The following is a 54979-nucleotide window of genomic DNA, read 5'->3' as shown; positions in this document are numbered from 1 at the left end:
TGGGCCCGCTGGGCAGCCACATCGCCCACATCGGCGTGGAGCTCACGGACAGCGCCTACGTGGCCGTGAACCAGAAGCTCATGACCCGCATGGGCAAGGCCGTGTACGACGTGCTGGGCGTGGAGGGCGAGTTCGTGCCTTGCATGCACACCGTGGGCGCACCGCTGGCCGACGGCCAGAAGGACACGACCGCGTGGCCCTGCAACCCCAAGGTCAAGTACATCGTGCACTACCCCGAAACGCGCGAGATCTGGTCCTACGGCTCGGGCTACGGCGGCAACGCGCTGCTGGGCAAGAAGTGCCTGGCGCTGCGCATCGCCTCCACCATGGGCCGCGATCAGGGCTGGCTGGCCGAGCACATGCTCATCCTGGGCGTGACCAACCCCCAGGGCAAGAAGTACCACGTGGCGGCGGCCTTCCCGAGCGCCTGCGGCAAGACCAACTTCTCGATGCTGGTGCCTCCCGAAGCCGGCTTTGCGGGCTGGAAGGTCACCACCATCGGTGACGACATCGCCTGGATCAAGCCCCATGCCGACGGCAAGCTGTACGCCATCAACCCCGAAGCCGGCTACTTTGGCGTAGCCCCCGGCACCAACATGCACACCAACCCCAACTGCATGCGCAGCCTGGACAAGGACGTGATCTTCACCAACGTGGCGCTGACCGACGACGGCGACGTGTGGTGGGAAGGCATGGAAAAGGACACCGGCAAGGTGCCGGACCACCTGATCGACTGGCAAGGCAAGGACTGGACGCCCCAGATCGCCAAGGAAACCGGCGCCAAGGCCGCCCACCCCAACTCGCGCTTCACCGTGGCTGCCACCAACAACCCCGCGCTGGACGCGCAGTGGGATGACGCCAACGGCGTGGCCATCGACGCCTTCATCTTCGGCGGCCGCCGCTCCACCACCGTGCCGCTGGTGACCGAAGCCCGCACCTGGACGGAAGGCGTGTACATGGCCGCCACCATGGGCAGCGAAACCACCGCCGCCGCCTTCGGCGCCCAGGGCGTGGTGCGCCGCGACCCCTTCGCCATGCTGCCGTTCTGCGGCTACAACATGAGCGACTACTTCCAGCACTGGCTGAACATGGAAGGCAAGCTCGCCGCGACAGGCGCCACCCTGCCCAAGATCTTCTGCGTGAACTGGTTCCGCAAGGACGAAGCCGGCAAGTTTGTCTGGCCCGGCTACGGCGACAACATGCGCGTGCTCAAGTGGATGATCGACCGCATCGAAGGCCAGGCCACCGGCCAGGAAACGATGTTCGGCGTGGCGCCGCAGTATGCGGAAATCAACTGGACGGGCCTTGACTTCAGCGCCCAGCAGTTTGCCGCCGTCACCAGCATCGACAAGGCCGCCTGGGCCGACGAGTTTAAGCTGCACGACGCGCACTTTGCGCAGCTGGCCTACCACCTGCCCCAGGCCCTGCTGGACACCAAGGCCGCGCTGGAAAAGCGCCTGGCCGCCTGACCTGCCGGCGGTCCGGGCATGCCCTGCATGCCCGGGTTGCCGCAACCTCCCAGTCCTTTGATCCGCCCCTTCCCCGAAGGGGCGTTTTTTTGGGCGGGCCGCGGGAGATGTCCTTACCGGAGCACGCTGCACCGGCCCGCAGGCTGCCGATCCGGCCACGCCGCCAGGGTGTCTGCGCAAAAGCACAAAAGCCGCGGCACGCTTTCACGTACCACGGCTTTCAGGGGGTTGGAGGTGCGCGCCGCAGTCAGGACGGGCAGCGCGGCAGGCCTGCCGGATCAGTAGTACTTGCGAATGTCGTCCACCGTGGCAACGCCCATGGCGTGGTTCAACTCGGCCATGATGCGCGGGTCCTTGATGGCGACTTGCCAGGTGCGTTCGTCTTCGGCTGCGCGGCGGCGGCTCTCGGCCCAGGCGCGGGCCGTCGCCAGCAAGGCAGCGCCGGCTCGCCGGGCGGGCGCACTCAGCAGCGCCAGGGCGGCGAAGGCCACCAGCCACAGCACCATCCAGGCGGCCAGCAGGTGGCCTTCGCTCCAGGTATCGATCACTTGGTTGGCCACCACCAGCAGAGCCGACACGACAGCCGCCAGCAAGAGGGTGGCGGCGCCCCGGGCACCGTCAAAGTTCGCGGCCACGCCCTTCAGGGCTGCGGCGGCGTTTTCTGCACGCACTACGCCAGGGTGTTCGGTGGGGTAGTCAACGTGTACAAAGCTGGTCATTTTGGTTTCCCTTTTTTAACGCTTGTGGCGAAATTGCCGGGCGATGGCGAGATATTAGGGTTAACCCTGTATCTCTTCAAGTTTATATTTTGAATCATCGATATTCATAAAGATGATGAATACCGATGACCCCCCTGAACTTCCGTTCGCTCGACCTGAACCTGCTGCGGGTTTTTGATGAGGTCATGGCCGAGCGCAGCCTGACCCGCGCGGCACGCAAGCTGTCCCTCACCCAGCCCGCGGTGAGCAACGCCATGCGCCGGCTGCGCGACGCCCTGGGGGACGAACTGGTCGTGCGCAGCGGCCAGGGCGTGGAGCCTACGCCACGGGCGCTGGCGCTGTGGCCGCCTGTGCGCGAAGCGCTGGCCCACCTGCAGGACTCGCTGGCGCCCAGCCACTTCGACCCGGCCACGGCGGAGTCCACCTTTGTGCTGGCGATGGCCGATGCCACGGCCGCGACGCTCATCCCGGACCTGGTCCAGATCATCGAACGGGAGGCGCCCGGGATCTCGGTGCGGGTGCTGCCGCTGACCACCCGCGATCCGCGGAGCCAGCTCGACGAAGAGGCCGCGGACATGGCGGTGGGTTATTTCCCCGCGGCGCTGGCCGACCTCACGGCCCGTGCGCAATCCGGCGGCTCGGTCGTGTTCGAAAGCCGGCGCCTCTACGACGGCGAGTACGTGTGCGTCATGCGCCAGGGGCACCCCCTGGCCGACGCGCCACTGACCCTGGATGCCTACTGCGCGGCGCGCCACATGCTCGTGAGCTTTTCGGGCCGCCCCTTCGGGTTCATTGATGAAGCGCTGGCGTCGCTGGGGCGGGAACGCAAGGTGGTGATCACCGTCAACCAGTTCTTTACTGCGGGGCGCGTGGTGTCCGGCTCGGACCTGCTGACCGTGTTGCCGCGCCACTTTGTGCCTGTCACGGGGCTGGCACAGGCGCTGGTGCAACGCCCGCTGCCGCTGGATGTGCCGCCCGTGCATGTGGATGCGCTGTGGCGCCGGCGCGGCCCCCAGCAGGCGGCCATGACCTGGCTGCTGGGAGCACTCACCCGATCGGCGCGGCGGACATTCCCGCTGCCCTAGAAACCATGCACGGCCGGCAGGCCCTAGACTGCGGCAGCCATGAAGATCCAGCTGCTGTCCGACCTGCACCTTGAAGCCCATCCGCACTTCGTGCCCGAACCCGCGCCCGGCGCCGACGTGCTGGTGCTCGCCGGCGACATCGGCTCCTACCAGAGCGGGTCGCAGCTGCAGGACGCCGATTTTGGACTGGCCCGCTTTTCACCGCTGCCGCAGTGGGCAGGGTGGCCGACCCCCGTGCTGTTCGTGCCCGGCAACCATGAATATGACGCCCAGGATTTCGATGCCGCCCACCGCCGGCTGCGCGACACCTGCGAGCGCCTGGGCATTGCCTGGCTGGAGCGCGAGACCGTGCAGCTGGCAGGCGTGCGCTTCGTGGGGACCACGCTGTGGAGCGACTTCGATGCGCTGGCCGACCACGAAGGCTGTACCGACCTGGCGCGCCGCCTGAAACTGCGCGACAAGGCGTTTCGCGCGGCCAACTTTTACCTGCGCAAGACCGGCGGCACCCGCCACGCCGAGCCCTTTCTGGCCGAGGCTGTGCGCGAGCAGGCCCTGGTCTGCCAGCAATGGCTTGCCCAGGCGCTGGCGGTACCGTTCGGCGGCCCCACCGTGGCGGTCACGCATTTCGCGCCCAGCCTGCGCAGTGCCGATCCGCGCTACGGACTGGTGCCCGGCACGGCGGGCTTTTGCAATGCCCTGGATGCGCTGTTGCCGAGCGTGCAGCTTTGGCTGCACGGGCACCTGCACGCCCCCAGCGATTACACGGCCAGCGGCCAGCGCGGCGATGGCTCGGCCTGGCGCTGCCGCGTGGTGGCGAACCCGCTAGGGTATGCCCGCAAGGGCGAGCAGGCCGCCTTCCAGCCGCAGTGCTGCGTGGCCGTATGATCGCGGCGCGGAGCTTAGCGATCCTCTGCACGAATCGTCGCGCCGTGTACATCTGCGGTCCGGGTGGTCTGCTGCGTTTTGCGCCTTGCAGCCCCTCCCGATCCGCAGCGCACACTGTCCGCTCGATGCGTGCAGAGCATCCCTAGCGCCCCGCCGCGCAGACAGAACAGCCTGACACAGGTCAAGACAACAACGATCCGCGCACGGTAGTCTGACCCTTATCTTCCCGGAGAACCTCCATGAACATCCTGCTTGCTGTCGATGGCAGCGCCTACACCAAGAAAATGCTGGCTTACCTTGCCACCCACGAAGAACTGCTGGGCGAAAGCCACCAGTACACCGTGCTCACCGTGCAGGCCCCCCTGCCCGCACGCGCCCGCGCAGCGCTGGGCAAGGAAGTCGTCGACAACTACCACGCCGAAGAAGCGGAGAAAATCCTTGCGCCCGTGTGCAAGTTCCTGGGCCGCCACGGCGTGGAAGCCAAGCGCAGCGTCAAAGTGGGCCAAGTGGGCGAGACCATCGCCAAAGTGGCCGACGGCGGCAAGTTCGATCTGCTGGTGATGGGCTCGCACGGGCATGGCGCCCTCGCCACCCTGGTGATGGGATCGGTCACCACCCAGGTCCTGGCGAACAGCAAGGTGCCCCTGCTGATCGTCCGGTAACCTGCGCAGCCTCCCTGCCGAACCCTGCTCCGGCAGGGTTTTTTTTGCCCGGTTGAGATAGGGGGGTATGGTCGATCACGAACGTGCCGTCACGCCCCGATGCGGCCTGAACATTTGGACTCTGCCCGCCGTCAGATCCGCCAAAAAAGCCCGGCGTGCGGGCGGCGGGAAAGCAGCTAGCGCGCCGCCAGCCCGTCGAAACAGGTGCGCACCACCAGGTCCACGATCTCGGCGTCCGAGAACTGGCCGCTCTCCTTGAGGAAGCTCACCACCGGATCGCAGGCGCGGGCGTACAACGTGTAGAGCACCACCACCGGCGGCAAGGTGGGGTTGAGCACGCCCTGGGACTGTGCTTCGGTGATCCAGGCCCCGATCTGGTCGCTGACCGTGACCAGCCCGTTGAGGTAGTCCTTGTTGGCCATCAGCACCGCACGCAGGGTGGAGTTGCGGCTGGGCAGCAACGGCATCTCGTTGGTCAGCAAGCGCTCCAGGGACCAGCGCACCAGGGCCTGCAGCTTGTCGAGGGGCGGCATGCCGGCCGGCAGCTCGGCCAGGTAGCCCCGCACCCGCCCCAGGATCTGCACCATGGCGGCGCTGCACAGCTCCTCCTTGCTGCAGAAGTGCTTGTACAGGCTGGCCTTGGCAATGCCCACGGCGTTGGCCACATCGTCCATGGTCATGGCATCAAACGCCTTTTCGCCCAGGAGCTGGCACGTCGCCTGGAGGATGGCGTCCTCGCGGGCCTGGTGCATCTGTTCCTTGAACGAGACTTTGGGTGGCGATGTGGACATAGGCAGCATTTTATACAACACGGTAAAAATACAAATGGTCGAGTTGCTTTGCAACTACATCGTTCACGAAACAGTCATACACAATTGCCAGCCAGGGCGCCGTCACGCTGCGGGCGCTTCCAGCGTCTCGGCAGCCCGCGCCGTGAGCGCGGCGGTCAGCGCATCCAGCACGGCGGATTCCAGGTTCCAGCAATGCCAGTACAGCTGGATCGGCAGGGAACGGCCCGGCGCCAGGTTGACCATGCTGCCGTCGGCCAAGGCCTCGCGCGCCATCAGCTCGGGCATCACGCCCACGGCCCAGCCCGCGGCCACCGCGCGCATCTGGGCCTCGGACCCGGGCACGAAAAGGTGGTTGAGGGCCACCCGCTTGAGCCCGAACGCGCGGGCGACGAACTCCGCCGCCATGTCGTCCTTGCGGTTGAACGACAGGAATGCGACCTCGCGGAAGTTGTGCGGCGTCAGCCCCTGCGGAAGGTGCTGCTGGGCGTAGCTGCGGGAGGCCACGGCCACGTAGTGCATGGCGCCCAGCGGCACCATCTTGCAGCCCCGCAGGGCCTGCTTGAGGGTGGTGACGCAACCCAGCACCTGGCCTGAGCGCAGCCACTCCTGCGTGAAGTCCTGGTCGTCGACGATGATTTCCAGAGGCAGGCGCTGGCGCACGAGTTCGTGCAGCGCCCCCATGGCCCAGGTAGCGATGCTGTCCGCATTGATGGCGATGGAGATGCGCTCGTCCTCCCGGTTGCCGCCCGGGGCGCTGGGCGCCAGTTCATGCAGATCGCGCTCCAGGTCCGCCCGCAGCAGGCGCAGCTGCTTGGTGTGCTTGAGCAGCAGCTGCCCCGCCGAGGTCGGCCGAAGCGGCCGGCTGCGCACCACGAGCACCGAGCCCACCTGCGCCTCCAGTGCGCGCAGCCGCTGCGACACGGCCGACTGGGTCACGTTGAGCCGCTGGGCGGCCCGCTCGAAGCCGCCCTCCTCGATGATGGCGGCCAGGCATTCCAGGGCGGCGGGATCGTAGGTGCTCATGGGCGTTGCAAGGTAAAGACGGAGGGGCGAATCAAGAGCTTGATAAGCAGTCCTGATGTTTTTGCATTAAGTTTAATTTTGCTTTTACTGGAAAGCAATGTGGCGCACACTGCGGCCCCATGAAAACCATCGTTTTAGGCGCCGGCATCATCGGCATCAGCACGGCGTGGCACCTGCTTGAGCGGGGCCACGAGGTCATTGTGGTGGACCGGCAGCCCGACGCGGCGCTGGAAACCAGTTTTGCGAATGCCGCACAGATTTCGGTGAGCTATTGCGAACCCTGGGCCAACCGCGAAGCCCCGCTGAAGGCGCTCAAGTGGATGTTCGACCAGGAAGCCCCGCTGCTGTTTCGCCCGCAGATGGATTGGCAGCAGTGGCGCTGGGGCCTGCAGTTCCTTGCGCAGTGCAATGACGCCGCATTCGAGCGCAATGTGGCGCAGATCGTGGCCCTGGGTGCCTACAGCCATGCGGCGCTCAAGGACCTTGTCCATGCCACGGGCATCGAATACAACCGCCTTGAACGCGGCATCGCCCACTTCTATACCGACCAGAAGTCCTTTGACGCTGCAGCGCATGCGGTGGAGGTGATGCGCCGCCACGGCGTGCAGCGCCGCCTGGTCAGCCGTGACGAGCTGCTGCAGATCGAGCCGGCGTTCAAGGCCTATGGCGACAAGATCACCGGCGGCACCTATACCAGCACCGACGAGAGCGGTGATGCGCGGGTCTTCACGCAAGAACTGGCGCGCCGCTGCGCCGCCCGGGGCGTGCAGTTCCTGTACGAGCACGATGTGCTGCGCCTCAACAAAGTTGGCGACGCTATCGATTCAGTAGCTATTGCCGCCCGCCAGCCAAGCGCCAGAGGCCAAAGAGAGCAAATCCTGAAGGCCGATGCCATCGTCGTCGCCTGCGGCACCTACAGCGCGCCGCTGCTGCGCAGCGTGGGCGTGGACCTGCCCATCTACCCCGGCAAAGGCTACAGCGCCACGTTCCCGCTGCTGCGCCCCGAGGGCGCGCCCATGGTCTCCACCATCGACGACGGCAAGAAGATCGCAATGAGCCGCCTGGGCAACTATCTGCGCGTGGCGGGCACCATCGAGCTCAACGGCTGGGACCTGACGCTGGACAGCAGCCTCGCCCGAGCACGCTGCCACATGCTCTCGCGCCGCATCGAGTCCATCCTGCCCGGCGTGTGCGACACCCGCACGCCCGAGGAAGGCGGCAATCCGCAGTACTGGACGGGCCTGCGCCCGGCCACGCCCACGAACATCCCCTTCATCGGCCGCACGCCGGTGGGCAAGCTGTGGGTGAACGCCGGCCATGGCACGCTGGGCTGGACGCATGGCGCCGGCTCGGGCAAGGCCCTGGCCGAACTCATCAGCGGCGAACAGCCGGCGATGAACTTCGGCTTCCTGGGCCACGGCAGCCCCGCTCGCCGCGCGCCCGGCACGGCCCTCGCGGCCTGAACCTGAGAATAGGGCCCAGGCCGTGCAGGCGGCAGGCCCTTCGCCCGCCGCCGCTCTTCAGGTGGCCAGCGCAAGCCCGCCGTCCACCCGCTGGCTCTGCCCGTTGATGTAGCCGGCGCCGTCCGAAGCCAGGAAGGCAATCGTCGCGGCCACCTCAGCAGCCTGGCCATAGCGCTGCAGGGGCACCGTGGCGCGGAACTCCTCGTGCGCGGACGCAGCGTCGATCCAGCCCGGCAGCACGTTGTTCATGCGGATGTTGTGGCGGGAATAGCTGTCCACAAAAATCCGCGTGAAAGAAGCCAGTCCCGCCCGGACCAGGGCCGCGGTGGGGAAGAGCGCGCTCGGGTCCACCGCCCACCCCGACGAGAGATTCACGATCACCCCGCCCTGCGGCTGTTGCTGCTGCATGAGCGGCGCCACCAGCCGGGTGGGCCGGACCACGCTGTGCAAATAGGTGTCCGCGCCCGCCATCCACCGCTCATCCGACAGGGCCAGCAGCGGCGCACGCGGCCCGTGGCCGGTGCTGTTGACGAGCACATCCACCCGCCCCCAGCGCGCCATCGCCAGGTCCACCAGGCGGCCCAGGTCTTCGAGCGACTGGCTGGAGCCGGTGACGCTGAGCCCCCCAGCTCGCAGGCCAGTTCCTCCCCACGGCCCGATGACGACAAGATGCCCACCCGAAAGCCGTCCTCCGCCAGACGGCGCGCTGCCGCGGCCGCGATGCCCATGCCACCGGCGGTGACCAACGCTACTTTTTCTACTGCCATTCCCATTGCTCCTCACTGCTTCTTTGCTGCCCATCGGCACCCGGGAATTGTTCCGCAGCTGGCCAGCTTTCGGGGGACCGGAAGCAGCAGACTTCGTGCTCCTATTCAGTAGAAAATCTACACCCATGAGTCCCTCCCTTGATCGCCTGCCCTCCCTGAACGCCCTGCGCGCATTCGAGGCGGCAAGCCGCCATCTCAACTTTCGGCTGGCGGGCCTGGAACTGGGGGTGACCCAGGGCGCCGTGGCCCAGCAGATCCGGGCGCTGGAGGCCGAGCTGGGGCTGAAGCTGTTCGAGCGGCACCCACGCACGCTGGCGCTCACGCACAACGGCCAGCGCTATGCCATCGGCGTGCGGCGCTCGTTCGACCTGCTGGCCGAAGCCACCCGGAGCCTGCGGCCCGAGCCCCAGCACGCCACCGTCAGCGTTACGCCCACCTTTGCCACCAAATGGCTCATCCCCCGGCTGGCCGACTACACGCGGCTGCACCCCGGCACCGACCTGCGCATCCTGGCCACGGAACGGCTGTCGCACTTCCACACCGAAGCCATCGACCTGGCCGTCCGCTATGGCCGCCCGCCCTTCGGTCCGGGCCTGGTGGCGGACCTCCTGTTCGAGGAGTGCTTGGTGGCCGTCGCCAGTCCGCAGCTGCTGCACAGCTGCGGCCCGGCCCAGACGGTCGCCGACCTGGGCCGCTACGTGCTGCTGCACGACTCGCAGTCCGCCTGGGCCGACTACCTCGGCCGCCTGACCCACGCTGCAGCGCCACCGCACGCGCAGGGCCAGGTGCCGGCCCCCGGAGCTGCGCCGCCGCCAGCCCTCTGGTTCAACCAGACCACCCTCGCGATCGATGCCGCCCTGACCGGCCAGGGCGTCGCCTTGGTGCAAAAGGAGTTTGTCGCCCCAGACCTTTGCGCCGGCCGGCTGGCCAAGGTGTGGGACGAAGAAGTCCACACGGGCGCGGGCTACTACCTGGTGTCGCCCCGCAAGCAGCGCGCGCCCGAGGTCGTTGCGGGGGTGAAAGCCTGGCTGCTGGGCCAGGTGGCCGCTTGAACCGCCCCGCCCACGCACGCCCCGCGGCCCTACCGGGGCAGCGCTACGATGGCGCCATGACCCCATCCACCGCCGCACACTACCTCTTTCTCACCACGTCCACCCGTGAACCGGGCCACACCGGCAACACGGAATGGCTGGCACGCCAGGCCGCTGCTGCGCTGCCGGCCGGCACCCCGCAGACCTGGCACTCCCTGGCGCAGATGCAGCTGCCGCCCTTTGTCGACCGGCGCCACACCACGGGCACCTATGCACCGCCCGAAGGGGATCTGAAGACCCTGCTGGACACCACGCTGGCGGCCACGCACATCGTCTTCGTCTCGCCGGTCTACTGGTACAGCCTTCCCGCGCCCCTGAAAACCTACCTGGACCACTGGAGCGCCTGGCTGCGGGTGCCCGGCCTGGCGTTCAAGGAACAGATGGGTGCCAAGACGCTGTCGCTCATCACCACCAGCGGCGACCGCGCCAAGGCCCAGCCCATGATCGACTCCGTGGCGCTGTGCGCGCAGTTCCTGGCCATGCGGTGGGGCGGAGCCCTCTGGGGCAAGGGCGGCGCGCCCGGCGCCGTGCAGGCGGACACACCAGCGTTGGAGGCGGCCAGCAGCTTTCTGCTCCCTCCCCGCTGACCGGCCCGGCGAGCCCGAGAGGCACGCGGCGCGACGATTCGTGGCGAGGATCCTTAGAACGCCCTGGCGCCACGCAACACAAGAATGCCCAGCCATTCGTGCAGCGCCAGGCTGCTGTCGACCAGGGCCGATGCGCGCGGCAGCAAGCGCTGCAGCCGGGAACCGGCCGGGGGCACAAAGCCCATCGGCGCGGGATAGACCTCAAGGCCCTGCCGGCGGAACAGGTGGGCGGCGCGCACCATGTGCCAGCCGTGGGTGACCAGGGCGATGCGTTGGACGCCGGCGGCTTGCAGCACGGGCGCGGACAGCGCCGCATTGCCTTGCGTGTCCAGCGCCTGGACTTCCGTCCACCGCACGCGCCCGCGCAGCTCGCGCTCGGCCACGTCCTTCATGGCCAGCGCCTCGGGGCGGGCGCCCCCCAGCGCACCGCCCGTGGCCAGCAGCGGCAGGCCGGTTTGCCGCTGCAAGGCCACGGCATACCGCAGCCGTTCCCGCGCACCCCGGGCCAGGAGGTCGGGGCCGTTCTCGGGCGCCAGGGAATCGGGCCCGCCCCCCAGCACCACGATGGCCTGGGCCCGGGCCAGCTGCTCGGGCGTGATGGGCGGGTAGCGCTCCAGGCTGCGCACCAGGGCGTCCGAAACCGGCGGCCACGACAGCACCAGCACGGACAGCAGCGACAGCACCGCCATGGACAAGCCCGTGCGCCGGTAACGCCGCGCGATCCACAGGCCGACAAGCGCGAGCAGGATGCTGAGCACCGGCGGCATCAGCAGCGCGGAGACGGTCTTCTTGACGACAAACCACATACAGGAACGAGCCAAACGGGGAGCGCGCGCTCCGGGGGAGGTGGGAAACAGATCAGTGCAGCACCCGCGGACGGGCCAGGAACTCCAGCAGCGCGGCGTCAAAGCTGTCGGGGTCTTCCAGCTGAGGCCAGTGGCCGACGTGCGGCAGGCGCAGGTATTCCGCATCCGGCAGCACCTGGGCCAGGGCCTGCAATGCGGCCGGCGGCGTGCAGCGGTCGCCGTCGCCGCCCACCAGCAGCGTGGGCACATGCAGTCGCGCCAGCACCGCAGCCCCGCGGTCGAACGAGGTCAGCGCCTCCAGGGCGCGCCGGTAGGCGCCCGGGTACACCTGCGACAGTGCGTGGCTGGCCAGCCGCACGCCTTCCGGCAGGGCTCCCGTGCCGATGAAGCGCGGCACCAGGGTTTCGGCCAGCTGCTGCATGCCGCCGCCCGCCTCCAGCGCCTGCAGGGCTTGCAGCCGGGGCGCCACCCAGTCTTCGGCCGCCTGCGCGTCCAGGGCGGGCCCGCCGGCGCACAGCACCAGCCGCCGCACCTGCGCGGGCCTGCGCACCGCAGCCTCCAGAGCCACCATCGCGCCCATGCCATGCCCCACCAGCGCCACCGGTCCGGCCTGCAGCGCATCGGCCAGCGCCAGGCAGCTTTCCGCCAGCGCCTTGAAGGTGTAGGGCTCGATGGGGGCACTGCGGCCGTAGCCCGGCATGTCCCAGGCCACGGCCCGGTACCCTGCGCTGGCCAGCGTCTCCACCTGGGGCGCAAACGTGAGGTGGTCGCCGTCGGCGTCGTGCAGCATGAGCACGGTGGGGCCCGATCCGAGGGTCGTGAATGTGGGGAGAAGGGCCATGCAAGGAACCAGCAGTGGAGGTAAGGGGACGCCGCCTTCAGAACACATCGCGCCTGAAACCCCTCGGCAGCGCAAAGGCGGGGGGCGCCCGATAATAGTTGCATCCCTTCCTGCCGCCGCTGCGCGCGCCGCGTGCCTTTTTGTGAACCGTCCCACCCACCGCCCCGTCCTGGCCCTGCCGCCCAGTTTCTCCACCCGCGAGTTCCGCGACGCGCTGGGGATGTTTGCCACGGGCGTGACCATCGTCACCGCCCGCACGGCGGACGGGCGCCTGGTGGGGCTGACGGCCAGCTCCTTCAACTCGGTCTCGCTGGAGCCCCCGCTCGTGCTCTGGAGCCTGTCCCACGGCGCCAGCACCCTGCCCACCTTCGCCGATGGCTCGCACTACGCCATCCATGTGCTCGCCGCGGACCAGAAGGGCCTGGCCGAGCGCTTTGCCACGCGGGGCATCGACCGCTGGGCGGGGCTGGAACACCGCCCTGGCGTCAGTGGCGCCCCGCTGCTGGCGGGCGCAGCTGCCACGTTCGAGTGCTTCAACCGCAGCCAGTACCAGGAAGGCGACCACACCATCTTCGTGGGCGAGGTGGAGCGCTGCGAACACCGCGAGGGCGTGTCGCCCCTGCTCTACCACGGCGGCAAGTTCTACACCGAGCACCCGCTGTAGCCGGCGGGGCCGGATCTCCTGAGCAGGCTCAGGGCTGCGCGAGCTGGCGGGCCTGGTCCTGCAGCTGCGGGAACACCTTGCCCACCAGCTGCAGCTGTGCCGCCATCAGGCTGTGCGGACCGGCGGCCTGGGGCGCGGCGGTGCCCCATTCGCGCGCCAGCTCGGCCACGGCCGGGGCAGCGTGGGCCGCAGCGCGCCGTCGCCGGGAGGCCGGCACCCGCTGGATGCGCTCGAGTTCCCCCGCCAGTTGCTGGAGCGACACCAGCAGCGTCTGCGCCAGCGCCTGCGTGCCCTCGTCCATCGGCCGGGCGGCCGCGCCGCCGCGCTGCGCCCCGAGGGCGGACAGGTAGTTGAGCTGCGTGTGCGACAGGCACAGAAAGCGGGCCGCCACGTCCACATGGTCGCGCACGCGCGCCGGCTCCTGCAGCATGGCGCTGTAGGCGTTGGAGAGCGCCGCGTCCGCGTTGTGGGCGTTGCGGCGCGCCAGGCGGTAGGCCAGGTGGTCGCACTTGCCGCCCTGGTACTGGGCCAGGATCTCGCGCAGGTACACGGCTTGCGTCTGCAGCACCTGGGCCGCCAGCTGCGGCCAGTGGCGTGACTGCCAGTACGGCAGGACCGTCCAGGAGGCCACGGCGGCGATCAGGCACCCCACCACGGTGTCGAACAGGCGCGCGGAAATCACGCCGCTGGTGGTGCCCAGCTGGTGAAAGCTCAGCAGCAGCAGCGTGGTCACGGCGGCCGTCGCCAGGGTGTAGCGGGTGTGGCGCGCACCGAAGAACACGGCGCCGCCCAGCACCAGCAGGGTGGCCTGCACGCGGGCATCGGGCAACAACTGGATCACGGCCCAGCCCAGGGCCAGGCCCAGGGCCGTGCCCTTGGCGCGCTGCATCAGCCGCGCTTGCGTGGCGGCGTAGTGCGGCTGGCTCACGAACACGATGGTCAGCAGGATCCAGAACCCGCGCGGATCGGCCGTGGCCTGCATGACGCAGAACCCCGCGACCAGCGAGACGCTCAGCCGCAGGCTGTGGCGCAGCCACGGCGATGCGAGCCGCGCGTGCGCGCGCACGCGCCCCCACGCATCGGCCAGGCTGCGGGGCTCGCGGTCCAGCAGCGTGCAATCCGGACTGTCCGCGGGCGCGTGGGGCGGCAGGGCCAGGGCGCCCGCAAATACGCTCGCCAGCGCCGTGAGGTTGTCGCCCAGCGCCTGCAGCGACCGCAGGGCGCGGCCCTGCACGGCCTGGGGCGCCGCACCGTCCTCCGTCGCCGCAAGGTGGGCCATCGCGGCCTGCATGTCTTCGATGGCACGCGCCGTCGCGCCCCAGTGCTGCGGTTCGGACTGCGTACCGATCGCCTGCGACAGCTTGAGGGCCTGCTCCCCCAGCAGCGTGAGCACGCGCTGGCAGCGGTAGAGCACGTCGCTGTGGAAAAACGCCTGGGCCAGCAGGTCGTAGTGCTCGTGCGAGGAACTCACGCGCTCATGCACGTCCTGCGCCGCCAGGTACTGGTGCATGGCGGTGCGCAGCCACAGCGGCGGTGTGCCCCGCCCCATGCGGCTGATCAGGCTTTCCTTGGTGGCATTGAGCGCGTCGACCACCCGCCCGTTGTGCAGTGCCAGCGCCATGCGGCGGCGCTCCAGGTCGACGTCGCGCACGGGCTCCAGCAACAGGGCCTTCAGGCGCAGGTATTCGCCCAGCAGGGCGTACAGCTTGGCCAGGCGGTCGCGCACCGGGGCGCGCGGCAGGGCGGCCGTCCAGCCCACCGAGACCACGCCGTACCAGACCGCGCCGGCCAGCATCAGCGGAAGGGACTGCTGCGCCGCGTCGCGGCTGCTGTGCGTGGCCAGCCCCGCGTAGATGAAAAGCACCAGGGAACCGAAGGCGATGGCTCGGTAGCGCTCGCTCAGCGCGCCCAGCATGGTGATGGCAAAGGCCGACACCGCCAGGACGGCCACGAGCAGCCAGGGCGAGGCCATGGTCGCCCAGACGGCCCATGCCATGAAGCTGAAACACACGAGCGCCAGGCCCTGCGCGCGCAGCCGCCCGCGCCAGCTGTCATCCGTTTCGGTCAGCGCGCTGGCGATGACGCCCAGCAGCACCGGCATGAGCTGCGCCTGCCAGCCCGACCACCAGCCCCACGCCAGCACCGCCGCCAGCGCCAGAAAGGCCCGGGCGCCGCGGGTCACGCCCTCGTGGTTGCGCGCCTGCTGCCAGCTGAGTTTCCAGTTTGTTTCCACCACCAAGCCTTGTTCAGGGTTAACCCTGATATCAAAGCAATTATCGGGCCGTAGTGGGCCGGCGCGGGCGTGCGCCACCGCTCAGGCCGGTTCGTGGCAGCACACGCAGAGCTTGTTGCCCTCGGGGTCGCGGAAATAGGCGCCGTAGTAGTGGGGGTGGTATTCGGGGCGCAGGCCCGGGGGGCCCTCGCAGGTGCCGCCGTGGCCCAGCGCCAGGGCGTGGACGGCGTCCACCGTGGCGCGGTCGGCGGCCAGCAGCGCGTTCATGGCGCCGTTGCCAGGCGTGGCGGGCTGGCGATCATAAGGCCGCCCGACCAGAAACAGCGGGCGCGCAACCCCGGGCTGCTGCCACCCGGCCCAGGGCCGCTGGGCCTCGGTGAAACGCAGCGCCAGGCCCAGGCGGGCCATCACCGGGGTGTAGAACGCCATCGCACGGTCGAAGTCGTTCACGCCGACAAACACATGGGACAACATGGTCGTGCCTCCTGGCTGGGTACGGCGCCGGAATGGGCCGGGATGGGCCGGCAGGTCAGCGCACGGTGTCGGGCAGTTCGATCTTCACCTCCAGCACCTCCAGGTTGTCCTGGCGCTCCAGGTGCACCTTGAGGTCGTCGGGGTTGATCTTCACGTACTTGGAAATCACGGCCACCAGCTCGCGCTGCAGGGCCGGCAGGTAATCGGGCTCGGAGGCGTTGCGACCGTTGCGCTCGTGCGCCAGGATGATCTGCAGGCGCTCCTTGGCAACGCTGGCGGTCTTCTTTTTTTCTCCCAGCAGGAAGGACAGGAAAGAGGCCATGGGTCACTTGCTCCCGAAAAGGCGCTTGAAGAAGCCGGGCTTCTCGGCATCGATGAAGCGCAGGGGTTTGTCCTCGCCCAGGAAGCGCGCGATCACGTCCTTGTAGGCCTCGCTCACGTCCGAGCCCTGGGCGTGGATGGCGGGCGTGCCCTGGTTGGACGACTGCAGCACCACTTCCGACTCGGGGATGACGCCGATCAGCTTGATGCGCAGGATGTCCTGGATGTCCTCCAGGCTGAGCATCTGGCCGTCTTCCACACGGCTGGGGTTGTAGCGCGTGATGAGCAGGTGCTCCTTGATGGGCTCGCCGCCCTCGATGGCGCGCTTGGTCTTGCTGCCCAGCATGCCCAGGATGCGGTCGGAGTCGCGCACGCTGGACACCTCGGGGTTGGTCACCACCAGGGCCTCGTCGGCGAAGTGCATGGCCATGAGGGCGCCGCTTTCGATGCCGGCGGGCGAGTCGCAGACGATGTACTCGAAGTCCATCGCGGCCAGGTCCTTGAGCACCTTTTCCACGCCGTCCTGCGTGAGCGCGTCCTTGTCGCGGGTCTGGCTGGCGGCCAGCACGAACAGGTTGTCGCACTGCTTGTCCTTGATGAGGGCCTGGTTCAGGTTGGCCTCGCCGTGGATCACGTTGATGAGGTCATACACCACGCGGCGCTCGCAGCCCATGATGAGGTCCAGGTTCCGCAGGCCGACGTCAAAGTCGATCACGGCGGTCTTGTGGCCGCGCAGGGCGAGGCCGGAGGCAAAGCTGGCGCTGGTGGTGGTCTTGCCTACGCCACCCTTGCCGGAGGTCACGACGACGATTTTGGCCATGTGTTGCTAGTTCTCAGTGGGGTTGAAACGAATGGGGAGGTGCGGTGTCAGGCCAGCGGCTCGATCAGGAGCTTCTCGCCTTCCAGGCGCACCTGGGCGGGCTTGCCGCGCACGTTGTCGGGCAGTTCCGTCTCGGTCGTGCGGTAGATGCCTGCAATGGAGACCAGCTGGGGCTCCAGGCAGGTGGAAAAAATGCGGGCTTCGGTGTTGCCGCGCGCGCCGGCAATGGCACGGCCGCGCAGCGGGGCATAGACGTGGATGTTGCCGTCGGCAATCACCTCGGCGCCAAAGCTCACCACGGCCATCACGACCAGGTCGGCGCCGCGTGCATAGACCTGCTGGCCGGAGCGCAGCGGCTTGTCCACCACCACGGTGCCGGGGCCGGCCACCGGCACCTCGCGCACGACCTCGACCTCGCGCACCACTTCACGGACCACCTCGCGCACCTCGGGCGCGGGAGCCTCGGCGCGCACGGGGGGCGCATCGGGCGCCGCGGCCAGGCCGGCGGCGCGGGCGGCTTCCATCTGCGCAGCATTGCCGCCGCGCACGGCCACCGGCAGGGTGCTGTGGCGGCGCAGCTCGGCCACCAGGGCCGCAAAGTCGATGGCCGCCTCGGCATCGCGCACCGGCGCCAGGTCGATCAGCACCGGGTCGTTGTCAAAAAAGCCCGGGGCATCGGCCACCCGCTCGGCCAGATCGGCCGCGAACTGCGCGGCGTCGGTGGTCTTGAGCAGCACAGCCACCACGGGCAGCGAGGCGCTCTTGAGGTCAAAGCTGGTGCGGGCCTGGGCCGCCGTGGTAAGGGCCATGGATGCAGGAGGGGGATTGAAGCGCGGGAACCGGTTGCAGGAGGCGCAAAGTGTACCGTGGCCCTGGGCCAGGGATGCTCTGCACGAATCGTCACGCCGTGTGCATCTGCGGGCTCGGGCGGTCTGCTGCGTTGCAAATGCTCGCAATAGCCCGGCTATTGCTGCGCTTTGCGCCTTGCAGCCCATCCCGATCCGCAGCGCCCACTTGCCGCTCGATTCGTGCAGAGCATCCCAAGCGCCTGTTCCAAGACGCCGCCTGCCCGCCGCGGACGCAAAAAAGCCCGGCGGGCAGGCCCGCCGGGCTGGTGGCGCGTCGCGCGGTGGCTCAGTTGCGGTCGGCGCGCGCGGGGCGCGCGCTGCCGGACATGCTGCCGCTGTCCGTGGAACTGCCCGAGCCCATGGAAGAGGCCGCTGCACTGCCCGAGCCCGAGGCACCCATCCCGGTATTGCCCGCCGACCCCGTGCCGCCCGTGGCGCCGGTGCCGGTGCCGGTGTTGGCACCCGGCGTGCCGGTGGCGCCCATGGGCGTGTTTTGCGTGCTTTGCTGCCCCGCGCCCGTGGCCGCGTTCGGCGAAGCGGTGGTGGGCGGCGTGCCCTGGGCCACGGCGGCGCCCGCCAGGGCCAGGGTGGCCACCCCCGTGAGCAGGCTCTTCAGTAGGTTCGATGCAGTCATTTCGCAGCTCCTTTGGTATCGGTGAAAAACAAAGTTCGCCAGCGGCATCGCCAGCTGCCTCCACGCTAGGGCCTTGCGGGGGCCGCGGCGTCAGCCCCGGGCCGCAGCGCGTGTCGGACAGGGCCGGCCGTGGCAGCGCGAATCCACCGCGCAGCGGGCTCCCCGGTAGCTAGCGGGACGCACCGGCATGCCCCTGGATGCCGAAGAATTGCGCGGCCGGCTGCGTCTCGGGCAGCACGTACACCACGGCGCCGGTGTTCCGCACGGCGGGGCTCAGCACCTTTTCATAGAACGGAACAGGCAGGTTGATGCAGCCAAAGGAGATGCGGTTGTCTGCGGGCGTCCTGGACGCGAGCCGCTCCAGCCGCCGCTCGGACTTCACCTTCGCCCGCACGCGGTGCATGGACACGGCAGCGTCGTAGTCCACCCACACCACGTCCTCGCCGCTGGCATTGATGCCGGGCTCGGCGACAAAGCGGCCCGCCGGCGTCGTGCGCTCGGCGGGCAGCACCTGGGACAGGGGCTTGTCCCCAATGCCGGGCACCGTGTGGTCGCCCACGGCCGAGCCCAGCAGCGCAGGCGCCACGCTCAGGAGGCGCCCCTCGCGGTCGAACACGTAGACCTTGGCGTCTTTCTTGTCGACCACCACGACCGCGAGGTTGCGGTGGTCTCCGGACCCAAACGCCCAGTCGGCCACCAGGCGCGCGTCCGCCGAGGCCGGCTCGCCACCCCACTGCGCCACGCGCGGTGCGGGCGACGCCGCCCCGCAGGGACCGGGCAGCAGCGCCAGTCCCCACAGCGCCAGCGCGGCGGCCCCCGCCAGCGCGCGGCGCGGGCGAGGCCCTGGCGACCGCGGAGGTGCCTTGGCGATCGAGAAGCATGAATGCATGGGTGTTCCTCCTGCGTGCGTGGCCCCGTGCCGCGCGTCCGCATGCAGCACCACCCCATCACCTTAGCCACGGGCGCGGCGGGTCCGCGTACGCTGCAGCGACCCTGCCTGTAGGACAGCGCCGACACCGGCCGTCAGGCCATGGATGGTGTAATGGCCCGCCGCCCCAGACTCCGGATCCCCATGGCGCAGGGCCCGTGACGGCGCTGGCGTGACCATTCTGGAACAAAGAGAAAAATGATGTCGAACGCCTTCGCTCCGATGATTCCGACGCTTGCGCGCGCCCGCGCTCCTTGGCGTTGCGCCTGATCGGCAGAACCCTCCGCATGCCCCCCATGGTTTCCACCCGCAAACCCCATCTCGACACCCTGGCCGTCTCGCTGCTGCTGGCGTGCTGCATGTTCTGGGGATTCCAGCAGGTGCTGGTCAAGGCCACGGTGGCCGAGGTCGCGCCTGTGTTCCAGGCCTTTGTGCGCTTTGCGCTGGCGACGGCGGCCATTGCCGCATGGTGCCTCGTGCGCGGGGTGCGCCTGTCGGGTGCGGGCGAGCCCGCCGGGGCCGGGCGCGCCGGGCTGCTGGCTGGCGCGCTGTTTGCGGCAGAGTTTGCCTGCATCTACCTGGGGCTGCAGTACACCAGTGCGTCCCGGCTCACCGTGTTCCTGTACGCATCGCCCTTCTGGGTGGCGCTGCTGCTGCCGCGCTTCATTCCGGGCGAGCGGCTGCAGGGCGGCCAGTGGCTGGGGCTGGCGGCAGCCTTCGTGGGCGTGGGGCTGGCGCTGGGCGACGGGCTGCTGGGCCCGGCCAATGCCGCCCTGCCCCGCGCGTGGGTGGGGGACCTGCTGGGGCTCGCGGCGGGGCTGATGTGGGCGCTGACCACCATGGTCATCCGCTCCACGGCGCTGGCGCGCGTGGCGCCCGCCAAGCAGCTGTTCTACCAGGTGGGCGTGAGCACGGCCGTGCTGCCCGTGCTGTCGCTGCTGCTGGGGGAAGCCTGGGCGTGGCAGTTCAGCGCGTTCGCCTGGGGCTCGCTGCTGGCCCAGGCGCTGGTGGGCGCGTTCGTGAGCTACCTGGCGTGGATGTGGATGCTGGCGCACTACCCGGCCACGCGGATTTCGGTGTTCGTGTTCCTGACGCCGGTGTTCGCCCTGCTGTTTGGCGCCTGGTGGCTGGGCGAGCCGATCACGGCCGGACTGGTGGCCGCGCTGGTGCTGGTGGCGGCGGGCATCGTGGTGGTGAACCGCAAACCCGCTGCTGCCTGAGGCCCACAACAGCGAAATTGCCCTCCAGCGCCCTGTGGACGCGCGCTTGCAGCTATCTTTTCAGGAGCATTTCAGAGCTTGGGGATCTTGATGCGGCTGATCATCAGCGACCCCGACGCCGCGAACAGCAGCACCAGCGGGTGCAGCGTGAAGCCGCCGACCAGCACCTTGCCGAACCACAGGTGCTCGCGCACAGCGCCCATCCAGGCGGCCAGCGCCAGCAGGGCCACGAGCACGATGGAGGTGGGGATGGGCGTGCCCTCGAAGTACTTCACCTTGCCATCGTCGCCCGACAGCGTTTCGGCCGTGACGTTGTAGCGCGCCAGGCGCGACACGCCGCAGGCCACGAAGTAGGCCAGCACGATGCGGTCGTACAGCCCCTGCATGCCGCAGCCGTAGGCGATGATGGCCGGCGCCACGCCGAACGAGATCACGTCCGCCAGCGAATCCAGCTCGCGGCCCATGGCCGAGCTTTTCTGGCGCCAGCGGGCAATGCGGCCGTCCAGCACGTCGAAGATCAGCGCGGCCAGCACCAGGGCGGCGGCAAAGTACACATGGCGCACATCGTTCGTCTCCAGGTAGGTCATGGACGAGAACAGCGCCCCCACGCCGCACACGGCGTTGCCCAGCGTGAACCAGTCCGCCAGGTGGAACTCGCGGATCATCGAGAAGCGTTTGGGGTGGGAGGGGGTGGTCATGGGCAAAACTCTCCTGCGGCGCTCGGGCGGGGTGCGCATTATGGCGGCCCGCACGCTGGCGGGCATCCCCGTAGGGTGACCGCCGGCGCGCTTCGCGTATGTCAGCGGGGGCCGTTTGTTGGCGGCGGGCTCAGGCGGCTGCCTGGGCGCGCTCGCGCGCGAAGGCCACGTACCAGTCCAGGCAGCCGGGGTTGGCCATGGCGTCCTTGTTGACCACCTTTTCCAGCGGCTGGCCCAGCAGCAGCTTCTTGATGGGCAGCTCCTGCTTCTTGCCGCTCAGGGTGCGCGGCACCTCCGCGACCACGAGGATGTCGTCGGGCACGAACCGCGGGCTGAGCGCCGTGCGGATGGCCGTGTTGATGCGCGCGCGCAGCGCCTCGTCCAGCGCATGGCCGGGGCGCAGCACCACGAACAGGGGCATGTAGCTGTCGCGGCCCAGGTACTCCAGGTCCACCACCAGGCTGTCCAGCACCTCGGGCAAGGATTCGACCGCGCTGTAGATCTCGCTGGTGCCCATGCGCAAGCCGTGGCGGTTGATGGTGGCGTCGCTGCGGCCGTAGATGATGCAGCCGCCGTTGGCGCCGATCTTGAGCCAGTCGCCATGCCGCCACACCGGCCCCAGGTCGGCCGGGCCGTCGCCGCCGCCGGGCTGGCGGCCGTGGCCGGGCGGGTACATGTCGAAGTAGCTCGACAGGTAGCGCGAACCGTCCTTGTCGCCCCACAGGTACAGCGGCATCGACGGAATGGGTTGCACGCACACCAGCTCGCCCACGGCGTCCTGCACGGGGCGGCCTTCGGCGTCCCACGACTCCACGGCCGCGCCCAGCATGCGGCACTGCATCTCGCCGGGCACCTGGGGCAGCTCGCGGTTGCCGCCGATGAAGGCGCCGCAAAAGTCGGTGCCGCCGGAGATGTTGTCCCACCAGATGTCCGGCGTGCCGATGGCCTCGAACTGCGCCGTGCCCCACTGCTGCACCTCGGGCGCCAGCGGCGAGCCGGTGGTGCCCAGGGCGCGGATGCGGCTCAGGTCGCCAAAGGCGCTGAGGGTGATGCCCGCCTTCATGCAGTTGGCAAAGAAGGCCGCGCCCGCGCCGAAGAAGGTCACCCCGGTTTCCACCGCGAAGCGCCACAGCACGCCCCAGTCGGGGTGCTCCTTGCTGCCGCCGGGGTTGCCGTCGTAGATGACGCAGGTGGTGCCCGAGAGCAGGCCGCTCATCTGCGCGTTCCACATCACCCAGCCGGTGGAGCTGTACCAGTGGTAGCGCTCGCCCAGGCTGTTGGCCTCGTAGCTGCAGCCGATGTCGTTGTGCAGCACCTTGAGCTGAAGCGCCACCAGCATGCTGCCGCCGTGGCCGTGCACGATGGGCTTGGGCAGGCCGGTGGTGCCGCTGGAGTAGACGATCCACAGCGGGTGGTCAAAGGGCAGCCACATCGGCTCAAACGCCGCAGTATCGGCATTGTTTTTGCCGGTAGCGCTTGTCCAGCTTGCGCAACCAGCTATCGAAACAGTAGCATCCAGATTGCCCAGCAGCACCACGTGCTGCACGCTGGGCAGGGCGGCGCGCAGTTCGGCCAGCACGCCGGTGCGGTCCAGGTCGCGGCCGCCGTAGGTCACACCGTCCACGCTGATGAGCACCTTGGGCTCGATCTGGCGGAAGCGGTCGAGCACCGCGTGCGTGCCCATGTCGGGGGCGCAGATGCTCCACACGCCGCCGATGCTCACCGTGGCCAGGAAGGCGACCATGGCCTCGGGCACGTTGGGCAGGTAGGCAGCCACGCGGTCGCCGGGCTGCACGCCCTGGGCCTGCAGGTGCAGCGCGAGCGCCGCCACCTGGCGGCGCAGCTCGGGCCAGCCCATCTCGCGGTGCTGGCCTTTTTCGTTGCGGCTGATGATGGCGGGCAGGCCCGCGGCATCGGCCGGCTCCACGTGCCGCAGCACCTGGCGCGCGTAGTTCACCTGCGCGCCGGGAAACCACTGCGCGCCGGGCATGGTGTTCTTCGCCAGCACCGCCGTGTGCGGCGTGGGCGACTGCAGGTCGAAGTAGTCCCACACGCTCTGCCAGAAGGCGTCCAGCTCGGTCACGGACCAGCGCCACAGCGCGTCGTAGCTGCCGAACTGCAGGCCGCGCTGGTCGCGCAGCCAGTCCTGGTACAGGCGGATCTGGGGGATGTAGGGCGGGGTGGTGTGTTTTGTCTCCATGGCGACGCAGGGTACCAGCGCACCGCCCACGGAGCCAGCCGTCCAGTCGCGGAATTGACAGGGCATCCGCGCCCTGCACCACGCCCTCAATCGGTCATCTTGTGCAGGCTGGTGATCGCATAGCCCTTCTCGCGCATTTGCTGCCCCGGGCGCTCGATGCCGTAGTCCTCCCAGCGCTCGCGGTCCTCGTCCAGCTCCCGGCCGGAGGCTTCGCTCTCCCAGTCGGTATTGATGGCCTCCTGGGGAATGGGCCGGCCCTCGGGCACGGCGAGATGCGAAAACTTGCCCTCGGCTTCGGGGCGGCGGTAGATGTCCACGCGCATGGGTGCTTCCTTTGGTAGCGGATGGAGGAAATGCTTGAGCAACGCACCTTACCCCAACCCGGCCGGCAGGTGCGTAGGAAAAGGGCACGACCGGCGCCCCGCGCCCGGGCCGGTGCAGGACCCGTCCGACAGGCCGGCAAGGCCTTGTCTTGCAAACCGTTGCGCCGCTGCCGGGCGGTGGCAGCGGCCCGGCTGTGGGCCAATGGACGGCAGTGCCGCCGCCCCCTGCTTCGCAGGCGTTCGCTCGGCAGGCCCGACCACCCGCGAGAAGGAAACCCACCCCGTGCAGGCACCGCCCCCCCCGTCCCCCTTCACCGCGCACGATGCCTATCTTTTCCGGGAGGGGACCCATGCGCGGCTCTACCAGGCCCTGGGATGCCACCTGGAGCCCGGCGGCCGCGGCGCCTGGCTGGCGGTGTGGGCGCCCAACGCGGCGGCGGTCTCCGTGCTGGGCGACTGGAACGGCTGGAACGGCGAGGCCGATCCGCTGCGCCCGCGCGCCGACGACAGCGGCGTGTGGGAAGGCCCCGTGGCCGGCATCGCCCAGGGCGACGCCTACAAGTTCCGCATCGTCACGCGCAGCGGCCAGTGGCTGGACAAGGCCGACCCGTTCGCGGTGTATGCCGAGCAGCCCCCCGCCACCGCCTCGCGCGCCTGGTCGCTGGACTACGCCTGGGGCGACAGCCTGTGGATGGGCAGCCGCGGCCCGCGCAATGCGCTGGAGGCCCCGATGTCCATCTACGAGGTGCACGCCGGCTCATGGCGGCGGCGCGACGGGGCCTTCCTGGGCTACCGCGAGCTGGCCCACGCGCTGGCCGACTACGTGGTGGAGATGGGCTTCACCCACGTGGAGCTGATGCCCATCACCGAGCACCCGTTCTACGGCTCCTGGGGCTACCAGACCACCGGCTACTTCGCGCCCACGGCCCGCTACGGCACGCCGCAGGACTTCATGTACTTCGTGGACCACCTGCACCAGCGCGGCATTGGCGTGCTGCTGGACTGGGTGCCCTCCCACTTCCCCACCGACGCGCACGGCCTGGCGGGCTTTGACGGCACGCACCTGTACGAGCACGCCGACCCGCGCCAGGGCTACCACCCCGAGTGGAACTCGGCCATCTTCAACTACGGCCGGCACGAGGTGCGCAGCTTTCTCGTGTCCTCGGGCCTGTTCTGGCTGGACAAGTACCACCTGGACGGCCTGCGCGTGGATGCCGTGGCCTCCATGCTGTACCTGGACTACGCGCGCAAGCACGGCGAGTGGATTCCCAACCGCCACGGCGGGCGCGAGAACCTGGAGGCCATCGACTTCCTGCGGCACCTGAACCGCGCGCTGTACCGCGACCACCCCGACACCGTGAGCATTGCCGAGGAGTCCACCGCCTGGCCCATGGTGTCGCGCCCCATCGAGATGAACGGCCTGGGCTTCGGCATGAAGTGGAACATGGGCTGGATGCACGACACCCTGGCCTACCTGAAGGAAGACCCGGTGCACCGGCGCTACCACCACCACAAGCTCACGTTCTCGATGGTGTATGCGTTCAACGAGAACTTCGTGCTGCCGCTCTCGCACGACGAGGTGGTGTACGGCAAGGGCTCGCTCATCCGCAAGATGCCCGGCGACGACTGGCAGCAGTTTGCCAACCTGCGCGCCCTCTTCGGCCTGATGTGGACCCACCCGGGCAAGAAGCTGCTGTTCATGGGCGGCGAGTTCGCCCAGCGCAGCGAGTGGACGCACGAGGGCGAGCTGGACTGGGGCAGCCTGCACTGGGGCCGCCACCAGGGGCTGCAGCAGCTGGTGAAGGCGCTCAACCGCGTGTACCGCGACGAGCCCGCGCTGCACGAGGTGGATTTTTCTGCAGAAGGCTTTGCCTGGGTGGAGGCCGACGACACGGCCCACAGCGTGATCGCCTTCCTGCGCAAGCCCCGCGCCGCCCACGCCGGCGCAGCCCCGGTGCTGGTGGTGTGCAACTTCACGCCCATGCCGCGCGAGAACTACCTGGTGGGCGTGCCCGAGGCGGGCTACTGGCAGGAAATCCTGAACACCGATGCCCGCGAATTCGGCGGCGCCGGCTGGGGCAACCTGGGCGGCGCCCACACCAGCCCGGTGCGGTCGCACCACTGCACGCAGTCCCTGTGCCTGGCGCTGCCGCCGCTGTCCACCCTGGTCCTCAAACCCCTGCCGCCGGCCCCCGGGGCCGCCACCGACCATGCCATCGACTGACACCACCCCCCTGCTGCTGCAACCCGCCGCCGACAGCCCGGCCGCCACCTGGTCCGGGGACGGGCGCGTGCGCGCCGTGGTCGAGACCGTGCTGCCCGTCGTGGACGGCGGCCGCTTCGCCGTGAAGTGCATCGCGGGCGAGGCCTTCACCGTGACCGCGCACTGCTTCACCGACGGGCACGATGCCTTGCGCGTGGTGCTGTCCTGGCGCGCAGAAGGCGCCGCGCAGGCCACCGAGGTGGCCATGGAGGCGCTGGGCAACGACGAGTGGCAGGCCCGCTTCGTGCCGCCCACGCCGGGCCGCTACCGCTACACCGTGACGGCGTGGGTGGATGCCTTCCTGTCGTGGCGCCGCGAACTGGCGCGCCGCGTGGACCCGCGGGACATCCGCCTGGCCGCGCGCGTGGGGGCGCTGGAGATCGCCGCGGCCGCGCAGCGCGCCACCGGCAAGGACCGGGCCGCGCTCACGGCCTGGGCCCAGGCGCTGGAGGCCGGCGCGCAGACCGACACGGACAGCGACGGCCCGGCCGCCGCCGCCCAGATCGCGGCGCTGCAGGAACTGGCGCTGGACGAAGGCCGGGCCGCCCTCATGGCGCGCTATGCCGATCGCCGCCATGCCTGCCGCTACCCGGTCGAGCTGCCGCTGGTGGCCGACCGGGAGCGCGCGCGCTACAGCACCTGGTACGAGCTATTCCCCCGCTCGGCGGGGCCCGCGCCCGGCGCGCACGGCACGCTGCGCGACGTGCAGGCGCGCCTGCCGGCCATCGCGGCCATGGGCTTTGACGTGCTGTACCTGCCGCCCATCCACCCCATCGGCCGGGTGCAGCGCAAGGGCAAGAACAACGCGCTCGTGGCCGCGCCCGGCGACGTGGGCAGCCCCTGGGCCATCGGGGCCGCGGAAGGCGGGCACAAGGCCATCCTGCCCGAGCTGGGCACGGCGCAGGACTTCCGCGCACTGGTGGACGCGGCCCGCAGCGCCGGGATGGAGCTGGCCCTGGACATCGCCTTCCAGTGCGCGCCCGACCACCCCTATGTGCAGGAGCACCCCGACTGGTTCCGCTGGCGGCCCGACGGCACGGTGCAGTACGCGGAGAACCCGCCCAAGAAGTACCAGGACATCTACCCCTTCCACTTCGAATGCGACGACTGGGAGGGGCTGTGGACCGAGCTCAAGAGCATCTTCGAGCACTGGATCGGCGAGGGCGTGCGCATCTTCCGCGTGGACAACCCGCACACCAAGGCCTTTCCGTTCTGGGAGTGGGTGATCACCGAGATCCAGCGCAGCCACCCGGACGTGATCTTCCTGGCCGAGGCCTTCACCCGGCCCAAGGTGATGCACGGGCTGGCCAAGCGGGGCTTCACGCAGTCGTACACCTACTACACCTGGCGCAACACGAAGGAAGAGCTGGCGGAGTACTTCACCGAGCTGGCGCACGGCCCGGGCAGGGACTACTTCCGCCCCAACGTGTGGCCCAACACGCCCGACATCCTGCACGAGCACCTGCAGGGCGGCGAGCCGGCCGTGTTCATGTCGCGCCTGGTGCTGGCGGCCACGCTGTCGGCCAGCTACGGCATCTACGGGCCCGCGTACGAGCTCATGGAGCACCTGCCGCGCGAGCCGGGGAGCGAGGAATACCTGGATTCGGAGAAATACCAGATCCGCCACTGGGACCTGGACCGCCCCGGCAACCTCGCCAGCTTCATCGCCCACGTCAACCGCATCCGCCGCGACAACCCGGCCCTGCACCGCAACGAGGGGCTGCGCTTCCTGCCGCTGGACAACCCGGCGCTCATCGCCTACGCCAAGCGCTCGGACGACGGCCGCAACACGGTGGTGACGGTGGTCAACCTCGACCCGCACCACACCCAGTCGGGCTGGGTGAACCTGGCGGCGGCGTGGGTCAACGGCCCGGGCGCCGAAGGCGACCCGTGGCAGATGCACGACCTGCTGAGCCAGCAGCGCTTCGTGTGGCAGGGGGACTGGCACTTCGTGCAGCTCGACCCGCACCGCATGCCGGCCCACGTGTTCGCCGTGCGGCGGCGCGTGCGCCGCGAGCAGGACTTCGACCACTTCGAATAAGCCACCTAGAACCAGCAACGCCCGAGGGACCGCACCACCATGGATGCTCTTTCCGCCCCCACCACGCACCCGCTGCCCGCGCCCGACCCGGTGGCGGCGGCGCTGCCCGAGCCCGGCCCCGGCCTGGTGCCGGAGACGCCCGAGATCGACACCACCGACGACCCGCTGTGGTACCGCGACGCGGTGATCTACCAGCTCAACGTCAAGGCGTTCTTCGACACCAACAACGACGGCGTGGGCGACTTCAAGGGCGTGACGGCCAAGCTCGACTACGTGAAGGACCTGGGCGTCAACACCATCTGGCTGATGCCCTTCTACCCCTCGCCGCTGCGCGACGACGGCTATGACATCTCCGAGTACGAGGATGTGCACCCGCAGTACGGCACGCTCGCGGACTTCAAGGAGATGCTGGACGCCGCCCATGCGCGCGGCCTGCGCGTGATCACCGAGCTGGTCATCAACCACACCTCGTCGGACCACCCCTGGTTCCAGCGCGCCCGCCGCGCGCCGCCGGGCTCGCCCGAGCGCGACTTCTACGTGTGGAGCGACACGGACCAGATCTACCAGGGCACGCGCATCATCTTCACCGACACCGAGACCTCCAACTGGGCCTGGGACCCGGTGGCCAAGGCCTACTACTGGCACCGCTTCTTCAGCCACCAGCCGGACCTGAACTTCGACAACCCGGCCGTGCTGGAGGCCGTGTTCAAGACCATGCGTTTCTGGCTGGACCTGGGCGTGGACGGCTTCCGGCTCGACGCGATTCCCTACCTGGTGGAGCGCGACGGCACCAGCAACGAGAACCTGCCCGAGACGCACGCCGTCATCAAGAAGCTGCGCGCCGCCATCGATGCGCAGTACCAGAACCGCTTCCTGCTGGCCGAGGCCAACATGTGGCCCGAGGACGTGCGCGAGTATTTCGGCGACGGCGACGAGTGCCACATGGCCTACCACTTCCCGCTGATGCCGCGCATGTACATGGCCATCGCGCAGGAGGACCGCCACCCCATCGTCGAGATCCTGCAGCAGACGCCCGAGATCCCCGAGGGCTGCCAGTGGGCCATCTTCCTGCGCAACCACGACGAGCTGACGCTGGAGATGGTGACCAGCAAGGAGCGCGACTACATGTACACCATGTATGCCGCCGACCTGCGCGCGCGCATCAACCTGGGCATCCGCCGGCGGCTGGCGCCGCTGATGGAGAACGACCTGGACCGCGTGAAGCTCATGAACGGCATGCTGCTGTCCATGCCCGGCTCGCCCATCATCTACTACGGCGACGAGATCGGCATGGGCGACAACGTGTTCGTGGGCGACCGCAACGGCGTGCGCACCCCCATGCAGTGGAGCCCCGACCGCAACGCCGGCTTCTCGCGCGCGGACCCGCAGCGGCTGTACCTGCAGCCCATCATGGACGCGATGTACGGCTACGAGGCGCTGAACGTGGAGGCGCAGGCGCGCGACCAGAGCTCGCTGCTCAACTGGACGCGCCGCATGCTGTCCGTGCGCAAGACCAGCCATGCCTTCGGCCGCGGCCGCCGCACCTTCCTCAAGCCCGGCAACCGCAAGATCCTGGCGTACCTGAGCGAGTACGAGGACGACGTGGTCCTCACGGTGTTCAACCTCTCGCGCGCGGCGCAGCCGGTGGAGCTGGACCTGTCGGCCTACAAGGGCCGCGCACCGGTGGAGATGCTGGGGCGCGTGACCTTCCCGCCCATCGGCGACCTGCCCTACCTGCTCACGCTGCCCTCCTACGGCTTCTACTGGTTCCGCCTGTCCGCCGAGGCCCAGATACCGCCCTGGCACCAGGATGGCCTGGACCTGCAGGAGCGGCCCGTGCTGGTGCTGTTCGACGGCTGGACCAGCTTCTTCCGCGACCGCGTGATGCCCTGGCGCATCGGCATGTCCGAGCGCATGCGCACGCAGTTCGAGACCGACACCCTGCCCCGCTACCTGGAGCTGCAGCGCTGGTACGCGGGCAAGGGGCAGAGCGTGCAGCGCGCCCGCATCGAGGACCATGCCGTGTGGGCCGAGGACGGGCACGAGTGGATGCTGCCGCTGCTGGCCGTGGACAGCGGGCAGGACAGCGCCACCTACTTCGTCCCCCTGGCGCTGGCCTGGGAAGAAACCGACGAGGAGCGCATGAAGCGCCTGGCCCCGAGTGGCCTGGCCCGCATCCGCCAGCAGGCCAACGTGGGCGTGATGGGCGACGCCTTCCACGACGAGGCGTTCTGCCGCGCGGTGGTGCGCGCCATCGGCGCGGGCCGGGAAATCGCCACCGAGCGCGGCCGGCTGCGCTTTCGGGCCACGTCGGCCTTTGCCGGGCTGGCTGCGGACGTGGACGCGCTGCCCGTCAGCCGCCCCGGCGGCCAGAGCAGCAACACGGTGGTCACGCTGGACGAGACGCTGTTCCTCAAGGGCTACCGGCGGCTGCGCCCCGGGGTGAATCCCGAGCTGGAGGTGGGCCGCTTCCTGACCGAGGTGGCCCGCTACCCCCACTGCGTGCCGGTGGCCGGCGCGCTGGAGTACACGGCGCACGACGGCACGCAGATGACGCTGGCGCTCGTGCAGTCGTACGTGGCCAACCAGGGCGACGGCTGGGACTACACGCAGGGCTACCTCACCCGCTTCCTGCAGGACATTCGCCTGGCGCCCGAGGCCGTGCCGGCCGAGGTGCACGGCGGCTACCTGGCCCTGGCCGCCACGCTGGGCCAGCGCACCGCCGAGCTGCACCGCGCGCTCGCGCTGCGCACCGGCTACCCCTCGTTCGACCCCGAGCCCCTGACCGCGCAGGACCTGCAGGGCTACCGCCTGCGCGCGACCACCGAGGCCGGCAGCACGCTGGCGCTGCTGGAGCGCCGCCTGGACGAGCTGCCGCCGGCCGCGCAGGCCGACGCCCAGGCCCTGCTGGCGCGCCGCGGCGCCCTGCTGGAGCAGCTGCAGGCCGCGGCCACGGAGCCGGCCGCCGGCGTCAAGACGCGCTACCACGGCGACTACCACCTGGGCCAGGTCCTGGTGGCGGGCAACGACTTCGTGGTCATTGATTTCGAGGGCGAGCCCGGGCGCACCTTCGAGGAGCGCCGCGCCAAGGGCCCGGCCCTGCGCGATGTGGCCGGCATGCTGCGCTCGTTCAACTATGCGCGCTGGGCGGCCCTCAAGCACGCGTCCCAGAGCACCGAGGAGCTGCTGCGCCTGGACACCGCCGTGCAGCAGTGGGAGCAGGCGGTGCGCGCCGCCTTCCTGGTGGCCTACACCGCCAGCGCGCCGGACGGTGCCGCCGCGCAGCGCCTGGAGGAGCCGGGCGGCCTGCTGCGCCTTTTTGAGCTGGAAAAGGCGCTGTACGAGCTGCGCTACGAGCTGAACAACCGCATGGACTGGGTCCAGGTACCGCTGCAGGGCATCCTGGCCCTCATCGGCGCGGCGCCCGGGCCGTGAGGCGGCCTTCTTCCCCTTCCAACCCGAGACACACCCATGGACAACTTTGGTATTCACCTGGAGCCGGCGCGGGCCATGCTCTACCAGGTGGGGGCATTCTTCCCGCGCGTGCTGATCGCCTTGCTGGTGGTGCTGGGCGGCTGGCTGCTGGCCAAGGCGGCCCGCTTTGCCGTGACGCGCGGCCTGCGCGCCATCAACTTCAAGGTGCTGACCGAGCGCGCCGGGCTGGACGCCTTCCTGCGCCAGGGCGGCATGGAGGGCGACACCACCTCGCTCTTCGGGCTGCTGGTCTACTGGCTGGTGCTGCTGGCCGCGCTGCTGGTGGCGTTCAACGGCCTGGGGCTGAGCTACGTGACGGCCTTGCTCAGCCGCATCGTGTGGTTCCTGCCCAATGTGTTCGTGGCGCTGCTGGTGCTGGCCTTCGGCGCGTATTTCGCCCGGTTCATGGGCAACACCGTGGCGGCCTATTGCCGGCGCCTGAAGCTGCCCGACGCCGCCCTGCTGGGCAGCGTGGCGCAGGGCGGGATCGTGGTGTTCGTGGTGCTCATCGCGCTGGACCAGCTGCAGGTGGGCGGCAGCATCGTGCGGCAGACCTTCCTGATCATCCTCGGGGGCGTGGTGTTTGCCGTGGCGCTGGCGTTCGGCCTGGGCGGCAAGGACTGGGCGGCGGACCGCATCGAAAGCTGGTGGCCGCGCCGCCCCCGGCCGGGACCGCCCGGCGATGCCCCGCGCCGTCCGCCGGACGACCGGGCGGGACCGCTGCCGTAGGAACTTGTTGACGTTCCTGCAAGGTCCGCGCGGTCTATGATGCGCAGCCTGCCATGCCGCACCGCCCGCCCGCGGGGCGTGGCGTGAGCCCTCCTTGCGCACACCCTTCCGTTCGTCCATGCAACTGCTTTCGTCCGCCTGGCCCGCCCTGGTCTGGGCCCTGCCCGCCCTGGTGCTGATCTCGGCCCTGGCCTTCCTGGTGCGGGGCGACCGCCGCGCCGCCGGGCATCTGCTGGCCCTGCTGGCCTGCTGCCTGATCGGCGCGCTGCTCATGGAGTTCTTCACCTTCATGGCGGCGCGCGTGGCCCGCCAGGGCGGCGGCGCCCCGTCCCAGCCGGCGCTGGGGACCGGCACGCTGGCCCTGCTGGACACCCTGCGCAACCGCCGCTCCCTCACCGCCCCCGCGCTGTCGCTGCCGGCCGTCGCCACCTACGCCGTGGGCGTGGCCTACCTGTGGCTGCTGGTGACCTGGGGCCTGCACCTGCGCGGCAAGAAGGCGGGCAGCAGCAGCGGCCGCAAGAAGCCCGCGGCCAAGGGCGCCCGCAAGCCGGCCCGCAGCTGACGGCCGCGTCCCGCCCCTCCGGCGGGGTGGCCGCCACGATCCAAGGCATTTTGGCCTCTGGCGCCCGCGCAGCAAGCGCAAGCAGCTATCAAAAACATAGCGACCTGCGCGCTGCGCTGCCGCGCCGCATTGACGCAGGGCAAAGTCCGGGGCGGCGGCTGTGCCCACAATGGCGCTCCGCACACCACAGCGCCCCCCTTTCGCCGGGGGCCGCCGCCTTTTCCATGACGACTCCCGACAGCGACGTCCTCATCGTCGGTGCAGGCCCGGCGGGCCTGTCGCTGGCCACCTCCCTGGCGCAGGCCGGGTTCACCGCCACCGTGGTCGAGCAGCAGCCGCAGGCCGCGCTGGCCGACCCCGCCCCCGACGGCCGCGAGATCGCGCTCACGCACCCCAGCCGCGCCACGCTGCAGCGCCTGGGCAGCTGGGCCGCGCTGGCCCCCGGCGAGGTGGGCGAGATCACCCAGGCCCAGGTCCACGACGGCCCGCTGGGCGGCCACAGCGCGCTGCAGCTGGACGCCCCGGCCGCAGGGCCCGGCGTGCTGGGCTTCATCGTGCCCAACCACGCCCTGCGGCGCAGCGCCTACGACGTGGCGTCCCGCACCGCCGGCGTGCGCATCCTTGCCGGGACGCAGGTCACGCGCGTGGCGGCCCTCTCCACGCATGCCGAGCTGGACTGCGTGCCGGCCGGCGCCGCCCCCGGCACGCCCGCGCAACGCCTGCGCGCGCCGCTGCTGGTGGCGGCGGACAGCCGCTTTTCCGCCACGCGGCGCCAGCTGGGCATCGGGGCGCAGATGACCGACTTCGGCCGCACCGTCATCGTCTGCCGCATGCGCCACGGCGCGCCGCACGGCGGCGTGGCGCACGAGTGCTTTGGCTACGAGCGCACGCTGGCCGTGCTGCCCCTGCCGGACGCGCCCGAGGGACATCCCCTGTGCTCCGTGGTGGTCACGGCCGGCTCGGCCGACGCCGCGGCGATGATGGCCCTGGCCCCCGAGGATTTCGCCGCCCAGGTGCAAGCGCAGTTCGACGGCCGCCTGGGCCCCATGGCCCTGGTGGGCGAGCGCTACGCCTACCCGCTGGTGGCCGTGTACGCCCAGCGCTTTGCCGGCCAGCGCTGCGCGCTGCTGGGCGACGCGGCCGTGGGCATGCACCCCGTCACCGCGCACGGCTACAACCTGGGCCTGGCCGGGGTGGAGCGGCTCACCGCCACCCTGGCGGATGCGCGCCAGCACGGGCAGGACATCGGCAACCCCGGCGCGCTGGACCGCTACGCGCAGGGCCACCACCGCCACGCCTGGCCCATCTACCAGGGCACCAACGCCATCGTGCGCCTGTACACCGACGCGCGCCCCGTGCCCCGGATGCTGCGGCAACTGGTGCTGCAGGGCGCCCGGCGCCTGCCGCCGCTGCAGGCGGCCATCGTGGGCCAGCTGACGGGCAAGGCACCCGGGTGGCTGCAGGTGCTGGCATCGCGGCCGCCGGCAGCACTTCAAAAATCATAGCTGCCTGCGCTTTCCTGCATTGGCGTGCAGGCCTTTTTTCCTGATTAGCGACCTACCTCAGACGCTTTCTCTTCCCCACCCGTTCGGGCTGAGCCTGTCGAAGCCTTGCACGCGCTCTGCAAGCCCTGGCTTCGACGGGCTCAGCCCGAACGGATGGAGGGGTATCTGAGACAAGTAACTAAGCAGGCCATTTTTTGCCCCAATCTCTCACGGCAGGCGGCGCCGGTGCGGGTCAGTCCTCCACCCCCAGGGTGGCCAGGCCGTACAGCGGCGCGCCCAGCCAGGGGCGCGTGAATGCGTCCAGCGCCAGCCCGGCCCATCCATAGCACTCCGACACGCTCTGCTCGCGCAGCAGCGAAAGGCGCGGGTGCGCGCCGGCCAGCTCGGCCATGCGGCCCACGCCCCAGTGGAACTCGGCCCCGGTGGACGCCAGGCTGGCATGCGCGCCGGCGCGGCCCACGGCCTGGCGCGTGATGGCGTCCAGCAGCATGCGCGAGCCCGGCGGCGCGTGCTCGGCAAACTCCGCCAGCACCGCCTGCACCTGGGCCGGCTGCAGGTACATGAGCACGCCCTCGCACAGCACCAGCACGGGCCGCGCGGCGGCCCCGTCCTGCCGGCGCGGCAGCCGCAGCCGGCGCCACCAGCCGGGCCGCGTGAGGTCCGCCACGGCCTGGCGCTGGCGCGGGCAGGCCACGGGCAGCAGCGCGGCGCGCAGCGCCATCACCGCCGGCAGGTCGGCGTCCAGCCACCGGTTGGCGCCGGTGTCCAGCCACTGGAAGTGGTGCGTCAGGCCGCACCCCAGGTTCACGCCCAGGGCTTGCGGGTGCTCGGCAAAGAACGCGCGGCCCGCGGCCTTGAGGGCCTGGGTGCGCCACAGCACGTTGAGCACGGTGGGCAGGTCGTCCAGCGTGGCCGTGGCGTCGGCGCCCAGCTGCGCAAACAGCCGGGCGGCCACGGCGTCGCCGCATTCGAGCCACGGGAAATAGCGCCCGCCCAGCGCCCGCGCGGCCAGCGGAATGAGCAGCGTGCCGGGCACGGGCGGCAGCTGGGCACGCGCCAGCAGATCGTCGGCAGGGCACGGGGCACCGGGTGGGCGGACACGGCGTCGGCTGCGGGGGGGCGGCACGGGTCTCCTCCTCCTGTGGCCGATGGCGCCACGGTGGTTGCTGTTGCGGCGTGCGGTGCAGGGCCCGCGCCGGTTTCGCGCCATTGTGGGCCGACCGCGGGGCAATGCAACCCATGCCCGTCAACCGGCATGGAATTGCGGCGCGAAGGCGGGGCGCGGCCCGGGCGGATCAGTCCTTGACCAGCGCCCACACCAGCGCCACCCCGGCGGCCAGCAGGTCGCCGGTGAACGACACGTCGTCGGCGCTGCTGGCGCTGCTGAAGGCGCGCTGCTGCCGCTCGCGCTCGGCGCGGGCGCGGTCGCGCTCCAGGGCCACGAGCGCATCGCCGATGTCCACGGGCGATGCGGCGGCGCCGGCCGCGCGGGCCCGGGCGCCGGCCTGCGCGTAGCCTTCCATGGCGCGCACGACCGCGTCGGGATCGATCAGCGAGAACGCGGCGCGGCAGTAGGGGCAGGCGTGGTCCTTGCGGATGTCCACGGGGGCGCCGCAGCTGGTGCAGTAGATGGCGCCCACGCGCCGGGCCAGGTCGTCGATCTCGGGGCGGGTCATGTGCCGCACGAAGCCCTTCTCCACCATGAACGACGAGAAGGTGCTGAAGCGCCCGTGCTGGCGCGCGCAGCGGTAGACCATGTAGCGGCCGCTGCGCACCACGTCAAAGCCCCGGGCCAGCGAGGTATCGCAACGGGGGCAGGCCATGCGCTCGGGCAAGGGCCGGTGCTGGTCTGCGCGGTGCTCGTGCAGCAGCCGGAACAGCTCCACCACCGCGGGCGGCGAGAGCTTGAGGTTCTCGTGCCGGTCGAACCACAGCCCCTGGCAGGCAAAGCAGATGTCCAGCTCCAGCTCGGGGCCCGTGTTGCTGGCAAACCGGTGGACCTGCATGGGCTGGCGGCAGGAGGGGCAGGACGGCGAAGGGGGCATGGCGGCGGCAGCGTCGGTGGCTGGGGGCGGGCGGGCCTGCATCGTACCCCCGCGCGCGGCAGGCCGATGGGGCATGCGAGGGCCTGTAGGCGCCCGCGGGCGGCCCGCGGACGGCATGTGGGGAGCGGTAGCATCCACGCCTCAACCACAAGGAACCGACAACATGGGATTCATGAACTGGCGCGTGAAGAGCGCCGAAGTGCTGCACCAGGGGGGCGTGATTGCGCCAGACGAGCGGCTGCCGTGGCCGCAGACGGCGGTGATGGGGGTGCAGCACGTGATTGCGATGTTTGGCGCCACGGTGCTGGCGCCCATCCTGATGGGCTTCGACCCGAACGTTGCCATCCTGATGAGCGGCATCGGCACGCTGATCTTCTTCCTGGTCACGGGCGGCAAGGTGCCCAGCTACCTGGGCTCGAGCTTTGCGTTCATCGGCGTGGTGATCGCGGCCACGGGCTATGCGGGCAAGGGCGCCAATGCCAACATCGCGGTGGCGCTGGGCGGAATCATCGCCTGCGGCCTGGTCTACACGCTGATCGGCGTGCTGGTGCAGGCCGTCGGCACGGGCTGGATCGAGCGCTTCATGCCGCCCGTGGTCACCGGGTCGGTGGTCGCCGTCATCGGCCTGAACCTGGCGGGCATCCCCGTCAAGAACATGGCGGCCAGCAACTTCGACAGCTGGATGCAGCTGGTCACCTTCGTGAGCGTGGGCCTGGTGGCCGTGCTCACGCGCGGCATGGTGCAGCGCCTGCTGATCCTGGTGGGCCTGATCGTCGCAAGCCTCCTCTACGCGGTGTTCACCAACGGCCTCGGCCTGGGCAAACCCATCGACCTCTCGGTGCTGGCCAACGCCGCCTGGGTAGGCGTGCCCAACTTTGCCGCGCCGGTGTTCGACGGCAATGCCCTGCTGCTGATCGCGCCCGTGGCCATCATCCTCGTGGCCGAGAACCTGGGCCACATCAAGGCCGTGACGGCCATGACCGGCCGCGACCTGGACCGCTACATGGGCCGCGCGTTCATGGGCGACGGCTTGGCCACCATGGTCAGCGGCAGCGCGGGCGGCACGGGGGTGACCACCTATGCCGAGAACATCGGCGTGATGGCCGCTACCAAGATCTACTCCACCGCGGTCTTCCTGCTGGCGGGGGTGTTTGCGCTGGTGCTGGGCTTTTCGCCCAAGTTCGGCGCGCTGATCCAGACCATTCCGCTGCCGGTGATGGGCGGCGTGTCCATCGTGGTGTTCGGCCTGATCGCGGTGGCCGGCGCCAAGATCTGGGTGGACAACCAGGTGGACTTTTCGCAGAACAAGAACCTGATCGTCGCCGCCGTCACGCTGATCCTGGGCACGGGCGACTTCACGCTCAAGTTCGGCCAGTTTGCGCTGGGGGGCATCGGCACGGCCACGTTCGGCGCCATCCTGCTCTACGCCCTGCTGAACCGCGACACCCGCACCACGGCGCCCGGCGGGCACTGACCGCCTGGGGCGGCTACCGGCCCGGGGCCGGCCGGGGCCGGTGTAAGGGTTAACCCCGGTATTTGTAAGAAACGGTCGCTACGATCGCGGGTTTTGCCAAGGGCCGCGGGGTGCGCGGCCTGCCACTAGAGCGGAGTTTTTCACATGTCCCTGGCCGATCGGGTGCTGTACCCCGACTTTCTCTCCCGCATCATGTCTGCCGACGAGGCAGCTGCCCTGATTCCCGCCGGCGCCCACGTGGGCATGAGCGGGTTCACGGGCGCTGGCTACCCGAAGGCGGTGCCCGGCGCACTGGCGCGGCGCATCGAAAGCCTGAACGCGCAGGGCAAGGGGTTCAAGATCGGCCTGTGGACCGGCGCCTCCACCGCGCCCGAACTCGACGGCGCGCTGGCCCAGGTGGACGGCGTGGAGATGCGCCTGCCCTACCAGTCCGATCCCACGGTGCGCCGCCAGATCAATGCCGGCCAGATGCAGTACGTGGACATCCACCTGTCGCATGTGGCGCAGTTCGTGTGGTTCGGCTTCCTGGGCAAGCTGGACGTGGCAGTGATCGAGGTGGCCGGCGTGCTGCCCGACGGGCGGCTGATTCCCTCGTCCTCCGTGGGCAACAACAAGACCTGGCTGGACCAGGCCGACAAGGTCATCCTGGAGGTGAATGCCTGGCACAACCCCCAGCTGGAGGGCATGCACGACATCTACTACGGCACCGACGTGCCGCCGCACCGCAAGCCCATCCCGATGACGGAGCCCAACCAGCGTATCGGCGAGCCCTATCTGCGCTGCGACCCGTCCAAGGTGATCGCGGTGGTGATGACGGACAAGCCCGACCGCAACTCCGTCTACGCCGCGCCAGACGAAACCTCCAACCGCATCGCGGCCCACATCATCGACTTCCTGCAGCACGAGGTGAAAAAGGGCCGCCTGCCCAAGGACCTGCTGCCACTGCAGTCGGGCGTGGGCAACATTGCCAACGCGGTGCTGGCGGGCCTGAACAACGGGCCGTTCGAGAACCTGACCGCCTACACCGAGGTGCTGCAGGACGGCATGCTGGACATGCTGCGCTCGGGCACGCTGGCCAGCGCCTCGGCCACGGCCCTGTCGCTGAGCCCCGCGGCCATGCAGGACTTCAACGACCGCATCGACTACTACAAGAGCCGCATCGTGCTGCGCCCGCAGGAGATCAGCAACCACCCCGAGCTGATCCGCCGCATGGGCCTGATCGCGATGAACGGCATGATCGAGGCCGACATCTACGGCAACGTGAACAGCACCCACGTGATGGGCTCGGCCATCATGAACGGCATCGGCGGCTCGGGCGACTTCGCGCGCAACGCCTACCTGTCGATTTTCATGACGCCGTCGCTGGCCAAGAACGGCGCCATCTCGTGCATCGTGCCCATGGCCTCGCACGTGGACCACACCGAGCACGACGTGCAGATCCTCGTCACCGAGCAAGGCCTGGCCGACCTGCGCGGCCATTCCCCCACGCAGCGCGCCGGGATCATCATCGAGCGCTGCGCGCACCCGGACTTCCGCCCGGCGCTGCGCGACTACCTGGCCCGCGCCCGCAAGACCGCCGTGGGCCAGCACACGCCCCACGTGCTGAGCGAGGCCCTGTCGTGGCACCAGCGCTACGTGGAGACGGGGAGCATGCGCCAGAACCAGCCGGCCTGACAGCGGCGCCCACCCGTCCCACCGGCCCCGCACGGCAGCCGCAAAACGCCAGAGCCCCCAGGCGTCCAAGGGGCTCTGCACTGTTCACAAGCCCTGGCTAAAATAAGGGTTAACCCTAGGTCCAGGCGGCCGGGTTCCTTTTTTTTCGACTCATCCCAACCAGCCCCGACGGGGCTGGTTGTTTTTTGTCTGCCCGCTTTCTTTCTTTTCTGTTCCACCATGCAACGACGCCAGTTCACCCAATCCCTTGTGGCCGCCAGCGCCGGCCTGCTGCTTGCCAATGCCTCCCGCGCCGTGGGCGTGCAGGACCCGATGGACGCCAAGACCGTGAGCATCGGCTGCTCGCTCGGCCTGACGGGCGCGCTGGCCAGCCTGGGCAAGGAACTCAAGCAAGGGCTGGACGCCGGCATTGCCCAGGCCAATGCGCGCGGCATCCATGGCCGCGAGCTGAAGCTGCTGGCGCTGGACGACGGCTACGACGCCGCCCGCTCGGAAGACAACGCCCGCAAGCTGATCGCCGACAGCAACGTGGTGGCCCTGATGTCCTGCATGGGCACGGCCAACAACCAGCGCATCCTGCCCCTGGTGGACGAGGCGCAGATCCCCTACGTGGCGCCCCAGAGCGGGGCCAATTCGCTGCGCAAGGCGGAGCACCGCTCGGTGTTCCACGTGCGCGCCAGCTATTCCGACGAGGCGCAGCGCCTGGCGCAAAAGCTGGTGGCCATGGGCATCACCGACCTGGCCATCGTGTACCAGGACACGGCCTTCGGCCGCGAATTCCTGGCCGACGTGAACGCCGCGCTCAAGGCAGCCAACCTGCAGGCGCCCAAGGCGTTCAAGCTCGACAACCAGGGCGCGCAGGTGGCCGACGTGGTGCGCCAGGCTGTGGCCGCCAAGCCCATGGCGGTGCTGCTGGGCACGGCGGGGGACGTCTCGGCGGCGCTGGTGAACGAGTTCAAGAAGGTGTCGCCCAGCACGCCGCTGGCCGCGACCAGCGTGGCCCTGTCCGGGGACAACCTGCGCCAGCTGGGCGGCAAGGCGGCCGGCATTGCCCTGTCCATGGTGCTGCCCGACGCCGGCCGCACCAGCGTGGCCCTGGTGCGCGACTACCAGCGGGCCATGAAGGCGGCGGGCTTCCAGGAGTTCTCGGCGCGCAGTTTCGAAGGCTACGTGAACGCCCGCGTGCTCACCGAAGGCCTGGAGCGCGCCGGCCGCGACCTCACGCGCGCCAAGCTGCGCAACGCGCTGGCCGGCATCCGCGGCAATGACCTGGGCGGCCTGCTGATCGACTATGCCGGCGGCGCCCCCTACGTGGGGTCGCGCTTCCTGGACCTGGGCGTGCTGGGCGCCAACGGTCGCATGGTGGGCTGACCGCCCTGCCGGGCATGGGCACAATGGCCGGTTTCCCCGGTTGCGACCGACACCTCCACCACCCACCATGCCCCTCTGGAAAAAACCCATCGACCTGGCCCTGCTGAAGGCCGCCAACCGCAACACCGCCGTCGAGCACCTCGGCATCGAGTTCACCGAGGTGGGCGACGATTTCCTGCGGGCCCGGGTGCCCGTGGACCATCGCACCATCCAGCCCTTTGGCCTGCTGCACGGCGGTGTCAGCGTGGTGCTGGCCGAATCGATGGGCTCCACCGGCGCCTACTACGCCCTGCCCGAGGGCTACCGCGCCGTGGGCCTGGACATCAACGCCAACCACCTGCGCTCGGCCACCAGCGGCTGGGTGACGGGCACCGCCAAGCCCGTGCACATCGGGCGCACCACGCACGTCTGGCACATCGACCTGCACAACGAAGCGGGGGAGCTGACCTGCGTGTCCCGGCTGACCATGGCGATTCTGGCGCCTAGATAGGGGGCATCCCCCTGAGGCACTTCGTGCCTTCCCCCTTCTCTCGAATCGCTGGCGCGATTCGGGAAGGGGGACACCGCCAGCGCGGCGGGGCGGCCCTTGCGCGGCGGTCCTGGTGCGGGGCGCGCCCTGTGCGCTGGATGGGGGTCCACATCCTCCGAGGTGCTCTGACGCCACCGGCCGTCCGGGCTGAGCCTGTCGAAGCCAGGGCGCGGCGAAACTTCAAACAAAATCGGCCTCCAGCGCTTACTGGATAAGCGCAAGAAGCTATCTATTCAGTAGCGTCCTGCTGCGCCAAGCGCTCGCTTTTCCAGTACACGTCGTCGCCACCGTCCATGCGGTTGAGCACGCGGGCGAGGACGAACATCAGGTCGGAGAGGCGGTTGAGGTACTGGCGCGGGGCGTCGTTCAGCGCCTCTTCGTTGCCCAGGGCCACCACGGCGCGTTCGGCGCGGCGGGCCACGGTGCGGCAGACGTGGGCCTGCGCTGCGGCGCGCGTGCCGGCAGGCAGGATGAATTCCTGCAGCCGCGGCAGCGCGGCGTTGTGGTCGGCCAGGGCCGCGTCCAGCGCCAGCACGGCCTCGGGCTTGAGCAGTTCAAAGCCGGGGATGGACAGCTCCCCGCCCAGGTTGAACAGCTGGTGCTGGATCTCCACCAGCAGCGCACGCACGCCGTCGGGCAGGCGCTCGCACAGCAGCAGGCCGATATGGGAGTTCAGCTCGTCCACATCGCCCAGGGCATGGATGCGCAGGCTGTTCTTGGAAACGCGCTGGTTGTTGCCCAGGCCGGTGGTGCCGGCGTCGCCCGTGCGGGTGGCGATCTGTGTGAGTCGGTTGCCCATGGTGTGCTTGCGAGATGGAAGGGCGCCATTGTCGTCCAGCGCCCCAGAAAAAAGCCCCGCCGGCGGTGGGTGCACGGCGGGGCTGCAGGGGAAATAGACCCTGCGACGAGCAGGTCGGAACCTGCTCACGGGCTCAGTCTTAATGAACCATCGAGGGGTTCCGGTTGTACTTGTCCAGGTCCGCCGTGGACACACCGCCGGCGCCGGGCTTCATGCTGTTCCACGCGTTGGCGTGGTAGGTGTCCCATTCCTGGCGGGACACCATGCCATCGCCGTTGCTGTCCATCAGCCGGGCGTTCACCCGGGCATCGGCCTTGGCAGCGGCCTTGCCGCCCGAAGCGCTGGGGTTGATCTCGGCCACCGGGGCGCCGCGGCCGTCACCCTTGGCCGGGTCCATGGGGGCTGCCGAGCTGTTTGCGGCACGCTGGTCCACGCGGTTTTGCGCATTGGCGGCGGCGGGCCCGCCCGACGCGGCGGGGCTGACCTCCGACGGCGGGCGCGACGCGTTGCCGGCGGGTGCCTGGGCCAGGGCGGCGGTGCAGGCGAGAGCGGCCAGCGCGGCCAGGGCGGTGTGCTTGTTCATAAAAGGCTCCTTTCCGTTTCAGTTCACGAAGAACGACAACCAAAAATGGATGAAAAAGCCTCCCGAAGCGGAAGGCTGAACATCCATTGTTGGAGCCGCGCCGGCGCCGGGCTGTAGGACATCCGCCGCGGTGCCGGTCGTCCGGGGACCAGCCGATGTGCCGCCGCGGCGGCTGCATGCCCTGCCCGCGCAGACTTACGTTGGGGTACAGGTTTGCAGCATTGCTCTACACAAGCGGCGCCTGCGGTTACATGGCGCTGGCATTTGTTGGCGCAGGCAACAGCCGGCAAGAGTGCTGGCCTGGCGGGCCCTGCTGCGGTGCAATGAACGCCTGTTCAACTTCACAGGAGCCCCGCTTCCATGAAAGCACAGCAACGACGCATGTCCCCGTTCGACGCCCGCAGCGTGATGCTCTTCGCCGCCTTGGCGCTGGGTGGCGCAGGGGCGCTGCAAGCCCAGGCGCAAGGCGCCGCTGGCAGCAGCGGCGGCGGCGGCAAAAGCCCCGCAGCCCAAGGCTCGGACACGCCGTATTCCTACGGCCCGGGCACCGGCAACCCGTCGCGCGCCGCCAGCAACGCCTTCCAGCGCGCGGACGCCGACAAGGACGGAAAACTCAGCGAGCAGGAAGCCACGCAGCTGCCCGCCATCAGCCAGCGCTTCAAGGAACTGGACACCGACCGCAACGGATCGCTGTCGCCCACCGAATTCGAGAAAGGCCTTTTGAGCTGACGCCCCGCCCGCCCCCGTGCATTACGGCCTGGGGGCGCCCTAAGAACGTTCTTGACAAAACAGTCCGCGGGCCATGGCGGCCCGCGGGCCCTTGGACGTGGTGCGCGGCAACGGCCGCCGCGGCACCGGGGCTACACCAACCCCATCAGGCGCGCCAGCCAGGACAGCAGCAGCGCGGCCCCGACCGCCGCCAGCACGGGCGGCTGCCACCAGAGCCCACGCGCCGCACGGCGGCGGCCTCCGATGCCTTCCGCCAGCGCCTGGCCGGCTGCCAGCAGCAGCCATACCAGCAGCACCAGCGCGCCCGGGCTGGCCGCCCAGGCGGCCCCCAGATCGCCCTGCACCAGTACCGCACAGGCGTGCGTGCCGCCGCACAGCGGGCACGGCAGCCCCGTCAGCGCCTGGAAGCCGCAGCCCCAGCCGCCGCCCTGGCGCAGCCACCACGGCGTGGCCGCCATGGCCAGCGGCCCGCCCAGGCCCAGCGCCAGCCGCACGGCGCGATCGCCGCGCGGGAGCGGCGGCCCGGCGGATGCCGCGCCAGCGCTGCGGACGCCGTCAGAGCGGAGGAAGGGCCAGCGGCTCATCGCCCACCAGCTGGCGTGCCATGTAGTACGAGCCGATGGTGGACAGCGGCAGCGTCAGCAGCGCGCCCACCCAGCACAGCAGAAAGCCCAGCGAGCCCACGATGCCCAGCACCAGCGAGCAGACCAAGGCCGAGCCCAGGTTCTTCGTCACGATGCTCCAGGCCCGGCTGAAGGCCGCCACCCCGTCGCGCTCGCCGCGCGCCACCAGGTACAGCGCCACCGGCGGCAGCGCCATGACGAGCAGCCCCGGAATGAAACACAGCATGAAGCCCAGCGACACGACCAGCGAGCTGATCAGGCCGGCCACGAAGGCGGGCACGAAGTCGTCAAAACCCCGGAACACGTCGCCGATCTGCACCGCCTCACCGCGCGCTTCGCGCTCGATCATGCGCATGTAGCCCACCACCATGGGCCCGGCCAGCAGGCCGGCGCTGATGCCGGCCACGACCATCACCAGCAAGGTGCACACCACGTGGGTGAGGACGTTTTTCTTGAAGGTGCCCCAGGCACCGGACAGGCAATCTCCCACACTGGCTGAAGCCATGGCAATCTCCCTCTCTTGGATGTGCAGCAAACACTGCCCGGGCAGTGTAGCGAGCGCATCGCGCGGCTGCTAGGGATGCTCTGCACGAATCGAGCGGAAAGTGTGCGCTGCGGATCGGGAGGGGCTGCAAGGCGCAAAACGCAGCAATAGCAGGTGCTATTGCGAGGATTTGCAACGCAGCAGACCACCCGAGTCCGCAGATGCACACGGCGCGACGATTCGTGAAGAGGATCCCTAGGGATGGCACGCGTCAGAGAAGGCCGTCCCACAGCGCGAACCGCGCGGGCTGCGGGTGCGGCGCGTACAGGGCCGTGTCACCAAAATGCTGAACCGCTGGCGGCGCTGCCCCATACGGCGCCCAGCCGGGGTCGCCGCCGCGGGCGAACGCCACCCAGCCCTGGTGCAGGGCCTGCGACAGCGCCGCTGGGGGCGCGGCACCGGTGAGTTCCTGCCCCGTCGCCGTGTGGAGGTTGCCGAACACGAACGGCAGCTCCACCCCGTGCGCCGCGCCCAGCCGCCCGCGCCACTGGGGGGACGGCCAGGCGAATTCGTAGCCATGCGCGCTGCGGGCCCAGCGGTGGGCCAGCGCGGCGATGCGCTGGGCAGGCACGCGGTAGTAGTAATCGGACTGGAGCGCGCACAGCACCTCGCCGGGCGAGCGCTGCGCGGGCGGCAGCATGCCGCGCAAGGCCTCCACGGCGCTGCCCGGGAACCCCACTTCGTGCGCGAAGGAGTGCACTTGCGCTTCGGTCACGCGGTCGATGGCGCCGCCGGGCACGTGGTACAGGCGCATCTCGTCGGCGTTGCACCCCACCAGCACCTGCAGGTCCGGCGGGTGGGCCGCCCATTGCTGCGCCAGTGCCTGCAGCGGCGGCGCGGCCAGCACCCGCCCGTCCACGACCGGCCGCAGCGGGAAGAAGTTGCGCCCTCCCAGTCCGTGCCGCAGCCGCAGGGCGGGGTCGGACGCCAGCCGGTGCACCGCGTGCAGCACCGCAGGCTGCGGCGCGTCGCTCAGCGCCGCGAGGTGGGGCTCCACGCCCGCCAGCGCGGCCACGGCGCGCCGCGCGGCGGCGGCCTCGTGCAAGGTCTGGCAGGCCACACTGGGGCTTTGCAGGATGGCCCGCTGCACCAGCCCGCGCGCAGCGGGCAGGCCCAGCAGGCAGGCCAGCGCACCCGCGCCAGCCGACTGGCCGAACACGGTGACGCGGGCGGGGTCGCCGCCCCAGGCCGCAATGTGGTCGCGCACCCACTGCAGCCCGGCCAGCAAGTCCAGCAGCCCGCGGTTGGCGGGGGCGGCGTGCTCCTCGCCCTCGAAATGCAGAAAGCCGTCGATGCCCAGCCGGTACTGCAGCGACACGAACACCACGCCCTGCCGCGCAAACGCGGCCCCGTCGTACAGCGGCTCGCTGGCCGCCCCGCGAAAGAAGCCGCCGCCATGCACCCACACCATGACGGGCAGGCCCGCGCCGGGCTCGGCGGGCGGTGCCCACACGTTGGCGGCCAGGCAGTCCGCGCCGCCCAGCGGGGGGGCTTCCGCGCCCGCGGCACGGGCCAGCTGCGGCGCCATGGGCGCGAAGGTGGCGGCATCGCGCACGCCGGACCACGGCGGCACCGGCACGGGCGCCGCAAACCGCAGCGCGCCGCGCGGCGCCTGGGCATAGCGCACGCCGCGGAACACGCGCACGGCCTGGTCCCACGCCCCCTGCAGCTGCCCGCCATGCGGCAGCGTGACGGTGGGTGCCGCGGTTGCGCCCGTCATTCCGTCGCCAGGCCCAGCTTGTCGATCAGCGGGCGCCACACGGCCGCATCGCGCGCCGCCCAGGTGCGCGCATCGCCCGGCGCCGAGGGCGTGAGCGTGACGTTCATGGCCTCCAGGCGGGACTTGTAGTGCGCATCGCCCGCGCGGCATTTCTCGGTGGCGGCGTTGAGCCGGTTCAGCAGCTCGGGCGGCGTGCCGGCCTTGGCCACCACGGCAATCCACGCGGGGCGCGCCAGATCGCTGGCGCTGGGCAACGCCTCGGCAATGGTGGGCACGTCGGGCAGCAGCGCCGAGCGCTGCGCGCCAAACAGGGCCAGCGGCACCAGCTTGCCCGCCTTGACCTGCGCGGCGGCCGTGCCGATGACCAGCGTCATCGTATGGATCTGCTGGCCCATGAGGGCGGTGAGCCCCGCGCCCTCGCCCACGAAGGGCACGTGGGTGCCCGGCACGCCCAGCCGCTCGACGAGCGCCGAGGTCAGCAGGTGCGCGGGGCTGCCCCGCCCCGGCGAGCCGAAGTTGATGCCGCCGGGGATGGACCGGGCCAGCTTCTGCAGGTCCGCCAGGGTGGCGATACCCGGCCCCGCGGGCACGGCCAGCACCAGGGGCGAGGTGCCCAGCACGGCCACGCCGTCGAAGTCGCGCAGCGGGTCGTAGGGCTGCTGCTTGTAGACATAGGGCGTGATGCTCATCTGCGACATGCCGATGCTCAGCAGGTTGTAGCCGTCCGCGGGCTGGGCCTTGAGGTAGTTGACGGCCAGGATGCCGTTGGCCCCGGGCTTGTTCTGCACCACCACGGGCTGGCCCAGTTCACGCGCGGCGCAGTCGGCCCATGCGCGGGTCATCGCGTCCGAGCCGCTGCCGGGCGGCTGCTGCGCGATGAGCTGGATGGGCTTGGCCGGGTAGGCGGCGGGCTGCTGCGCGAAGGCGCTGCCGGCCGCACCGGCCAGCGCGGCGACTGCGGCCAGCGCGGCCATTGCGGCAAGCCCGCAAAGCACGGAGGCGCGCGCGGGGCGCGAAGGGGCAGTGGTCATGGCGTTGTCTCCTGGTGATGGTGGTGGGCTCGGATGTGCTCAGGGTGCGCGGTGCGGCCGGCCCGCCAGCGGCAGGGCCGCACCCAGATGGCCGATGGGCAGGACCGCTCAGCGGCGCCGCGTGCGCCCCTGGGGGGGCGGGCCGGACGCCGCAGCGGCAGCGGCTTCGCAGCGGCTGGCGATCCAGTCCGCCAGGCAGGCCAGCTGGGCCTGCTGCGCGGCATCCGGCTGCGCCGCCGGCGCGGGCGCAAACAGCTGCAGCAGGCCCAGACCGCGCAGCGACGACAGCACCAGGCCCAGCAGGCCGTCGCGGTCGGGCGCGGCCGCCAGCTCGGGGAAGGCGTTGAAGAAGCCCTCCTGCATGCGGACCTGCACGCTCTGGCGCAGCTCGGCAATGTGGCCCAGCACCTCGGGCTGGTTGCGGCAGCCCAGGTAGATGTTCCACGCCACGATGAAGCGCGGCTGCGCGTACACCAGGCTCCACACCGCCTGCACAAACCGGGCAGCCCGCTCGCGCGGCGGCAGCGCGCTGCTGGGCCACAGCTCGCCCGAGCGCACGGTGGACTCGATCAGCTCGCTGAGCACATGCATCATCAGCACCGCCTTCGATTCGAAGTGGTGCTGCACCGCGCCCGAGGTCATGCCGGCCGACTTGGCCAGCTCGTGGATGGACATCTCCTCCAGGCTGCGGTGCTGGATCACGTCGATGGCGGTGGCAATGAGGTGCTGGCGCGTGGCAGCGCTGCGCTCGGCATGGGTGCGGCGCACCCCGGCCTGGGGAGAAACACGGAGGCTCATGGCGCTTTCACAATATGCATTACAAACGTAATGTATTTACGCGCCCCGGCGCCGACAAGCCCGTGAATACCCGCATCTCCCGCCGGGCCCAAGGCCGGGCGCGCACGGCGCCTGCGCCGGGCTGAACCTAGAATGCTTCTCATTGACCGCCCCACCGGAGACACACACCATGAACGCCCCCACCGCTGCCGCCCACCTGCTGCCTGCCATCGAGCTGCGCGACGTGCCCCAGGCCCTGATCGATGCGCTGCAGGCCCGCTTCGGCGCGCAGTGCTCGCTGGCCCAGGCCGTGCGCGAGCAGCACGGGCGCGACGAAGGCTCGCTGCAGGCCCCGCCGCCCAGCGCCGTGGTGTTTGCCGAGAGCACGCAGGACGTGGCCGACGCGGTGAAGCTGGCCAGTGACTACGAAGTGCCCGTGATCCCCTACGGCGCGGGCTCGTCGCTGGAAGGCCACCTGCTGGCCGTGCAGGGCGGCATCAGCATCGACGTGAGCCGCATGAACCAGGTGCTGAGCGTGAACGCCGAGGACCTGACGGTGACGGTGCAGCCCGGCATCACGCGCAAGCAGCTCAATGACGCCATCAAGGACACCGGCCTGTTCTTCCCCATCGACCCCGGCGCCGACGCCAGCATTGGCGGCATGGCCGCCACGCGCGCCAGCGGCACCAACGCCGTGCGCTACGGCACCATGCGCGAGAACGTGCTGGCGCTGGAGGTGGTGACGGCCAGCGGCGAGGTCATCCGCACCGGCACCCGCGCCAAGAAAAGCAGCGCGGGCTACGACCTCACGCGCCTGCTGGTGGGCAGCGAGGGCACGCTGGGCATCATGACCGAGATCACCGTGCGCCTGTACCCGCTGCCCGAGGCGGTGAGCGCCGCCATCTGCTCCTTCCCGAGCATCGAGGCGGCCGTGCGCACCGTGATCCAGACCATCCAGATCGGCGTGCCCATCGCGCGCGTGGAGCTCATCGACCACCACACCGTGCGCATGGTGAACGCGCACAGCAAGCTGACCCTGCGCGAGGAGCCCATGCTGCTGATGGAGTTCCACGGCTCGCCGGCCAGCGTGAAAGAGCAGGCCGAGATGGTGCAGACAATAGCCAGCGAGTTCGGCGGCCAGGCCTTTGAATGGGCCAGCACCCCCGAGGAGCGCACGCGCCTGTGGACCGCGCGGCACAACGCCTACTTTGCCGCCGTGCAAAGCCGCCCCGGCTGCCGCGCCATCAGCACCGACACCTGCGTGCCCATCAGCCGCCTGGCCGACTGCCTGCTCGAATCGGTGGATGAGGTGGAAGCCAGCGGCATCCCCTACTTCCTCGTCGGCCACGTGGGCGACGGCAACTTCCACTTCGGCTACCTCATCGACCCCAACAGCGCCGAAGAACGCACCCAGGCCGAAGCCATGAACCACACCCTGGTCGCCCGCGCCCTCAGCATGGGCGGCACCTGCACCGGCGAACACGGCGTGGGCGTGCACAAGATGGGCTTCCTGCTGGACGAAACCGGCACCGGCGCGGTGGACATGATGCGCGCCATCAAGCGCGCCCTGGACCCGAAGAACATCCTGAATCCCGGCAAGATTTTTGCGCTGTGAGACTGCGGGGACCCCATGCGCTGTAGCGATGCCATTGCCACAGCGCAGCATCTCCGCACAGGCCATCGCATCGCACGCTGCCCGGCAAGCCACGCGCGCTTCTGACAGTTCGAGCGTTGCTTCACGCCATGCGCGCAGCCTGGCTGGGCACTGCCTTTTTGGGCCCCCGGGTCCAGCGCTGCGTCCAAGCCGCCCCGCGAATGCGGGTATCCTGCAACGCCGTCCGCTCAGGAGGCACTCCATGAAGGCACCAGAACGCCACGAACTGCTGGCCGTGCTGAAGGCACGATTCGAAGCGCACATGCACCGCCACGCGGGCATTGCCTGGGCGGAGGTGCTGGCGCGGCTGGAGGGCAAGCCGGGGGCGCTGCGGTCGCTGCAGGCCATGGAAGCCACCGGGGGCGAACCCGATGTGGTGGGCCGCAGCGAAGGCACGGCGGAGATCCACTTTTGCGATTGCTCCCGCGAGAGCCCCGGTGGCCGCCGAAGCCTGTGCTATGACCCGCAGGCGCTGGACGAGCGCAAGGAGCACAAGCCGCAGGGCAGCGCCGCGGCGACGGCGGCGGACATGGGCATCGAGCTGCTGACGGAGGCGCGCTACCGCGCCCTGCAGGCCCTGGGCGAATTCGATACCAAGACGTCGAGCTGGGTGCAGACGCCGGGCGAAGTCCGCGCGCTGGGCGGTGCGCTGTTTGGCGACCGCCGCTACGGCAGGGTGTTCGTGTACCACAACGGGGCATCGTCGTACTACGCGGCCCGGGGATTTCGCGGCTGGCTTGCCGTGTGAGCGGCGCGGTGATGGATGTGCGGCAGGCGTTTTCGAGGATGAACCGATGATCAAGTACTCCTTTACCACCAGCACCACGCAGCTGGCCCGTACACCCGCGCCGGCGCCCGTGCCCGCGCCGCACTTGCAAGGCGAGTTGATCGACTACCAGGCCTGCCCCCTGTGCGACAGCAAGGCCATGGCGCCGCTGTGCAGCGCGGACTGCTCGCACCACCCCCGCTACAGCCCCGAGCTGTCGCGCACGATGCACTGGAGCCGCTGCGCGGCCTGCGGCCATGTGTTTCGCAGCGGCTACTACACCGACGCCGCGCTGAAGGTGGTGTTTCGCGGCACCAACGAATCGCAGGTGGTGGGCCACGACCTGGAGCGCCAGCGCTATGTGTCGGCGCAGATGATCGAGAAGGTGCTGCCCTACCAGAGCCACGGCACCTGGCTGGACGTGGGGTTCGGCAACGCGTCGCTGCTGTTCACGGCGCAGGAATACGGGTTTGAGCCGCTGGGGCTGGACCTGCGCCAGCAGACGGTGGACGAGCTGCGCAAATGGGGCGTCAGCGCGCACTGCCAGGACGTGGCGCAGCTGGAACTGCCCCGCCCCGCCAGCGTGGTCAGCATGGCGGATGTGCTGGAGCACATGCCGTTCCCCAAGATCGGCCTGGGCGCGGCCCACCGGCTGCTGCAGCCCGGGGGCGTGCTGCTGATTTCCATGCCCAACAGGGGCTCGCCCGTGTGGAAGGCGCTGGACGCCGCCGGCGCCAACCCGTACTGGGGCGAGATCGAGCACTACCATAACTTCGACCGCGAGCGGCTGTATGCGCTGCTGGCCGAATGCGGCTTTGAGCCAGTGCGCTACGGCATCAGCCAGCGCTACCGCGTGTGCATGGAGGTGGTGGCGCTGAAGGTGCCGCGCTAGCTGCAGCGCACGCGGCGGCGCGGCCTGCGGCGCATCCCTATCCGTGCACCGCGCGCGAATCCGCGGGCGCTTGGGCCCGGTCGTGCAGGCCGTAGTCGCGCACCACGGCCGCGACGCGCAGGCGGTAGTCGGCAAAGATGCCACCGCGCCCGGCCTGCTGGGTGCTGCGGTGGGCCTCCAGCTGCCGCCAGTGCGCCACGGCTTCTTCGTCGCGCCAGAACGAGAGGGACAGCAGCTTGCCGGGCTGGCTCAGGCTCTCAAAGCGTTCGATGGAAAGGAAGCCGTCCACCTGCTCCAGCAGCGGGCGCAATGCGGCGGCCGCGCCCAGGTACGCGTCCGTTTGACCGGGCGCTGGCGTCACCTCGAAGATCACGGCCATCATGCGGCGGCCCCCTGCGGGTGCGCTGGCAGGCCCAGCGTGCCTTCCACGCCCTGCGTGAAGCTGCGCTCCTCGCGCAGGATGAAGCGCTTGTCCTGCGCCAGGGCAAAGTTGGCGCGGCCCTCGGGGTCGGCCCGCAGGCGGGCGCGGTAGGCCTCGTACGCCGCCAGCGAATCAAAGGCGATGAGCCCCCAGGCCTCGTAGTTGCTGCCTTCGTGCGGCAGGAAGTAGCCCAGCAGGTGGCCGCCGCAGCGGGGAATGATCTGGCCCCAGCGGCGCGCGTACTCGGCGAAGAGGTCGCGCTGGAAGGGGTCGATTTCATAGCGGATGAAGCAGGTGATCATGGTGTTTCAAAGTCGTGGGTTGGCAGGGGCTTCACGATAGGCCGTTGACGGGCGCCGATGGTTCGCCCAAGATCGAACCATGAAAGACGGCCCCCACATCGCGCGCATTGCCGCGCTCATCGGCGACAGCGCGCGCGCCGAAGTCCTCACCGCGCTGATGGCCGACCGCGCCCTCACCGCCACCGAGCTGGCCGATGTGGCCGGCGTGACCAAGCAGACCATCAGCGCCCACCTGGCCAAGCTGGTCGACGCGGGGCTGGTGGCGGTGGAAAGCCAGGGCCGGCACCGCTATTTCCGCCTGGCCGACCGCGATGTGGCGGCCCTGCTGGAATCGCTGATGAACGTGGCTTTCCGCGCCGGGGCGGTGCGCCTGCGCGCCAGCCCGCGCGAGCCGGCCCTGCGCCGCGCGCGCATGTGCTACGACCACCTGGCCGGCGAGGTGGGCGTGCAGTTCTACGAGGCGCTGGTGCGGCAAGGGCTGCTGCAGGCCACGCCCCAGGGCGCGGCAGTCACCGATGCGGGCGCGCAGTGGTTTGAACAGGTGGGGATCGACACCAACGCCCTCGCCCAACAGCGGCGCGCGCTGTGCCGCCCCTGCCTGGACTGGAGCGAGCGGCGCCACCACCTGGGCGGTGCACTGGGCGCGGCGTTGCTGCAGCGGCTATTCGACGGTGGTTGGGCGCACCGCGCCGGGGACTCGCGCGTGGTCCAGTTCACACCCCGTGGCGAACTGGCGCTGCGCGAATGGCTGGCTGGCACTGCCCCGGCCGCCGCATCCACGCCGCAAGGCACGCGCGCAGCATGAAGACCTTGCTGCTGTTCATTGCGACCGCACTGGCCGAAATCGTGGGCTGCTACCTGCCCTGGCTGTATCTGCGGCATGGCAAGCCCCTGTGGCTGCTGCTGCCCGCAGCGCTGAGCCTGGCGCTGTTTGCGTGGCTGCTCACCCTGCACGACACGGCCGGCGCGGGTCGCGTCTACGCGGCCTATGGCGGGGTTTACATCGGCGTAGCGCTGGCGTGGCTGTGGGTGGTGGATGGCATTCGGCCCACCGCATGGGATGTGGCGGGCGTGCTGGTAGCGCTCGCCGGCATGGCGATCATCATGCTGCAGCCGGGGCGCTAAGGCACCGCGAGCCGGTACCGCGCCCCTGCGCGCGCCGTGCCCACCTGCAGCAGGTTGACCACGCCCATCACGTCGTCGACCAGCCCCACGGCCTTCTCCATCGCCTCGGCCTGCTCCTGCGACTGCACGCAGCCCATCAGCGTGACCAGCCGGCGTTCGCCCAGCACCCACACGCTGGTGTCGCCAAACCGCCCGTCCTCGCGCAGGTACAGCTGCACGCGCGGGATGATCTCGGCGTCGTAAAGGTACGAGTTGGGCAGCCGGCAGCGCCCCACGCGGTAGCAGCTGCCGCCGTGCTGCGCGCGCACGTGGGCCAGCTCGCGCACCTCGGATGCGGTGTACAGCGGCCCCTCGGGCACGGGGCATGCAGGCAGCGCGTTGGTGACCTGCACAAGGGGATCGCTGAAGGCGTTGGTGCGCGCTACAGCGGCCGCACCCGCGCCCTGCTGTGCCCACCCTTCCCAGGGCAACGCGGCCACCAGCCCTGCAGCCACCGCGCCGAGCACGGGGCGCAGCAGCGGCCGCGCGGCGCTGCGCCGCAGGGACGGGAGTGAGGGCTTTTTCATGGGCACAGGCTCCGGCGGAGTGGGCCTGCTGCGCACCACCCAACGCGGCGTTGGACTGCAGAGCCCGGTTTCACGGGCCGCCATGATGGCAAGGGTTTCGGCCACAACACAACCGGGGCTTCCGATGTTTGCTCTTGTATTGATAGCAGCCAGCGCTTACCAGCAAAGCGCTGGAGCCGTTTTTTATTCATAATCCGCACGCACAGCCGTGCCCGTTCACGCCATGCCCAGCGACCTGATCGTCCACCGCCCCGAAGGCCTGTACTGCCCGCCCGGGGACTTCTACATCGACCCCTGGCGGCCGGTGGAGCGGGCCGTGATCACGCATGCGCATTCCGACCACGCGCGCAGGGGCTCGGCCCACTACCTGGCACACGAGGGCAGCGCGGGCACGCTGCGCAACCGGCTGGGCGCCGGCATCGCGCTGCAGACGCTGGCCTACGGCCAAGCCATCGGCCACCAGGGCGTGACGCTGTCGCTGCACCCGGCCGGGCATGTGCTGGGCTCGGCCCAGGTGCGCATCGAACACGGCGGCCAGGTGTGGGTGGCCTCGGGCGACTACAAGCTGGAGCGCGACGGCACCTGCCCGCCGTTCGAGCCGGTGCGCTGCCACACCTTCATCACCGAATCCACCTTTGGCCTGCCCATCTACCGCTGGCCGGCGCAGCCCGCGCTGTTGGCCGACATCAATGCCTGGTGGGCCGCCAACGCGGCGGCGGGCCGGGCCAGCGTGCTGTTTGCCTATGCGTTTGGCAAGGCCCAGCGCCTGCTGCACGGGGTAGACGCCGGCACCGGGCCCATCGTGGTGCATGGCGCGGTGGAGCCGCTGAATGCCGTGTACCGCGCGGCCGGCGTGGCCCTGCCGCCCACGCTGCGCGTGACGGACCCTGGCGTGACCAAAGACCTGCTGCGCCGCGCCCTCGTGATCGCCCCGCCCTCGGCCGCGGGCACGCCGTGGCTCAAGCGCTTTGGTGAGCATTCCGATGCCTTTGCCAGCGGCTGGATGCTGGTGCGCGGCGCCCGCCGCCGCCGGGGCGTGGACCGGGGCTTTGTGATGAGCGACCACGCCGACTGGCCCGGCCTGCTGCAGGCCATTGGCGCCACCGGGGCCGAACGCGTGATCGTCACGCACGGCAGCACGGCGGTGATGGTGCGCTGGCTGTGCGAACAGGGGCTGGACGCCCAGGTGTTTGCCACCGAATACGGCGCGGACGACGACAACGAGGAC

Annotated in this window: 53 protein-coding genes and 1 pseudogene (2 of these 54 running past the window's edge); 26 read left to right on the top strand and 28 right to left on the bottom strand. The window is 70.1% G+C overall.

The features are described from left to right. Positions 1-1469, top strand: the 3' portion of a protein-coding gene (locus tag ACOYR3_RS01520) for a phosphoenolpyruvate carboxykinase (GTP) (RefSeq protein WP_422844772.1). Its footprint begins 403 nt before the window's first position; 1469 of the gene's 1872 nt are visible here — the last part of the coding sequence; the start codon falls outside the window, past its left edge; its stop codon occupies positions 1467-1469. 278 nt (positions 1470-1747) lie between these two features. On the opposite strand, the gene ACOYR3_RS01515 is transcribed toward ACOYR3_RS01520, so the two are convergent. Further along, positions 1748-2188, bottom strand: a complete 441-nt coding sequence (locus ACOYR3_RS01515; RefSeq protein ID WP_422844771.1) for a hypothetical protein — start codon at positions 2186-2188, stop codon at positions 1748-1750. A 125-nt stretch (positions 2189-2313) separates the two neighbouring features. On the opposite strand from ACOYR3_RS01515, the gene ACOYR3_RS01510 reads away from it, so the two are divergent. The 3 genes from ACOYR3_RS01510 (at position 2314) to ACOYR3_RS01500 (ending at position 4820) form a co-directional block, all read left to right on the top strand. Beyond that, complete coding sequence (locus ACOYR3_RS01510; RefSeq protein ID WP_422844770.1) at positions 2314-3273, top strand: LysR family transcriptional regulator; 960 nt, start codon at positions 2314-2316, stop codon at positions 3271-3273. A 39-nt stretch (positions 3274-3312) separates the two neighbouring features. Further along, positions 3313-4158 carry a metallophosphoesterase gene (locus tag ACOYR3_RS01505; protein WP_422844769.1) on the top strand — a complete coding sequence of 282 codons (846 nt, stop codon included), beginning with the start codon at positions 3313-3315 and terminating at the stop codon, positions 4156-4158. A 239-nt stretch (positions 4159-4397) separates the two neighbouring features. Then, positions 4398-4820: a universal stress protein gene (locus ACOYR3_RS01500; RefSeq protein ID WP_291485566.1), complete on the top strand. Its 423-nt coding sequence runs from the start codon at positions 4398-4400 to the stop codon at positions 4818-4820. Positions 4821-4996: 176 nt separating this feature from the next. Here the strand turns inward: ACOYR3_RS01500 and ACOYR3_RS01495 are convergent, their stop codons facing one another. Both ACOYR3_RS01495 and ACOYR3_RS01490 read right to left on the bottom strand, forming a co-directional pair. Beyond that, complete coding sequence (locus tag ACOYR3_RS01495; protein ID WP_422844768.1) at positions 4997-5611, bottom strand: TetR/AcrR family transcriptional regulator; 615 nt, start codon at positions 5609-5611, stop codon at positions 4997-4999. Positions 5612-5713: 102 nt separating this feature from the next. Beyond that, entirely contained in the window at positions 5714-6634 is a 921-nt protein-coding gene (locus ACOYR3_RS01490; protein WP_291485562.1) for a LysR family transcriptional regulator ArgP, read from the bottom strand. A 119-nt stretch (positions 6635-6753) separates the two neighbouring features. Between ACOYR3_RS01490 and ACOYR3_RS01485 the strand changes: the two genes are divergently transcribed. Continuing rightward, positions 6754-8097 carry a D-amino acid dehydrogenase gene (locus tag ACOYR3_RS01485; protein ID WP_422844767.1) on the top strand — a complete coding sequence of 448 codons (1344 nt, stop codon included), beginning with the start codon at positions 6754-6756 and terminating at the stop codon, positions 8095-8097. 57 nt (positions 8098-8154) lie between these two features. Here the strand turns inward: ACOYR3_RS01485 and ACOYR3_RS01480 are convergent. Continuing rightward, positions 8155-8864: pseudogene (locus ACOYR3_RS01480) on the bottom strand (SDR family oxidoreductase). A 125-nt stretch (positions 8865-8989) separates the two neighbouring features. Between ACOYR3_RS01480 and ACOYR3_RS01475 the strand changes: the two are divergent. Continuing rightward, positions 8990-9916 carry a LysR substrate-binding domain-containing protein gene (locus ACOYR3_RS01475; RefSeq protein WP_422844766.1) on the top strand — a complete coding sequence of 309 codons (927 nt, stop codon included), beginning with the start codon at positions 8990-8992 and terminating at the stop codon, positions 9914-9916. A gap of 56 nt (positions 9917-9972) precedes the next feature. After that, positions 9973-10542: a flavodoxin family protein gene (locus ACOYR3_RS01470; RefSeq protein ID WP_422844765.1), complete on the top strand. Its 570-nt coding sequence runs from the start codon at positions 9973-9975 to the stop codon at positions 10540-10542. A 53-nt stretch (positions 10543-10595) separates the two neighbouring features. Here the strand turns inward: ACOYR3_RS01470 and ACOYR3_RS01465 are convergent, their stop codons facing one another. Together ACOYR3_RS01465 and ACOYR3_RS01460 are read right to left on the bottom strand one after the other, a co-directional pair. After that, a complete protein-coding gene (locus ACOYR3_RS01465) occupies positions 10596-11348 on the bottom strand; it encodes a YdcF family protein (protein ID WP_422844764.1) in 753 nt (250 codons plus the stop codon). 52 nt (positions 11349-11400) lie between these two features. Beyond that, positions 11401-12189, bottom strand: a complete 789-nt coding sequence (locus ACOYR3_RS01460; RefSeq protein WP_422844763.1) for an alpha/beta fold hydrolase — start codon at positions 12187-12189, stop codon at positions 11401-11403. 142 nt (positions 12190-12331) lie between these two features. On the opposite strand from ACOYR3_RS01460, the gene ACOYR3_RS01455 reads away from it, so the two are divergent. Beyond that, positions 12332-12853 (top strand): flavin reductase family protein, encoded by a 522-nt coding sequence (locus ACOYR3_RS01455; protein WP_422844762.1) that lies wholly within the window; start codon positions 12332-12334, stop codon positions 12851-12853. A gap of 28 nt (positions 12854-12881) precedes the next feature. Here the strand turns inward: ACOYR3_RS01455 and yccS are convergent, their stop codons facing one another. The 7 genes from yccS to ACOYR3_RS01420 all read right to left on the bottom strand — a co-directional run bounded on the left by yccS (position 12882) and on the right by ACOYR3_RS01420 (position 19072). Continuing rightward, positions 12882-15086: a YccS family putative transporter gene (yccS, locus tag ACOYR3_RS01450; protein WP_422844761.1), complete on the bottom strand. Its 2205-nt coding sequence runs from the start codon at positions 15084-15086 to the stop codon at positions 12882-12884. Between the two features lie 81 nt (positions 15087-15167). Beyond that, positions 15168-15560 carry a VOC family protein gene (locus tag ACOYR3_RS01445; protein ID WP_422844760.1) on the bottom strand — a complete coding sequence of 131 codons (393 nt, stop codon included), beginning with the start codon at positions 15558-15560 and terminating at the stop codon, positions 15168-15170. A 55-nt stretch (positions 15561-15615) separates the two neighbouring features. Continuing rightward, positions 15616-15882: a cell division topological specificity factor MinE gene (gene minE, locus ACOYR3_RS01440; protein WP_015011987.1), complete on the bottom strand. Its 267-nt coding sequence runs from the start codon at positions 15880-15882 to the stop codon at positions 15616-15618. 3 nt (positions 15883-15885) lie between these two features. Beyond that, positions 15886-16701 (bottom strand): septum site-determining protein MinD, encoded by an 816-nt coding sequence (gene minD, locus ACOYR3_RS01435; protein WP_422844759.1) that lies wholly within the window; start codon positions 16699-16701, stop codon positions 15886-15888. A 47-nt stretch (positions 16702-16748) separates the two neighbouring features. Next, a complete protein-coding gene (gene minC / locus ACOYR3_RS01430) occupies positions 16749-17510 on the bottom strand; it encodes a septum site-determining protein MinC (RefSeq protein WP_422844758.1) in 762 nt (253 codons plus the stop codon). Between the two features lie 325 nt (positions 17511-17835). Continuing rightward, on the bottom strand, positions 17836-18183 hold the full coding sequence (locus tag ACOYR3_RS01425) for a proteophosphoglycan ppg4 (RefSeq protein ID WP_422844757.1): 348 nt from the start codon (positions 18181-18183) through the stop codon (positions 17836-17838). A 169-nt stretch (positions 18184-18352) separates the two neighbouring features. After that, positions 18353-19072 (bottom strand): hypothetical protein, encoded by a 720-nt coding sequence (locus ACOYR3_RS01420; protein WP_422844756.1) that lies wholly within the window; start codon positions 19070-19072, stop codon positions 18353-18355. Positions 19073-19407: 335 nt separating this feature from the next. Between ACOYR3_RS01420 and ACOYR3_RS01415 the strand changes: the two genes are divergently transcribed. Continuing rightward, positions 19408-20331, top strand: coding sequence for a DMT family transporter (locus ACOYR3_RS01415; RefSeq protein ID WP_422844755.1), 924 nt, complete (start codon positions 19408-19410; stop codon positions 20329-20331). A gap of 71 nt (positions 20332-20402) precedes the next feature. On the opposite strand, the gene pssA is transcribed toward ACOYR3_RS01415, so the two are convergent. From pssA to ACOYR3_RS01400, 3 genes are all read right to left on the bottom strand, one after another. Beyond that, positions 20403-21029 (bottom strand): CDP-diacylglycerol--serine O-phosphatidyltransferase, encoded by a 627-nt coding sequence (gene pssA / locus ACOYR3_RS01410; RefSeq protein ID WP_422844754.1) that lies wholly within the window; start codon positions 21027-21029, stop codon positions 20403-20405. 130 nt (positions 21030-21159) lie between these two features. After that, entirely contained in the window at positions 21160-23229 is a 2070-nt protein-coding gene (locus ACOYR3_RS01405; protein WP_422844753.1) for an acetoacetate--CoA ligase, read from the bottom strand. An 86-nt stretch (positions 23230-23315) separates the two neighbouring features. Next, positions 23316-23552 carry a DUF6139 family protein gene (locus tag ACOYR3_RS01400; RefSeq protein WP_422844752.1) on the bottom strand — a complete coding sequence of 79 codons (237 nt, stop codon included), beginning with the start codon at positions 23550-23552 and terminating at the stop codon, positions 23316-23318. Positions 23553-23835: 283 nt separating this feature from the next. On the opposite strand from ACOYR3_RS01400, the gene glgB reads away from it, so the two are divergent. From glgB to ubiM, 6 genes are all read left to right on the top strand, one after another. Beyond that, the gene (glgB, locus tag ACOYR3_RS01395; protein ID WP_422844751.1) at positions 23836-25776 is read left to right on the top strand and encodes a 1,4-alpha-glucan branching protein GlgB; all 1941 of its coding nucleotides are present in this window, start codon (positions 23836-23838) and stop codon (positions 25774-25776) included. Then, on the top strand, positions 25763-27856 hold the full coding sequence (locus tag ACOYR3_RS01390; RefSeq protein WP_422844750.1) for an alpha-1,4-glucan--maltose-1-phosphate maltosyltransferase: 2094 nt from the start codon (positions 25763-25765) through the stop codon (positions 27854-27856). Before glgB ends, ACOYR3_RS01390 begins: the two co-directional genes overlap by 14 nt. Before the next feature lie 39 nt (positions 27857-27895). Continuing rightward, the gene (gene treS, locus ACOYR3_RS01385) at positions 27896-31291 is read left to right on the top strand and encodes a maltose alpha-D-glucosyltransferase (RefSeq protein ID WP_422844749.1); all 3396 of its coding nucleotides are present in this window, start codon (positions 27896-27898) and stop codon (positions 31289-31291) included. Between the two features lie 36 nt (positions 31292-31327). Next, positions 31328-32059 carry a mechanosensitive ion channel family protein gene (locus ACOYR3_RS01380; protein WP_422844748.1) on the top strand — a complete coding sequence of 244 codons (732 nt, stop codon included), beginning with the start codon at positions 31328-31330 and terminating at the stop codon, positions 32057-32059. A gap of 118 nt (positions 32060-32177) precedes the next feature. Further along, positions 32178-32621, top strand: coding sequence for a hypothetical protein (locus ACOYR3_RS01375; protein ID WP_422844747.1), 444 nt, complete (start codon positions 32178-32180; stop codon positions 32619-32621). A 224-nt stretch (positions 32622-32845) separates the two neighbouring features. Beyond that, positions 32846-34126: a 5-demethoxyubiquinol-8 5-hydroxylase UbiM gene (gene ubiM / locus ACOYR3_RS01370; RefSeq protein ID WP_422844746.1), complete on the top strand. Its 1281-nt coding sequence runs from the start codon at positions 32846-32848 to the stop codon at positions 34124-34126. Between the two features lie 232 nt (positions 34127-34358). Here the strand turns inward: ubiM and ACOYR3_RS01365 are convergent, their stop codons facing one another. Together ACOYR3_RS01365 and ACOYR3_RS01360 are read right to left on the bottom strand one after the other, a co-directional pair. Continuing rightward, a complete protein-coding gene (locus ACOYR3_RS01365) occupies positions 34359-35252 on the bottom strand; it encodes a class I SAM-dependent methyltransferase (RefSeq protein WP_422844745.1) in 894 nt (297 codons plus the stop codon). A 169-nt stretch (positions 35253-35421) separates the two neighbouring features. Next, on the bottom strand, positions 35422-36171 hold the full coding sequence (locus tag ACOYR3_RS01360; protein WP_422844744.1) for a zf-TFIIB domain-containing protein: 750 nt from the start codon (positions 36169-36171) through the stop codon (positions 35422-35424). A 163-nt stretch (positions 36172-36334) separates the two neighbouring features. On the opposite strand from ACOYR3_RS01360, the gene ACOYR3_RS01355 reads away from it, so the two are divergent. From ACOYR3_RS01355 to ACOYR3_RS01340, 4 genes are all read left to right on the top strand, one after another. Next, positions 36335-37645 carry a solute carrier family 23 protein gene (locus ACOYR3_RS01355; protein WP_422844743.1) on the top strand — a complete coding sequence of 437 codons (1311 nt, stop codon included), beginning with the start codon at positions 36335-36337 and terminating at the stop codon, positions 37643-37645. A gap of 144 nt (positions 37646-37789) precedes the next feature. After that, entirely contained in the window at positions 37790-39319 is a 1530-nt protein-coding gene (locus tag ACOYR3_RS01350) for an acetyl-CoA hydrolase/transferase family protein (RefSeq protein WP_422844742.1), read from the top strand. Positions 39320-39538: 219 nt separating this feature from the next. After that, positions 39539-40690: an ABC transporter substrate-binding protein gene (locus ACOYR3_RS01345; RefSeq protein WP_422844741.1), complete on the top strand. Its 1152-nt coding sequence runs from the start codon at positions 39539-39541 to the stop codon at positions 40688-40690. Between the two features lie 67 nt (positions 40691-40757). After that, positions 40758-41180, top strand: coding sequence for a hotdog fold thioesterase (locus ACOYR3_RS01340; protein ID WP_422844740.1), 423 nt, complete (start codon positions 40758-40760; stop codon positions 41178-41180). Positions 41181-41448: 268 nt separating this feature from the next. On the opposite strand, the gene ACOYR3_RS01335 is transcribed toward ACOYR3_RS01340, so the two are convergent. Continuing rightward, positions 41449-42018 carry a cob(I)yrinic acid a,c-diamide adenosyltransferase gene (locus ACOYR3_RS01335; protein WP_422844739.1) on the bottom strand — a complete coding sequence of 190 codons (570 nt, stop codon included), beginning with the start codon at positions 42016-42018 and terminating at the stop codon, positions 41449-41451. Positions 42019-42157: 139 nt separating this feature from the next. After that, positions 42158-42601 carry a hypothetical protein gene (locus ACOYR3_RS01330; protein ID WP_422844738.1) on the bottom strand — a complete coding sequence of 148 codons (444 nt, stop codon included), beginning with the start codon at positions 42599-42601 and terminating at the stop codon, positions 42158-42160. A 360-nt stretch (positions 42602-42961) separates the two neighbouring features. Between ACOYR3_RS01330 and ACOYR3_RS01325 the strand changes: the two genes are divergently transcribed. Next, on the top strand, positions 42962-43330 hold the full coding sequence (locus ACOYR3_RS01325; RefSeq protein WP_422844737.1) for an EF-hand domain-containing protein: 369 nt from the start codon (positions 42962-42964) through the stop codon (positions 43328-43330). 131 nt (positions 43331-43461) lie between these two features. Here ACOYR3_RS01325 and ACOYR3_RS01320 read toward each other — a convergent pair whose 3' ends face one another. The 5 genes from ACOYR3_RS01320 to ACOYR3_RS01300 all read right to left on the bottom strand — a co-directional run bounded on the left by ACOYR3_RS01320 (position 43462) and on the right by ACOYR3_RS01300 (position 48046). After that, entirely contained in the window at positions 43462-43914 is a 453-nt protein-coding gene (locus tag ACOYR3_RS01320; RefSeq protein WP_422844736.1) for a DUF2752 domain-containing protein, read from the bottom strand. Next, complete coding sequence (locus tag ACOYR3_RS01315; protein ID WP_422844735.1) at positions 43886-44458, bottom strand: hypothetical protein; 573 nt, start codon at positions 44456-44458, stop codon at positions 43886-43888. Before ACOYR3_RS01315 ends, ACOYR3_RS01320 begins: the two co-directional genes overlap by 29 nt. Positions 44459-44708: 250 nt before the next feature. Then, entirely contained in the window at positions 44709-46217 is a 1509-nt protein-coding gene (locus tag ACOYR3_RS01310; RefSeq protein WP_422844734.1) for a carboxylesterase/lipase family protein, read from the bottom strand. Next, positions 46214-47248, bottom strand: a complete 1035-nt coding sequence (locus ACOYR3_RS01305) for a Bug family tripartite tricarboxylate transporter substrate binding protein (protein WP_422844733.1) — start codon at positions 47246-47248, stop codon at positions 46214-46216. The genes ACOYR3_RS01310 and ACOYR3_RS01305 overlap by 4 nt, the downstream gene beginning before the upstream one ends. A gap of 108 nt (positions 47249-47356) precedes the next feature. Beyond that, entirely contained in the window at positions 47357-48046 is a 690-nt protein-coding gene (locus tag ACOYR3_RS01300; RefSeq protein WP_422844732.1) for a TetR/AcrR family transcriptional regulator, read from the bottom strand. A gap of 169 nt (positions 48047-48215) precedes the next feature. Between ACOYR3_RS01300 and ACOYR3_RS01295 the strand changes: the two genes are divergently transcribed. From ACOYR3_RS01295 to ACOYR3_RS01285, 3 genes are all read left to right on the top strand, one after another. Then, on the top strand, positions 48216-49640 hold the full coding sequence (locus ACOYR3_RS01295) for an FAD-binding oxidoreductase (RefSeq protein WP_422844731.1): 1425 nt from the start codon (positions 48216-48218) through the stop codon (positions 49638-49640). 241 nt (positions 49641-49881) lie between these two features. Continuing rightward, positions 49882-50427 carry a DUF4256 domain-containing protein gene (locus ACOYR3_RS01290; protein WP_422844730.1) on the top strand — a complete coding sequence of 182 codons (546 nt, stop codon included), beginning with the start codon at positions 49882-49884 and terminating at the stop codon, positions 50425-50427. A 46-nt stretch (positions 50428-50473) separates the two neighbouring features. Continuing rightward, on the top strand, positions 50474-51337 hold the full coding sequence (locus tag ACOYR3_RS01285) for a class I SAM-dependent methyltransferase (protein WP_422844729.1): 864 nt from the start codon (positions 50474-50476) through the stop codon (positions 51335-51337). Positions 51338-51374: 37 nt separating this feature from the next. Here the strand turns inward: ACOYR3_RS01285 and ACOYR3_RS01280 are convergent, their stop codons facing one another. Both ACOYR3_RS01280 and ACOYR3_RS01275 read right to left on the bottom strand, forming a co-directional pair. Beyond that, complete coding sequence (locus ACOYR3_RS01280; protein WP_422844728.1) at positions 51375-51719, bottom strand: antibiotic biosynthesis monooxygenase family protein; 345 nt, start codon at positions 51717-51719, stop codon at positions 51375-51377. Beyond that, entirely contained in the window at positions 51716-52060 is a 345-nt protein-coding gene (locus tag ACOYR3_RS01275) for an NIPSNAP family protein (RefSeq protein ID WP_422844727.1), read from the bottom strand. The genes ACOYR3_RS01280 and ACOYR3_RS01275 overlap by 4 nt, the downstream gene beginning before the upstream one ends. Before the next feature lie 79 nt (positions 52061-52139). On the opposite strand from ACOYR3_RS01275, the gene ACOYR3_RS01270 reads away from it, so the two are divergent. Both ACOYR3_RS01270 and ACOYR3_RS01265 read left to right on the top strand, forming a co-directional pair. Next, the gene (locus tag ACOYR3_RS01270) at positions 52140-52865 is read left to right on the top strand and encodes an ArsR/SmtB family transcription factor (RefSeq protein WP_422844726.1); all 726 of its coding nucleotides are present in this window, start codon (positions 52140-52142) and stop codon (positions 52863-52865) included. Continuing rightward, the gene (locus tag ACOYR3_RS01265) at positions 52862-53185 is read left to right on the top strand and encodes a YnfA family protein (RefSeq protein ID WP_422844725.1); all 324 of its coding nucleotides are present in this window, start codon (positions 52862-52864) and stop codon (positions 53183-53185) included. The genes ACOYR3_RS01270 and ACOYR3_RS01265 overlap by 4 nt, the downstream gene beginning before the upstream one ends. Here ACOYR3_RS01265 and ACOYR3_RS01260 read toward each other — a convergent pair. Further along, entirely contained in the window at positions 53182-53751 is a 570-nt protein-coding gene (locus ACOYR3_RS01260; protein ID WP_422844724.1) for a BON domain-containing protein, read from the bottom strand. The two genes, ACOYR3_RS01265 and ACOYR3_RS01260, sit on opposite strands and share 4 nt — an antisense overlap. A gap of 223 nt (positions 53752-53974) precedes the next feature. On the opposite strand from ACOYR3_RS01260, the gene ACOYR3_RS01255 reads away from it, so the two are divergent. After that, positions 53975-54979 carry the 5' portion of a ligase-associated DNA damage response exonuclease gene (locus ACOYR3_RS01255; RefSeq protein WP_422846649.1) on the top strand. It continues 72 nt past the right edge of the window, so the window shows 1005 of its 1077 coding nt (coding positions 1-1005); its start codon is at positions 53975-53977; the stop codon falls past the right edge of the window.

The sequence above is a fragment of the Acidovorax sp. M2(2025) genome, from assembly GCF_049330835.1.
Taxonomy (GTDB): domain Bacteria; phylum Pseudomonadota; class Gammaproteobacteria; order Burkholderiales; family Burkholderiaceae_C; genus Acidovorax.
The sequence above is the reverse complement of the archived record's forward strand: the minus strand, read 5'-3'. Positions and strand labels throughout refer to the sequence as shown.

Bases quoted from the DNA above. Each gene is read 5' to 3' on its own strand.
- ACOYR3_RS01515 (WP_422844771.1), bottom strand. From the start codon at position 2,188: ATGACCAGCTTTGTACACGTTGACTACCCCACCGAACACCCTGGCGTA.
- ACOYR3_RS01510 (WP_422844770.1), top strand. From the start codon at position 2,314: ATGACCCCCCTGAACTTCCGTTCGCTCGACCTGAACCTGCTGCGGGTT.
- ACOYR3_RS01505 (WP_422844769.1), top strand. From the start codon at position 3,313: ATGAAGATCCAGCTGCTGTCCGACCTGCACCTTGAAGCCCATCCGCAC.
- ACOYR3_RS01500 (WP_291485566.1), top strand. From the start codon at position 4,398: ATGAACATCCTGCTTGCTGTCGATGGCAGCGCCTACACCAAGAAAATG.
- ACOYR3_RS01495 (WP_422844768.1), bottom strand. From the start codon at position 5,611: ATGTCCACATCGCCACCCAAAGTCTCGTTCAAGGAACAGATGCACCAG.
- ACOYR3_RS01490 (WP_291485562.1), bottom strand. From the start codon at position 6,634: ATGAGCACCTACGATCCCGCCGCCCTGGAATGCCTGGCCGCCATCATC.
- ACOYR3_RS01485 (WP_422844767.1), top strand. From the start codon at position 6,754: ATGAAAACCATCGTTTTAGGCGCCGGCATCATCGGCATCAGCACGGCG.
- ACOYR3_RS01475 (WP_422844766.1), top strand. From the start codon at position 8,990: ATGAGTCCCTCCCTTGATCGCCTGCCCTCCCTGAACGCCCTGCGCGCA.
- ACOYR3_RS01470 (WP_422844765.1), top strand. From the start codon at position 9,973: ATGACCCCATCCACCGCCGCACACTACCTCTTTCTCACCACGTCCACC.
- ACOYR3_RS01465 (WP_422844764.1), bottom strand. From the start codon at position 11,348: ATGTGGTTTGTCGTCAAGAAGACCGTCTCCGCGCTGCTGATGCCGCCG.
- ACOYR3_RS01460 (WP_422844763.1), bottom strand. From the start codon at position 12,189: ATGGCCCTTCTCCCCACATTCACGACCCTCGGATCGGGCCCCACCGTG.
- ACOYR3_RS01445 (WP_422844760.1), bottom strand. From the start codon at position 15,560: ATGTTGTCCCATGTGTTTGTCGGCGTGAACGACTTCGACCGTGCGATG.
- minE (WP_015011987.1), bottom strand. From the start codon at position 15,882: ATGGCCTCTTTCCTGTCCTTCCTGCTGGGAGAAAAAAAGAAGACCGCC.
- minD (WP_422844759.1), bottom strand. From the start codon at position 16,701: ATGGCCAAAATCGTCGTCGTGACCTCCGGCAAGGGTGGCGTAGGCAAG.
- minC (WP_422844758.1), bottom strand. From the start codon at position 17,510: ATGGCCCTTACCACGGCGGCCCAGGCCCGCACCAGCTTTGACCTCAAG.
- ACOYR3_RS01425 (WP_422844757.1), bottom strand. From the start codon at position 18,183: ATGACTGCATCGAACCTACTGAAGAGCCTGCTCACGGGGGTGGCCACC.
- ACOYR3_RS01420 (WP_422844756.1), bottom strand. From the start codon at position 19,072: ATGCATTCATGCTTCTCGATCGCCAAGGCACCTCCGCGGTCGCCAGGG.
- ACOYR3_RS01415 (WP_422844755.1), top strand. From the start codon at position 19,408: ATGGTTTCCACCCGCAAACCCCATCTCGACACCCTGGCCGTCTCGCTG.
- pssA (WP_422844754.1), bottom strand. From the start codon at position 21,029: ATGACCACCCCCTCCCACCCCAAACGCTTCTCGATGATCCGCGAGTTC.
- ACOYR3_RS01405 (WP_422844753.1), bottom strand. From the start codon at position 23,229: ATGGAGACAAAACACACCACCCCGCCCTACATCCCCCAGATCCGCCTG.
- ACOYR3_RS01400 (WP_422844752.1), bottom strand. From the start codon at position 23,552: ATGCGCGTGGACATCTACCGCCGCCCCGAAGCCGAGGGCAAGTTTTCG.
- ACOYR3_RS01390 (WP_422844750.1), top strand. From the start codon at position 25,763: ATGCCATCGACTGACACCACCCCCCTGCTGCTGCAACCCGCCGCCGAC.
- treS (WP_422844749.1), top strand. From the start codon at position 27,896: ATGGATGCTCTTTCCGCCCCCACCACGCACCCGCTGCCCGCGCCCGAC.
- ACOYR3_RS01380 (WP_422844748.1), top strand. From the start codon at position 31,328: ATGGACAACTTTGGTATTCACCTGGAGCCGGCGCGGGCCATGCTCTAC.
- ACOYR3_RS01375 (WP_422844747.1), top strand. From the start codon at position 32,178: ATGCAACTGCTTTCGTCCGCCTGGCCCGCCCTGGTCTGGGCCCTGCCC.
- ubiM (WP_422844746.1), top strand. From the start codon at position 32,846: ATGACGACTCCCGACAGCGACGTCCTCATCGTCGGTGCAGGCCCGGCG.
- ACOYR3_RS01360 (WP_422844744.1), bottom strand. From the start codon at position 36,171: ATGCCCCCTTCGCCGTCCTGCCCCTCCTGCCGCCAGCCCATGCAGGTC.
- ACOYR3_RS01355 (WP_422844743.1), top strand. From the start codon at position 36,335: ATGGGATTCATGAACTGGCGCGTGAAGAGCGCCGAAGTGCTGCACCAG.
- ACOYR3_RS01350 (WP_422844742.1), top strand. From the start codon at position 37,790: ATGTCCCTGGCCGATCGGGTGCTGTACCCCGACTTTCTCTCCCGCATC.
- ACOYR3_RS01345 (WP_422844741.1), top strand. From the start codon at position 39,539: ATGCAACGACGCCAGTTCACCCAATCCCTTGTGGCCGCCAGCGCCGGC.
- ACOYR3_RS01340 (WP_422844740.1), top strand. From the start codon at position 40,758: ATGCCCCTCTGGAAAAAACCCATCGACCTGGCCCTGCTGAAGGCCGCC.
- ACOYR3_RS01335 (WP_422844739.1), bottom strand. From the start codon at position 42,018: ATGGGCAACCGACTCACACAGATCGCCACCCGCACGGGCGACGCCGGC.
- ACOYR3_RS01330 (WP_422844738.1), bottom strand. From the start codon at position 42,601: ATGAACAAGCACACCGCCCTGGCCGCGCTGGCCGCTCTCGCCTGCACC.
- ACOYR3_RS01325 (WP_422844737.1), top strand. From the start codon at position 42,962: ATGAAAGCACAGCAACGACGCATGTCCCCGTTCGACGCCCGCAGCGTG.
- ACOYR3_RS01320 (WP_422844736.1), bottom strand. From the start codon at position 43,914: ATGAGCCGCTGGCCCTTCCTCCGCTCTGACGGCGTCCGCAGCGCTGGC.
- ACOYR3_RS01315 (WP_422844735.1), bottom strand. From the start codon at position 44,458: ATGGCTTCAGCCAGTGTGGGAGATTGCCTGTCCGGTGCCTGGGGCACC.
- ACOYR3_RS01310 (WP_422844734.1), bottom strand. From the start codon at position 46,217: ATGACGGGCGCAACCGCGGCACCCACCGTCACGCTGCCGCATGGCGGG.
- ACOYR3_RS01305 (WP_422844733.1), bottom strand. From the start codon at position 47,248: ATGACCACTGCCCCTTCGCGCCCCGCGCGCGCCTCCGTGCTTTGCGGG.
- ACOYR3_RS01300 (WP_422844732.1), bottom strand. From the start codon at position 48,046: ATGAGCCTCCGTGTTTCTCCCCAGGCCGGGGTGCGCCGCACCCATGCC.
- ACOYR3_RS01295 (WP_422844731.1), top strand. From the start codon at position 48,216: ATGAACGCCCCCACCGCTGCCGCCCACCTGCTGCCTGCCATCGAGCTG.
- ACOYR3_RS01290 (WP_422844730.1), top strand. From the start codon at position 49,882: ATGAAGGCACCAGAACGCCACGAACTGCTGGCCGTGCTGAAGGCACGA.
- ACOYR3_RS01285 (WP_422844729.1), top strand. From the start codon at position 50,474: ATGATCAAGTACTCCTTTACCACCAGCACCACGCAGCTGGCCCGTACA.
- ACOYR3_RS01280 (WP_422844728.1), bottom strand. From the start codon at position 51,719: ATGATGGCCGTGATCTTCGAGGTGACGCCAGCGCCCGGTCAAACGGAC.
- ACOYR3_RS01275 (WP_422844727.1), bottom strand. From the start codon at position 52,060: ATGATCACCTGCTTCATCCGCTATGAAATCGACCCCTTCCAGCGCGAC.
- ACOYR3_RS01270 (WP_422844726.1), top strand. From the start codon at position 52,140: ATGAAAGACGGCCCCCACATCGCGCGCATTGCCGCGCTCATCGGCGAC.
- ACOYR3_RS01265 (WP_422844725.1), top strand. From the start codon at position 52,862: ATGAAGACCTTGCTGCTGTTCATTGCGACCGCACTGGCCGAAATCGTG.
- ACOYR3_RS01260 (WP_422844724.1), bottom strand. From the start codon at position 53,751: ATGAAAAAGCCCTCACTCCCGTCCCTGCGGCGCAGCGCCGCGCGGCCG.